Source organism: Ruegeria marisrubri (assembly GCF_001507595.1).
GTDB classification, from domain to species: Bacteria; Pseudomonadota; Alphaproteobacteria; order Rhodobacterales; family Rhodobacteraceae; genus Ruegeria; species Ruegeria marisrubri.
The window spans coordinates 1-54,331 of sequence record NZ_LQBQ01000038.1; the positions used below are offsets into that span (position 1 = coordinate 1).

The 54,331-nt window shown below is 64.5% G+C and carries 57 protein-coding genes and 2 pseudogenes (1 of these 59 cut by a window edge); 29 read left to right on the forward strand and 30 right to left on the reverse strand.

Translation table 11 applies throughout. The features are described 5' to 3' along the window. Positions 1-447: 447 nt before the first annotated feature. A complete protein-coding gene (locus AVO45_RS17555) occupies positions 448-1,374 on the reverse strand; it encodes a LysR family transcriptional regulator (protein WP_240482168.1) in 927 nt (308 codons plus the stop codon). A gap of 93 nt (positions 1,375-1,467) precedes the next feature. Here AVO45_RS17555 and AVO45_RS17560 point away from each other — a divergent pair, with 93 nt between their 5' ends. Then, on the forward strand, positions 1,468-2,592 hold the full coding sequence (locus AVO45_RS17560; protein WP_068349651.1) for an enolase C-terminal domain-like protein: 1,125 nt from the start codon (positions 1,468-1,470) through the stop codon (positions 2,590-2,592). 11 nt (positions 2,593-2,603) lie between these two features. On the opposite strand, the gene AVO45_RS17565 is transcribed toward AVO45_RS17560, so the two are convergent. Continuing rightward, entirely contained in the window at positions 2,604-3,119 is a 516-nt protein-coding gene (locus tag AVO45_RS17565; protein ID WP_068349653.1) for a winged helix DNA-binding protein, read from the reverse strand. 120 nt (positions 3,120-3,239) lie between these two features. On the opposite strand from AVO45_RS17565, the gene AVO45_RS17570 reads away from it, so the two are divergent. From AVO45_RS17570 to AVO45_RS17605, 8 genes are all read left to right on the forward strand, one after another. Continuing rightward, positions 3,240-4,502 (forward strand): NAD(P)/FAD-dependent oxidoreductase, encoded by a 1,263-nt coding sequence (locus AVO45_RS17570; RefSeq protein WP_068349655.1) that lies wholly within the window; start codon positions 3,240-3,242, stop codon positions 4,500-4,502. 39 nt (positions 4,503-4,541) lie between these two features. After that, the gene (locus AVO45_RS17575; protein WP_068349657.1) at positions 4,542-5,516 is read left to right on the forward strand and encodes a TRAP transporter substrate-binding protein; all 975 of its coding nucleotides are present in this window, start codon (positions 4,542-4,544) and stop codon (positions 5,514-5,516) included. 80 nt (positions 5,517-5,596) lie between these two features. Beyond that, on the forward strand, positions 5,597-6,127 hold the full coding sequence (locus AVO45_RS17580; protein ID WP_068349659.1) for a TRAP transporter small permease: 531 nt from the start codon (positions 5,597-5,599) through the stop codon (positions 6,125-6,127). Between the two features lie 6 nt (positions 6,128-6,133). Next, on the forward strand, positions 6,134-7,447 hold the full coding sequence (locus tag AVO45_RS17585; protein WP_068349660.1) for a TRAP transporter large permease: 1,314 nt from the start codon (positions 6,134-6,136) through the stop codon (positions 7,445-7,447). An 81-nt stretch (positions 7,448-7,528) separates the two neighbouring features. Continuing rightward, the gene (locus AVO45_RS17590) at positions 7,529-8,452 is read left to right on the forward strand and encodes a hypothetical protein (protein WP_068349662.1); all 924 of its coding nucleotides are present in this window, start codon (positions 7,529-7,531) and stop codon (positions 8,450-8,452) included. After that, on the forward strand, positions 8,439-9,188 hold the full coding sequence (locus AVO45_RS17595) for a 5-oxoprolinase subunit B family protein (RefSeq protein WP_068349665.1): 750 nt from the start codon (positions 8,439-8,441) through the stop codon (positions 9,186-9,188). The genes AVO45_RS17590 and AVO45_RS17595 overlap by 14 nt, the downstream gene beginning before the upstream one ends. Further along, a complete protein-coding gene (locus AVO45_RS17600; protein ID WP_068349667.1) occupies positions 9,185-10,183 on the forward strand; it encodes a 5-oxoprolinase subunit C family protein in 999 nt (332 codons plus the stop codon). Before AVO45_RS17595 ends, AVO45_RS17600 begins: the two co-directional genes overlap by 4 nt. Positions 10,184-10,195: 12 nt before the next feature. Next, complete coding sequence (locus tag AVO45_RS17605; protein ID WP_068349669.1) at positions 10,196-10,957, forward strand: LamB/YcsF family protein; 762 nt, start codon at positions 10,196-10,198, stop codon at positions 10,955-10,957. A 71-nt stretch (positions 10,958-11,028) separates the two neighbouring features. Here the strand turns inward: AVO45_RS17605 and AVO45_RS17610 are convergent, their stop codons facing one another. Next, the gene (locus AVO45_RS17610; RefSeq protein ID WP_068349671.1) at positions 11,029-12,444 is read right to left on the reverse strand and encodes a D-alanyl-D-alanine carboxypeptidase family protein; all 1,416 of its coding nucleotides are present in this window, start codon (positions 12,442-12,444) and stop codon (positions 11,029-11,031) included. Positions 12,445-12,722: 278 nt separating this feature from the next. Then, positions 12,723-13,430, reverse strand: coding sequence for an HAD family hydrolase (locus AVO45_RS17615; protein WP_068349672.1), 708 nt, complete (start codon positions 13,428-13,430; stop codon positions 12,723-12,725). An 85-nt stretch (positions 13,431-13,515) separates the two neighbouring features. Between AVO45_RS17615 and clpS the strand changes: the two genes are divergently transcribed. The 4 genes from clpS (at position 13,516) to hemF (ending at position 16,677) form a co-directional block, all read left to right on the forward strand. Beyond that, positions 13,516-13,857 (forward strand): ATP-dependent Clp protease adapter ClpS, encoded by a 342-nt coding sequence (clpS, locus tag AVO45_RS17620; protein ID WP_068349674.1) that lies wholly within the window; start codon positions 13,516-13,518, stop codon positions 13,855-13,857. Positions 13,858-13,917: 60 nt separating this feature from the next. Then, the gene (locus tag AVO45_RS17625; RefSeq protein WP_068349675.1) at positions 13,918-14,883 is read left to right on the forward strand and encodes a class I SAM-dependent methyltransferase; all 966 of its coding nucleotides are present in this window, start codon (positions 13,918-13,920) and stop codon (positions 14,881-14,883) included. Positions 14,884-14,920: 37 nt separating this feature from the next. Further along, positions 14,921-15,721 carry an SDR family NAD(P)-dependent oxidoreductase gene (locus AVO45_RS17630; protein WP_068349677.1) on the forward strand — a complete coding sequence of 267 codons (801 nt, stop codon included), beginning with the start codon at positions 14,921-14,923 and terminating at the stop codon, positions 15,719-15,721. A gap of 62 nt (positions 15,722-15,783) precedes the next feature. After that, positions 15,784-16,677 (forward strand): oxygen-dependent coproporphyrinogen oxidase, encoded by an 894-nt coding sequence (hemF, locus tag AVO45_RS17635; protein ID WP_068350002.1) that lies wholly within the window; start codon positions 15,784-15,786, stop codon positions 16,675-16,677. 3 nt (positions 16,678-16,680) lie between these two features. Here the strand turns inward: hemF and AVO45_RS17640 are convergent, their stop codons facing one another. After that, positions 16,681-17,004: a hypothetical protein gene (locus AVO45_RS17640; RefSeq protein WP_240482169.1), complete on the reverse strand. Its 324-nt coding sequence runs from the start codon at positions 17,002-17,004 to the stop codon at positions 16,681-16,683. Positions 17,005-17,394: 390 nt separating this feature from the next. Between AVO45_RS17640 and AVO45_RS17645 the strand changes: the two genes are divergently transcribed. After that, a complete protein-coding gene (locus AVO45_RS17645; RefSeq protein WP_068349681.1) occupies positions 17,395-17,796 on the forward strand; it encodes a hypothetical protein in 402 nt (133 codons plus the stop codon). A 16-nt stretch (positions 17,797-17,812) separates the two neighbouring features. Here the strand turns inward: AVO45_RS17645 and modC are convergent, their stop codons facing one another. The 4 genes from modC to AVO45_RS17665 all read right to left on the reverse strand — a co-directional run bounded on the left by modC (position 17,813) and on the right by AVO45_RS17665 (position 20,827). Next, complete coding sequence (gene modC / locus AVO45_RS17650) at positions 17,813-18,916, reverse strand: molybdenum ABC transporter ATP-binding protein (RefSeq protein ID WP_068349683.1); 1,104 nt, start codon at positions 18,914-18,916, stop codon at positions 17,813-17,815. Next, the gene (modB, locus tag AVO45_RS17655; RefSeq protein WP_068349685.1) at positions 18,913-19,605 is read right to left on the reverse strand and encodes a molybdate ABC transporter permease subunit; all 693 of its coding nucleotides are present in this window, start codon (positions 19,603-19,605) and stop codon (positions 18,913-18,915) included. Before modB ends, modC begins: the two co-directional genes overlap by 4 nt. Before the next feature lie 5 nt (positions 19,606-19,610). Continuing rightward, positions 19,611-20,390, reverse strand: a complete 780-nt coding sequence (modA, locus tag AVO45_RS17660; RefSeq protein ID WP_068349687.1) for a molybdate ABC transporter substrate-binding protein — start codon at positions 20,388-20,390, stop codon at positions 19,611-19,613. Between the two features lie 65 nt (positions 20,391-20,455). Continuing rightward, on the reverse strand, positions 20,456-20,827 hold the full coding sequence (locus AVO45_RS17665; RefSeq protein ID WP_068349689.1) for a winged helix-turn-helix domain-containing protein: 372 nt from the start codon (positions 20,825-20,827) through the stop codon (positions 20,456-20,458). Between the two features lie 404 nt (positions 20,828-21,231). Between AVO45_RS17665 and AVO45_RS17670 the strand changes: the two genes are divergently transcribed. Continuing rightward, on the forward strand, positions 21,232-23,292 hold the full coding sequence (locus AVO45_RS17670; RefSeq protein ID WP_068349691.1) for a recombinase family protein: 2,061 nt from the start codon (positions 21,232-21,234) through the stop codon (positions 23,290-23,292). A gap of 26 nt (positions 23,293-23,318) precedes the next feature. On the opposite strand, the pseudogene AVO45_RS20085 reads toward AVO45_RS17670, so the two are convergent. After that, a pseudogene (locus tag AVO45_RS20085) lies at positions 23,319-23,474 on the reverse strand (IS3 family transposase); the annotation flags it as partial. 352 nt (positions 23,475-23,826) lie between these two features. After that, on the reverse strand, positions 23,827-25,437 hold the full coding sequence (locus tag AVO45_RS17675) for a GMC family oxidoreductase (protein WP_068350004.1): 1,611 nt from the start codon (positions 25,435-25,437) through the stop codon (positions 23,827-23,829). 227 nt (positions 25,438-25,664) lie between these two features. Here AVO45_RS17675 and AVO45_RS17680 point away from each other — a divergent pair, with 227 nt between their 5' ends. Both AVO45_RS17680 and AVO45_RS17685 read left to right on the forward strand, forming a co-directional pair. Next, positions 25,665-26,123, forward strand: a complete 459-nt coding sequence (locus tag AVO45_RS17680; protein WP_068349693.1) for an NUDIX hydrolase — start codon at positions 25,665-25,667, stop codon at positions 26,121-26,123. A 93-nt stretch (positions 26,124-26,216) separates the two neighbouring features. Then, positions 26,217-27,695: an inorganic phosphate transporter gene (locus AVO45_RS17685; protein WP_068349695.1), complete on the forward strand. Its 1,479-nt coding sequence runs from the start codon at positions 26,217-26,219 to the stop codon at positions 27,693-27,695. Positions 27,696-27,713: 18 nt separating this feature from the next. Here AVO45_RS17685 and AVO45_RS17690 read toward each other — a convergent pair whose 3' ends face one another. The 4 genes from AVO45_RS17690 to AVO45_RS17705 form a co-directional block, all read right to left on the reverse strand. Beyond that, complete coding sequence (locus AVO45_RS17690; protein WP_068349697.1) at positions 27,714-28,703, reverse strand: 2-dehydropantoate 2-reductase; 990 nt, start codon at positions 28,701-28,703, stop codon at positions 27,714-27,716. A gap of 89 nt (positions 28,704-28,792) precedes the next feature. After that, positions 28,793-29,719 carry an ornithine carbamoyltransferase gene (argF, locus tag AVO45_RS17695; protein WP_068349699.1) on the reverse strand — a complete coding sequence of 309 codons (927 nt, stop codon included), beginning with the start codon at positions 29,717-29,719 and terminating at the stop codon, positions 28,793-28,795. Positions 29,720-29,795: 76 nt separating this feature from the next. Further along, the gene (locus tag AVO45_RS17700; protein WP_068349701.1) at positions 29,796-30,983 is read right to left on the reverse strand and encodes an aspartate aminotransferase family protein; all 1,188 of its coding nucleotides are present in this window, start codon (positions 30,981-30,983) and stop codon (positions 29,796-29,798) included. Positions 30,984-31,224: 241 nt separating this feature from the next. Then, positions 31,225-32,988: an adenylate/guanylate cyclase domain-containing protein gene (locus tag AVO45_RS17705; RefSeq protein WP_068349703.1), complete on the reverse strand. Its 1,764-nt coding sequence runs from the start codon at positions 32,986-32,988 to the stop codon at positions 31,225-31,227. 255 nt (positions 32,989-33,243) lie between these two features. Here AVO45_RS17705 and AVO45_RS17710 point away from each other — a divergent pair. Beyond that, positions 33,244-34,485 (forward strand): annotated as a pseudogene (locus AVO45_RS17710) (MFS transporter). Here AVO45_RS17710 and AVO45_RS17715 read toward each other — a convergent pair. Then, positions 34,482-35,285 (reverse strand): ABC transporter permease, encoded by an 804-nt coding sequence (locus tag AVO45_RS17715; protein WP_068349705.1) that lies wholly within the window; start codon positions 35,283-35,285, stop codon positions 34,482-34,484. The pseudogene AVO45_RS17710 and the gene AVO45_RS17715 overlap by 4 nt on opposite strands. A gap of 129 nt (positions 35,286-35,414) precedes the next feature. Here AVO45_RS17715 and AVO45_RS17720 point away from each other — a divergent pair, with 129 nt between their 5' ends. Further along, positions 35,415-35,990: a GcrA family cell cycle regulator gene (locus tag AVO45_RS17720; RefSeq protein ID WP_068349707.1), complete on the forward strand. Its 576-nt coding sequence runs from the start codon at positions 35,415-35,417 to the stop codon at positions 35,988-35,990. 289 nt (positions 35,991-36,279) lie between these two features. Next, positions 36,280-36,957 carry a J domain-containing protein gene (locus AVO45_RS17725; RefSeq protein WP_068349709.1) on the forward strand — a complete coding sequence of 226 codons (678 nt, stop codon included), beginning with the start codon at positions 36,280-36,282 and terminating at the stop codon, positions 36,955-36,957. Positions 36,958-37,032: 75 nt separating this feature from the next. Here AVO45_RS17725 and rimO read toward each other — a convergent pair whose 3' ends face one another. Next, positions 37,033-38,433: a 30S ribosomal protein S12 methylthiotransferase RimO gene (gene rimO / locus AVO45_RS17730; protein WP_068350006.1), complete on the reverse strand. Its 1,401-nt coding sequence runs from the start codon at positions 38,431-38,433 to the stop codon at positions 37,033-37,035. A 102-nt stretch (positions 38,434-38,535) separates the two neighbouring features. Between rimO and AVO45_RS17735 the strand changes: the two genes are divergently transcribed. After that, positions 38,536-40,521 (forward strand): AsmA family protein, encoded by a 1,986-nt coding sequence (locus tag AVO45_RS17735; RefSeq protein ID WP_068349711.1) that lies wholly within the window; start codon positions 38,536-38,538, stop codon positions 40,519-40,521. Positions 40,522-40,602: 81 nt separating this feature from the next. On the opposite strand, the gene AVO45_RS17740 is transcribed toward AVO45_RS17735, so the two are convergent. Genes AVO45_RS17740 through AVO45_RS17755 form a run of 4 tightly spaced genes read right to left on the reverse strand, consistent with a single transcriptional unit; the run spans position 40,603 to position 45,173 of the window. After that, on the reverse strand, positions 40,603-42,099 hold the full coding sequence (locus tag AVO45_RS17740; protein WP_068349713.1) for a phosphomannomutase/phosphoglucomutase: 1,497 nt from the start codon (positions 42,097-42,099) through the stop codon (positions 40,603-40,605). Positions 42,100-42,116: 17 nt separating this feature from the next. Next, positions 42,117-42,950, reverse strand: coding sequence for a 3-deoxy-8-phosphooctulonate synthase (gene kdsA, locus AVO45_RS17745; protein ID WP_068349715.1), 834 nt, complete (start codon positions 42,948-42,950; stop codon positions 42,117-42,119). A 5-nt stretch (positions 42,951-42,955) separates the two neighbouring features. Next, positions 42,956-44,536, reverse strand: a complete 1,581-nt coding sequence (locus AVO45_RS17750; protein ID WP_068349717.1) for a KpsE/RkpR family capsule polysaccharide export protein — start codon at positions 44,534-44,536, stop codon at positions 42,956-42,958. Further along, positions 44,514-45,173, reverse strand: a complete 660-nt coding sequence (locus tag AVO45_RS17755) for an ABC transporter ATP-binding protein (protein ID WP_068349719.1) — start codon at positions 45,171-45,173, stop codon at positions 44,514-44,516. The genes AVO45_RS17750 and AVO45_RS17755 overlap by 23 nt, the downstream gene beginning before the upstream one ends. A gap of 288 nt (positions 45,174-45,461) precedes the next feature. Here AVO45_RS17755 and AVO45_RS17760 point away from each other — a divergent pair, with 288 nt between their 5' ends. Together AVO45_RS17760 and AVO45_RS17765 are read left to right on the forward strand one after the other, a co-directional pair. After that, complete coding sequence (locus AVO45_RS17760) at positions 45,462-46,049, forward strand: uracil-DNA glycosylase family protein (RefSeq protein WP_068349721.1); 588 nt, start codon at positions 45,462-45,464, stop codon at positions 46,047-46,049. Further along, complete coding sequence (locus tag AVO45_RS17765) at positions 46,042-46,830, forward strand: SseB family protein (protein WP_068349723.1); 789 nt, start codon at positions 46,042-46,044, stop codon at positions 46,828-46,830. Before AVO45_RS17760 ends, AVO45_RS17765 begins: the two co-directional genes overlap by 8 nt. A gap of 51 nt (positions 46,831-46,881) precedes the next feature. Here AVO45_RS17765 and yghU read toward each other — a convergent pair whose 3' ends face one another. Beyond that, on the reverse strand, positions 46,882-47,760 hold the full coding sequence (gene yghU, locus AVO45_RS17770) for a glutathione-dependent disulfide-bond oxidoreductase (protein WP_068349725.1): 879 nt from the start codon (positions 47,758-47,760) through the stop codon (positions 46,882-46,884). A gap of 260 nt (positions 47,761-48,020) precedes the next feature. On the opposite strand from yghU, the gene AVO45_RS17775 reads away from it, so the two are divergent. Then, on the forward strand, positions 48,021-48,539 hold the full coding sequence (locus AVO45_RS17775; RefSeq protein WP_068349727.1) for a YHS domain-containing (seleno)protein: 519 nt from the start codon (positions 48,021-48,023) through the stop codon (positions 48,537-48,539). Between the two features lie 24 nt (positions 48,540-48,563). Here AVO45_RS17775 and AVO45_RS17780 read toward each other — a convergent pair whose 3' ends face one another. After that, positions 48,564-48,902 carry a diacylglycerol kinase gene (locus AVO45_RS17780; RefSeq protein WP_338055985.1) on the reverse strand — a complete coding sequence of 113 codons (339 nt, stop codon included), beginning with the start codon at positions 48,900-48,902 and terminating at the stop codon, positions 48,564-48,566. A 262-nt stretch (positions 48,903-49,164) separates the two neighbouring features. On the opposite strand from AVO45_RS17780, the gene AVO45_RS17785 reads away from it, so the two are divergent. After that, positions 49,165-49,920 (forward strand): trypsin-like serine peptidase, encoded by a 756-nt coding sequence (locus AVO45_RS17785; protein ID WP_240482170.1) that lies wholly within the window; start codon positions 49,165-49,167, stop codon positions 49,918-49,920. Positions 49,921-49,980: 60 nt separating this feature from the next. On the opposite strand, the gene AVO45_RS17790 is transcribed toward AVO45_RS17785, so the two are convergent. Beyond that, a complete protein-coding gene (locus AVO45_RS17790) occupies positions 49,981-50,166 on the reverse strand; it encodes a hypothetical protein (protein ID WP_068349731.1) in 186 nt (61 codons plus the stop codon). Between the two features lie 228 nt (positions 50,167-50,394). On the opposite strand from AVO45_RS17790, the gene AVO45_RS17795 reads away from it, so the two are divergent. Next, positions 50,395-50,637: a CDGSH iron-sulfur domain-containing protein gene (locus AVO45_RS17795; RefSeq protein ID WP_068349733.1), complete on the forward strand. Its 243-nt coding sequence runs from the start codon at positions 50,395-50,397 to the stop codon at positions 50,635-50,637. Position 50,638: 1 nt separating this feature from the next. Here the strand turns inward: AVO45_RS17795 and AVO45_RS17800 are convergent, their stop codons facing one another. The 5 genes from AVO45_RS17800 to AVO45_RS17820 all read right to left on the reverse strand — a co-directional run bounded on the left by AVO45_RS17800 (position 50,639) and on the right by AVO45_RS17820 (position 52,577). Next, complete coding sequence (locus AVO45_RS17800) at positions 50,639-50,899, reverse strand: DUF6455 family protein (RefSeq protein ID WP_240482171.1); 261 nt, start codon at positions 50,897-50,899, stop codon at positions 50,639-50,641. Further along, on the reverse strand, positions 50,896-51,183 hold the full coding sequence (locus tag AVO45_RS17805; RefSeq protein ID WP_099045750.1) for a DUF6455 family protein: 288 nt from the start codon (positions 51,181-51,183) through the stop codon (positions 50,896-50,898). The genes AVO45_RS17800 and AVO45_RS17805 overlap by 4 nt, the downstream gene beginning before the upstream one ends. Continuing rightward, the gene (locus tag AVO45_RS17810) at positions 51,180-51,431 is read right to left on the reverse strand and encodes a DUF6455 family protein (RefSeq protein ID WP_068349737.1); all 252 of its coding nucleotides are present in this window, start codon (positions 51,429-51,431) and stop codon (positions 51,180-51,182) included. The genes AVO45_RS17805 and AVO45_RS17810 overlap by 4 nt, the downstream gene beginning before the upstream one ends. A 70-nt stretch (positions 51,432-51,501) precedes the next feature. Then, positions 51,502-51,870, reverse strand: coding sequence for a YigZ family protein (locus AVO45_RS17815; RefSeq protein WP_068349739.1), 369 nt, complete (start codon positions 51,868-51,870; stop codon positions 51,502-51,504). Further along, positions 51,867-52,577, reverse strand: coding sequence for a M48 family metalloprotease (locus tag AVO45_RS17820; protein WP_068349741.1), 711 nt, complete (start codon positions 52,575-52,577; stop codon positions 51,867-51,869). Before AVO45_RS17820 ends, AVO45_RS17815 begins: the two co-directional genes overlap by 4 nt. A 122-nt stretch (positions 52,578-52,699) precedes the next feature. On the opposite strand from AVO45_RS17820, the gene AVO45_RS17825 reads away from it, so the two are divergent. Then, entirely contained in the window at positions 52,700-52,948 is a 249-nt protein-coding gene (locus AVO45_RS17825) for a phosphomannomutase (RefSeq protein ID WP_068349744.1), read from the forward strand. Here the strand turns inward: AVO45_RS17825 and AVO45_RS17830 are convergent. Continuing rightward, positions 52,936-53,211: a DUF167 domain-containing protein gene (locus AVO45_RS17830; protein WP_068349747.1), complete on the reverse strand. Its 276-nt coding sequence runs from the start codon at positions 53,209-53,211 to the stop codon at positions 52,936-52,938. The two genes, AVO45_RS17825 and AVO45_RS17830, sit on opposite strands and share 13 nt — an antisense overlap. Before the next feature lie 199 nt (positions 53,212-53,410). Here AVO45_RS17830 and AVO45_RS17835 point away from each other — a divergent pair, with 199 nt between their 5' ends. Together AVO45_RS17835 and AVO45_RS17840 are read left to right on the forward strand one after the other, a co-directional pair. After that, positions 53,411-53,989, forward strand: a complete 579-nt coding sequence (locus AVO45_RS17835; RefSeq protein ID WP_068349749.1) for a nitroreductase family protein — start codon at positions 53,411-53,413, stop codon at positions 53,987-53,989. Further along, positions 53,974-54,331, forward strand: the 5' end (the start) of a protein-coding gene (locus tag AVO45_RS17840; RefSeq protein WP_240482172.1) for an EI24 domain-containing protein. It continues 368 nt past the right edge of the window; 358 of the gene's 726 nt are visible here — the first part of the coding sequence; the start codon lies at positions 53,974-53,976; its stop codon lies beyond the right edge, outside the window. The genes AVO45_RS17835 and AVO45_RS17840 overlap by 16 nt, the downstream gene beginning before the upstream one ends.

Consider the following 54,331-nt stretch of genomic DNA (forward strand, 5'->3'; position numbering starts at 1 on the left):
CCCAAAACCAGACCGATACGCCAACCAAGCAGCGCAACAGCCTCGCCAAATCCCAAGATGCCAACCGTCTCTCCGGTCCGTCCCGCCGTCTCTCCGACGTGTCCGCAGCGCCTCAGCGCCGCCGGTGAGGGGCGTTCTATGCCTAACCACTGACGGCCGCAAGAGGAAATTTCAAAACTTGCCATTTTTTTTGCTCTCCTCAAAATTTGAATTCCAAAACAACCACTTACCACACCTCCAAGGGACGGCGCCGCCCTGCTCCGCAAGACTTGCAGCACGTCGCCCCGCCCCACCCTTCGGTCGCCGCCGAGTCGGGACACCATATATTGTTGATTGCGAAATTCGCCGCACAAGAGCGGCCCGGCGAGTCGGTGAAATGCGACTCGTTCATACCTCCGGACCAGACCGACATGCCCCGACAACAATCACAGCCCCCAGGGCCCGGAATCACCCGATGTGCAACTGAGCGGCCGGCAGCGCCAAGCGTGACATGCTGGTGGAAACCTGATCCAGAAACTGTCGACCAATGGTCGAGATCGGACGCCCCCGCACGGTTATGATGACGATGTCCATGAGAATCCGCGGCTCGAACCGGCGAAGGACGCAGCCCCGCCTGTCATCACTGGAGAGAGTGAACGGATCGACCAAGGCGACACCCAGCCCCTGCTTGACCATGTTCAGGGCATTTCGGAACAGGTCGGTGTGGCAGCGTATGCGCATATTCGCCCTCTCCTGGTGGAATGCCTCGCGGACCCGTCGGTTCACCATGTGGTCCGCCCCCATGACGATGAAAGGAACCTCGTCGAGCAATCTCGGCGTCAGCACTTGGTATCTGGTCAAGGGGCTGTCCTCGGGAACGGCGCAGTGGATCTCGAACGCAAACGGGATCTGATCGAACCCGTCATGGCGCACGGGAGGCTCGCAGATCCCGATCTCGAACAAGCCCGCGATGACCCACTCCTGGATCTTCGATGAATACTGGGATTGAAAGGCAATGCTCAGATTGGGCTTGTCGGTAACGAAACGGGCAATCTCTTCGGGCATGAACCCAAAGGCCATCGCGTGACTGGTGGCGACCTGCAATTGCCCGGCCTTCTGGTTCTGCAGATCCACCACCGCCTGGTTCACATGGTCCAGACCTCGAACGACCGTGTCGATTTCCTCGAACAGAACCTTGGCCTCGGGGGTCGCAAGCAACCGACCCCGGCTGCGCTCGAACAGCTTCAGCTTGGTGTGGCGCTCCAGCTGACCCAGAAGGTTGGAAATGGCGGGCTGCGACACGCCCAGTCGCTCGGCCGCGCGCGTGACCGTTCCGGTTTCAATGATTGCGTGGAATGCCTGATAGTGGCGGAAAAAGGAGTTCATTTCGCCCATATATCACTTTCCCTGATACATCGGGAAAGTTTTTGTATTGGAAATGATGCAAAAGCCCGCGCACACTCGACTGCAAGTTCGTGGGAGGACGGCATGGACTTGCAACAAACCATTACCGGATTTGATGTGTGGCACCTGGCCCTGCCGGTCGTGTCAGCCCGCGACCACGGGATCGGCCGGGTTGAAGGGGTGTGCGAGATCCTGGTCCTGCGGCTTGCGGCCGAGGGCGGGGCGCAGGGCTTTGGCGAGGCCTCTCCGTGGTCGGTATTCACCGGCACGCCCGAGGCCAGCCATGCCGCGCTCGACCGTTATCTGCGCCCTATCGTGCTGGGCCGCCGCGTGGGCGACCGCGCCGCGATCATGACCGAGGCGACGCGCGCGCTGGCGCATTGCACCGAGGCCAAGGCGGCTCTGGAAAGCGCCCTGCTGGATCTTGCCGGGCACATCACCGGTCAGCCGGTCTGGTCCCTGCTGGGTGGAAAGTGCCGCGACAGCATTCCGCTGAGTTGCTCGATCGCCAACCCCGACTTCAACGCCGATATCGAGCTGATGCATCGGCTGCGCGAGGACAAGGTGGGGCTGATCAAGCTCAAGACCGGTTTCAAGGACCATGCTTTCGACATCATGCGGCTGGAGCGTATTGCGCAGGACTTCCCCGAGTTCCGGGTTCGGGTCGACTACAATCAGGGACTCGAGATCGAACAGGCGGTTCAGCAGGTGCTGGATGTGGCCCGGTTCAGACCGGACTTCATCGAACAACCGGTCCGGGCGCATCACTTCGACATGATGGCAAGGCTGCGCGATCTGACCGATGTTCCGCTGCTGGCAGACGAAAGCGTGTTTGGCCCCGAGGACATGGTACGGGCGGCCCGCGAAGGGATTTGCGACGGCGTCTCTGTCAAGATCATGAAGTCGGGCGGCCTGACCCGCGGCCAGACCGTCGCCCGGATCGCCGCGGCCAATGGGCTGACGGCCTATGGCGGCGACATGTTCGAAGCGGGGCTCGCCCATCTCGCAGGCACCCACATGATCGCCGCGACGCCCGAGATCACCTTGGGCTGCGAGTTCTATCAGGCGTCCTATTTCCTGAAGGAAGACATATTGGAAACTCCCTTCCCCGTCCGGGACGGGCAGGTGGTGGTGCCCGACGGGCCCGGCCTCGGCGCACGCCCCGATGTCGACAAGCTGAACCACTATGCGGTCAGGAGGTCCCCTTGAGGCGCTTCGGCTCAATAGGCAGTAGCAGCGCGGGCGGCCTGGTCGTACTGGCCGGACATCAGGCGCAGCAAGCTGGAGACGCGGCCGAGCTGCTCGGGCTCGATGCCGATATCCTGCATCGCCTCCAGCAGCAGCGCCTCGCGGATCTCGCGATACCGGCTGCAGGCCGCGATGCCTTCCTCGGTGGCCTCGACAGTCTTTTCCTTGCCCTGTCGCCCTTCCCTCACAAGCCCCGCCTTGCTCAGCTTCTTGATCGCATAGTTGACCGTGTGCGTGTCCTCGACGTTCAGGACAAGACAGATATCGGCCAGCTTCTTGGGTTTGCCGCGGTGCCGAACCGTGTGCAGCACCAGCACGTCGAGCGAAGACAGCCCGGAATACCCCGCCGCCGCCATCGCGCGCACCGTCCAGCGGGCAAAGGCATGGCCCGCGATGATCAGGCCGAATTCGAATTCCGAGACCTCCGGGAACGTCCCCTCGGCAAGATGCGCCGAGGATACGACCGGGCCAAATGTTGAGTTGGACATGACACCACCCTATACCTCACCGTCAACTTGTCAACATTTTGTTGACGTTTTGTCACTTTGTGGCATTCTTTCCTGCATCGAATCGCTGGAGGGGCCAGAATCCTGCGCCCGGGGGATGCAATGACCGAAACACCCAGGACGATAGCCGTCATCGGCGCCGGGATTGTCGGTGTGTCCACCGCCATCTGGCTGCAGCGCGACGGGCATCGGGTCATCCTGATCGACCGGAAGGGACCGGCGCAGGAGACATCCTTCGGCAACGGAGGCATCCTGGCCTCGTGCTCCATCGTGCCGGTGACGGTTCCCGGGTTGTTTCTCAAGGCCCCCCGGATGCTGTTCGATCCCAACCAGCCACTGTTTCTGAAATGGGGCTACCTGCCGAAACTTGCGCCATGGCTGGCAAAATACCTCAGCAACGCCTCGGCAGAGGGCGCCAGCCGCGCGGCGGCGGCACTGGCCCCGATCGTGGGCGACAGCCTGCAGGATCATCTGGCCCTGGCCCAAGGCACCGGGGCCGAGAAATGGATCGCGCCCTCCGACTACCTGTTCGTCTACAACGACCGCGCGCATTTCCAGGACGACGCCTTTGGCTGGGAGTTACGGCGCAAGCACGGCTTTGCATGGGACGAGCTGGAGGGGCAGGCGTTCCGCGACTATGACCCGATCTTTGCGCCCGACCTGCAATTCGCCGCGCGACTGAAGGACCACGGGCGCATTCTGGACCCGGGCCAGTATGTAAAGGATCTGGTCGGTCATTTTCAGGCCGGGGGCGGACAGCTTGTCCGGGCCGAGGCCGAGGACATCGTGCGGGACAACGGCAGGGCCATCGCCGTGCGCGCTGCCGGGCAGAACATCGCCTGCGATGCAGTGGTGGTGGCAGCTGGTGTATGGTCGGGTCCGTTGATGAAGAAACTGGGCCTGAACGTGCAGCTGGAATCCGAGCGTGGCTACCATATCGAATTCTGGGATGCCTCGGTCATGCCGAAATCGCCCGTGATGGTGGCCGCCCGCAAGATCGTCGCCACGCCGATGGACGGCCGCCTGCGCCTGGCCGGCGTGGTCGAGTTCGGCGGCACCGACGCCGGTGCCTCGGACGCGCCGCTCGATCTCATGCGCAAGAGCGCCGAGGCGGTGTTCCCCGGACTGAAGGCATCGAAGGTCACCCATTGGATGGGGCATCGCCCGGCCCCGGCCGATTCCATTCCGGTGATCGGCGAACTGCCGCATATCAAGGGCGTCTATACCGGCTTCGGCCACCATCACATCGGCCTGACCGGCGGCCCCAAAACCGGCCGCCTTCTGGCCCAGCTCATCTCGGGGAAACAGCCAAATGTTGACCTGAGCGCATATTCACCGGCACGCTACACGAAGGCCGGGCATTGAAGATCAGGCAGACACAAACAACCAACTAGGGAGAAAAACATGAAAAAGCTGACACAACTTCTATCCGCGACCGCGCTGACCGCTGCAGTGGCGGCGCCGGCCATGGCCGAGAAATGGGATATGCCGATGGCCTATGCGGCGACCAACTTCCACTCCGAGGTGGGCGCCAACTTTGCCAAATGCGTGACCGAGGGCACCGGCGGCAATCTCGAGATCGTGACGCACCCCTCGGGCTCGCTGTTCGCCGGCAACGAAATCAAGCGCGCAGTCATGACCGGCCAGGCCAATATCGGCGAACGCCTGCTGTCGGCGCACCAGAACGAGAACCCGATCTACGGCGTGGATTCGATCCCGTTCCTGGTCTCGTCCTTCGACGAACACGAAAAGCTCTGGGACATCGCCCAGCCAGCCGTGAAAAAGGCGCTTGAGGCCGACAATCTGCACTATCTCTACTCGGTGCCGTGGCCGCCGCAGGGCCTCTACTTCAAGAAAGAGGTGAACTCGGTCGAGGACATGAAGGGCATCAAGTTCCGCTCGTATTCGACCGCGACCGCACGGATGGCGGAACTGACAGGCATGCTGCCGGTTCAGGTCGAGGCGGCGGAACTGTCGCAGGCGCTGGCGACCGGGGTGGCCGAAAGCTTCATCTCGTCCGGTGCCACCGGCTATGACCGCAAGGTGTGGGAACACCTGACCCATTTCTACGAGGTCGATGCCTGGCTGCCGCGCAACGCCGTGTTCGTGAACATGGATGCCTGGAACGGCCTAGATGACGCCACCAAGGGCGTGATGACCGATTGCGCCGCCAAGGCGGCCGAAGAGGGTCTGTCTCGTTCCAAGGAATACACGCAGTTCACCCTGAACGGCCTCAAGGAAGGCGGCATGACCGTCACCCGCGCCGGCGACAAGCTGGTCGAGGAACTGAAGGTCATCGGCGAGACCATGACGCAGGAATGGCTTGAAAAGGCCGGCGACGAAGGCCGCGCCATCGTTGAAGCCTACAAGAACCAGTAAACCGGGCGCGGGCCGGGGCAGACTCCCCGGCCCGCCTCTCTGGCAACCCGGCTCTTCCCGAACAAGAACGGAGTCATGACATGGCGGCAGCCCGCGCGCTCCGGCGCCTTCTCGACTTTCTTTACCTGGCCGGAGGCGTGATCGCCTCGGTCTTTCTGATCGCGATCCTGGTCCTGATCGTGCTGCAGATGCTGGCGCGCTGGACCGGCGCGGTTTTCCCCGGGGCCACCGACTATGCCGGATACTGCATGGCGGGAGCGTCGTTCTTCGCCTTCGCTTACGCGCTCAACCACGGGGCGCACATCCGGGTGTCGCTGGTGCTGTCCGCGCTTGGCAGCAAACGCTGGTGGGGCGAGCTGTGGTGCTTTGTCGTCGGCAGCGTCATCACGACCTGGTTCGCCTGGTACGCGGTCAAGGGCACCTATGTCTCGTGGCGCTGGAACGAGTTGAGCCAGGGGCTTGACGCCACCCCGATCTGGATCCCGCAACTGTCCATGTCGGCCGGGGCGATCCTGCTGGCCGTCGCCTTCTGGGATCACCTAGTTCAACTCATCTTTCTCGGCGACCACGGCATCCGCGCCGACCTCGTCGATCAGAGCCACGCGGAGTAAGAAGCCATGGAACAACTCATACCGATCGGCATCTTTCTCTTCGTCCTGTTCCTGCTGCTCGGCTCGGGCGTCTGGGTCGGCCTGGCGCTGATGGGCGTGGCCTATGTGGGGATGGACCTTTTCACGTCGCGCCCGGCCGGTGACGCGATGATCACCAAGGTGTGGACCTCGTCCTCGTCCTGGACGCTGACGGCGCTGCCGCTGTTCATCTGGATGGGCGAAATCCTGTATCGAACGCGATTGTCCGAGGACATGTTCCGTGGGCTGTCACCCTGGATGGCACGGCTGCCGGGCGGATTGGTGCATACCAACATCGTCGGCTGCACGGTCTTTGCGGCGGTTTCGGGTTCGTCGGCGGCCACGCTGACCACGGTGGGCAAGATGTCCATCCCGGAACTGCGCAAGCGGAACTACCCCGAAACCATGGTCATCGGCACGCTGGCCGGGGCGGCGACCCTTGGCCTGATGATCCCGCCCTCGCTGACCCTGATCGTCTATGGCGTGACGATCAATGAATCGATCACCAAGCTGTTCATGGCGGGCGTGTTCCCCGGCCTTGTGCTGGCCTTGATGTTCATGACCTACGTGGCCATCGTCTCGAAGGTGTCCAAGTCGTTCAACCCGACGCCGGAACCCAAGTTGACTCTGGGAGAAAAGCTTAAGAACTCGCGCTTCCTGATCCCGGTGATCTGCCTGATCCTCGTGGTGATCGGCTCGATGTACATGGGTATCGCCACGGCGACCGAAGCAGCAGCCTTTGGCGTGATCGGCGGGCTGGTGCTGGCGGCGTCGCAGGGCTCTTTGTCCTGGGCGACCTTCACCGACAGCCTGATGGGGGCGGTGCGCACCTCGGCGATGATCGCGCTGATCCTTGCCGGCGCCGCGTTCCTGTCGCTGTCGATGGGCTTTACCGGCCTGCCCCGCGGGCTGGCCGACCTGATCGCCAGCCTGGAACTGTCGCGGCTGGAACTGCTGATGGCGCTGCTGGTCTTCTACATCGTGCTGGGCTGCTTTCTCGACGGCATCTCGTCGGTGGTGCTGACCATGGCGGTGGTCGAGCCGATGATCCGGCAGGCCGGCATCGACATCATCTGGTTCGGCATCTTCATCGTGGTGGTGGTCGAGATGGCACAGATCACGCCGCCGATCGGGTTCAACCTGTTCGTGCTGCAGGGCATGACCCATCACGAGATGACCTTCATCGCCCGCGCCGCGATCCCGATGTTCCTGATCATGGTGCTGATGGTCTTCGTGCTGATCGCCTTCCCCGAACTGGCGACATGGCTGCCCGAGAACATCCGGCAAAGGCCCGGCGGGTAAGACCCGCTCCTTGCCCCCGTGCTGGCCCCCGCCGGGCCAGCACATTTTCTCAGCGATCGACGTTTTGGCTGAAACAGGCCCATGATCCTCTCTGTCCTCACATTCATCGCCCGTCACGGCAAGTTCGGACTGATTGCCGGCCTGATCGCCGGGATCGCCCTGCCCGGCCTCGCCGGTGCGCTGAGGCACTGGATCCCCGAGATGGTCGCGCTGCTGCTGTTCCTGACCGCTTTCCGCATCGGCCCGCGCGATACGATGGAAAGCCTCGGCGCCCTGACCCGCACCGCGGGTACCGCGCTGGTCCTGCAGCTTGCCCTGCCCCTGGCCTTTCTCGGTGGGCTTGCGTTGCTTGGATTGCCTCTCTCGCCTCTGGCGCTGGCGGTGACCCTTGTGCTCGCGGCCCCATCGGTCACCGGCGCGGCCAATTTCGCCATACTGCTGGGGCATGATCCGGCCCCGGCCCTGCGGCTGTTGATCATCGGAACGGCCGCCTTGCCGCTGACCGCGATCCCGGTATTCGCCATGCTGCCGCAATTCGGCGAACTGGCCTCGGTCCTGCATGCAGCCCTGCGCCTGCTGGTCGTCATCCTTGCAGCCGCCGGTTTCGGCTTTGCCCTGCGCCACTGGGGATTCCCGCGTCTCACCGACCGGGGCCGCCGCGCCACCGACGGGATGACGGTGATTGCGCTGGCTGTCATCGTCGTCGGGCTGATGTCAGCCATCCGCCCGGCTTTCGAGCGCGACCCGGCCGAGCTTGGCTTCTGGCTTGCCGCGGCATTCATCGTGAATTTCGGGATGCAGCTTCTGGCCTTTGCCGTTCTGCGCGCACGGGCAAGGCCCGACGCCGTGCCCACGGCCATCATAGCCGGCAACCGCAACTTCGCCCTGTTTTTCGTGGCCCTGCCGCCCGAGGCCACCGACCCCCTGTTGATCTTCCTTGGATGCTACCAGTTCCCGATGTATCTGACCCCGACCCTGCTGCGGAGGCTCTATGACCCACGCTGACTCCTTTCCGATGGTGCGCAATGTCGGCCTGGATGGAATGCTCGTCACCTTTGCCGACAAGATGACCGAAGCCTCCAACCGCGCGGCGCTGGCCTTTCGCGGCGCGCTGGAAAACGCCGGGTGGGAGGGTGTTCTGGAAACCTCTACCTCGCTGGCGTCTGCCTATGTGCGCTTTGACTTTGCCCAATTGCCTCATGCCGAGATCGAGGCGCGCTTGCGTGACCTTCTCTCATCGCGCGACTGGTATGCCGCGCCCCTGCCCGCGGGCCGCAAGCTCTGGCGGGTGCCAACCGTCTATGGCACTGACCTGGCCCCGCAACTGGACGAGGCCGCGGCGGCCGCTGGGCTTTCCACCGAAGAAGCCGTCCGCCGTCTCAGCCAGAGCCGCGTGCGGGTGCTGACCATCGGTTTCGCGCCGGGCCAGCCCTATCTCGGCCCGCTGGGGCCCGAGTTCAACATTCCCCGGCTGCAGCAACTCAACCCGATGGTGCCAGAAGGCGCGCTGGTTCTGGCGATATCCCAGTTCGTCCTGTTCTCGGGGCCGACACAGACCGGCTGGCGCCACATCGGCCAGACCGCCTTTCGCTGCTTCCGCCCGGAAATGGCGCAGAGCTTTGCGCTCAACCCCGGCGACGAGATGTTGTTCGAGCCCGTTTCGCGGGACGCGTTCGAGCAGATCCGCGCGGACAACGCCGATGGCACCGGCGGCGCGACATGCGAGGAGATCGCGGCATGAGCCTGATCGTAAATCGCATCGGACCGGCCTGCACGATCCAGGATCTGGGGCGCGGGGCATATCTGGATCAGGGCCTGTCGCGCTCTGGCGCCGCCGATCTTCTGGCGCTGCACGAGGGCGCCGCGCTGCTGCGGCAAAGCCCGATGTTGGCCGCGCTGGAAATGGCAGGCATGGGTGGTGAGTTCGAAGCCACCGAGGACACAAGAATTGCGCTGACCGGCGCGCCGATGCAGGCCAGCATCGACGGCAGCCCGGTTGTCTGGAATGCGTCGCACCTGCTGGCGAAGGGGCAACGCCTGACCATCGGTGCCGTTCTGAAGGGGGCTTATGGTTATCTCCATCTGGGCGGCGGAATCGCGACCGAGCCGTTTCTCGGCTCGCGCTCCGCGCATCTTACTGCAAAGGTGGGACGGGCTGTCGCGGCAGGCGACGTCCTGCCAAGCGGACCGGACAAAGGCGACGCGGGCCGCAAACTCACCCCGGCCGAGCGGTTCTCGGGCGGCCTGTTGAGGGTCGTTTCCAGTTTTCAGACCGCACTTTTCGATCCGGAAACGTTGAAGAGGTTCACCCAGACCGAGTTCCGGCGTGGCCCGCGCGCCAACCGGATGGGCGTGCAACTGGAAAGCCCCGGCGAGGGGTTCGCGGCCCAAGGGCAGCTCGATATCCTGTCCGAGATCATCACGCCCGGTGATATCCAGATGACCGGCACCGGAAATCCTTTCATCCTTCTGCCCGAATGCCAGACCACCGGCGGCTATCCCCGCATTGCGACGGTCCTGCCCTGCGACCTGCCGCGCGCAGCCCAGGCCCCGGCCGGCGGAACGATCCGGTTCCAGTTCGTCACACTGGACGAGGCGGTCGCCCTGCACGAGGCGTTCGTCAAAGACCTGGCCCGCCTACCCCGGCGGGTCGAGCCTTTGGTGCGCGATCCGCATGACATTCCCGACCTGCTGTCCTACCAATTGATCAGCGGAGTGATTTCCGCCCGAGACTGAGGAGTTGCACCGATGAACCGCGTCGATCTGAACGCCGACATGGGCGAAAGCCATGGCCCCTGGAAGATGGGTGACGACGAAGCCCTGCTGAACATCATCACCTCGGCCAACATCGCCTGCGGCTTTCACGCGGGCGACCCGGACGTGATGGCCAAGACGATGGCGCTGGCCGCCGAAAACGGCGTTGGCATCGGGGCACACCCGGGCTTTCCCGATCTGCAGGGGTTCGGCCGACGCAACATGAAGGTGCCGCATGACTCGCTGCGCAACCTGGTGCGTTATCAGCTGGGTGCGGCGCGCGGAATGGCGGCGGCCGTGGGCGCGCAGGTGCGGCATCTCAAGCTGCACGGGGCGCTGGCCAACATGTGCTCGGCCGATATCGACATGGCCCGCGCCTGCTATCAGGGCGCGCTGGACGTCGACCCCGACATCATCATCATGGTGCTGGCCGTGACCAAGCAGGAAGAGGCGGTGCGAGAACTGGGTTGCAAATGGGTGGGCGAGATCTTCGCCGACCGCGCCTACAACGATGACGGCACGCTGGTCGATCGCGCCCTGCCCGGCGCCGTGATCCACGATCCGGATATTGCCGGCCCACGCATCCTGAACATGGTGCGCGAAGGCGCGATCATCACCGAAAGCGGCAAGCGACTGGAGACCTCCATTGACACGATCTGCTTGCACGGCGACGGCCCGACCGCGGTTCAGATCGCGAAATCCGTGCGCTCATGCCTGATCGAAGGCGGTATCGAAGTCAAAAAGTTCCAACGCTGAACCACGCCCATCAACAAGAAAAACCGCGCCGAGATGGCGCGGTGAGTTTTCCGTGAGTGAATGCCGGGCCTTCAGGAGGGTCCGATCGTGATACAGGACATGTTGCGCGCCGCCAGGCGGCGGCAGGCCAGATCGGCCTGTTCGCGGGTCATGCCCTGAAAGGTGGCGTCGAAGCCACGTGAACTCTGATTGACCTTGCGCAGGGTGCCGTCCAGCGTGGTCATTTCCGCAAGCGCCGTTCTCAGCAAGACCTTCTCGGCCTCGTAGCGAGTCGTGTACCGCCCGACATTGATGCCCCACAGATGCCCGCCTGACGTGGACAGCCGGGTCACGACTTCCTGCTCGGGTTCGGGCGCAGGCTCTGGCTGGGCGGACGCATCGACCGACGCCAGCACCAGATTTTCCGGCCGCAAGGCGGGGCGGATATCGGGGGTCGTGACGCTGGGCGCGGACGACGTCACCGCGGCCACGACGATGGCCTCTTCGATAGCCGCCTGGATGCCGGAGCTGTCTGCTTCGGCGGCTTCGGCCGCGGCGCTTGCCACCTGCACCGTTGCCGCAGCACCCGGCCGCAGCACGGGGCGCAGGCTTTGTCTTGGCGCGCCCGCCACCCGAACGGTCGTGCCGACCGGGGCATCGATGCCGGTATTGCCCGCATAGACGGGCCGGCTGGGTTTCCGGATCGGTGCGCGGGACGGAGCCCTGCGGAATCCCATATCCAAAAGTTCCGCGACCCTGGCATTGCGCGAGGCGCTGGACTTGCCGCCGAACACGGTTGCGATGATCCGCTTGTCGCCGCGCTTGGCCGAGGCGACAAGATTGAACCCCGCAGCGCGTGTGTATCCGGTCTTGATGCCATCGGCCCCCCTGTAGGCCGCCAGCAAACGACGGTTCGTGTTGGGTACCGTCTTGATCCCAGCATAGGTCGATTTGCGCGAGAACAGGTTGTAATATTGCGGATAGTCGTAAAGCAGGTGCCGACCCAGGGTCGTCATGTCCCGGGCGGTCGAAAGGTGGCCTTCCTCGGTCAGCCCGTGGGCATTCTTGAAAGTGGTGCGGGTCATTCCCATGGCGCGCGCCGTGCGCGTCATGCGCCGGGCGAATGCGGCTTCGGACCCACTGATCGCGATGCCGATGGCGGTGGCGGCATCATTGGCTGACTTCACCGCCGCCGCGCGGATCAGGTAACGGAAGGCGATGGTCTGCCCGGCCCTGAGTCCCAGCTTCGAGGGGGGCTCGGACGCTGCCTTTTTCGTGATGCGCACCGGCGTATCCAGCGTGATCTCACCGTTCCGAACAGCCTCGAACGCGATGTAGAGCGTCATCATCTTGGTCAGCGATGCCGGGTGCAGCCGGGTGTCGGCGTTCCTGGAATGCAGAACTTCGCCCGTGCGTGCGTCGATCACCATCGCCGCATAGGGCGCGGCTGCCGCGCTCAACGGCATTACGACGAAAAGCCACAACAATGAGATAACGATCAGGCCCATACGGGCCGGAACTGTCTGCCGAACCTGCACGATCTTTGCCTCTGTCTGCCTCGTGCCGCCGGGTTTTCCCGGTCGGCAATTCAAATTATTTCAGTCGAGGCTAGCACAGGATGGCCGCAAAAGAAACCGGAAGCTGCCCTGTACGGCGGTCAATCCTGCAATCAACCTGCACAATATCTGGCTTCCGGTAACAGATGGCCTACCAGTCCCGGTGTGACGAACGACAATCCCTGCCGCGCCGGGTCGCTTTTTCCCGAGGTGACGCGCATCTGCAACATTCAGGTTTCGGAAATGCGCCGTACCAGTCCCTCAAGGCCACCCAGATCCGGCAGTTCATGATAGCGCCGCCTGTCCTTTGGCGGCTCGGCATGCTCGACCTCCCAGACCAGGCCATGCGGGACATACACCCCCCAGCATCCGGCCCGGATGGGAGCCACGACATCGGACCGCATCGAGTTGCCCACCATCATCGCCCGCTCGGGGCCGTCGCCATGGCGTCCGAAAATGGTGGCGTAGACCTCTGGCGTCTTTTCGGAAACGATCTCGACGGCATCGAACAATTCCCCCAACCCCGACTGCGCCAACTTGCGCTCCTGGTCGATCAGATCTCCCTTTGTGATGAGAACGATTCTGTGCGTTTCGGCCATCGCCTCCACTGCCTCGCGGGCATGGGGCAGCAGTTCGATCGGATGCGCCAGCATTTCCTGCCCCGCCTCGATCAGTTGACGGATCACCGAGGCCGGAACCCGATCCTGCGTCACTTCGATCGCGGTTTCGATCATGGACAGGGTAAACCCCTTGATCCCGTACCCATAGTGCCGGATGTTGCGTTTTTCGGCCTCCAGCAGGCGCTCCATCAGATGGTCCCTGTCCGCGTGGTCCACCAGCAACTCGGCAAAATACGCCTGGGTCATCTGGAAGAAACGCTCGTTGTGCCACAGCGTGTCATCGGCATCGAACCCAATGGTCGTGAGCTTTTGTCCCATCTCGATTGCTTACTCTTTTCTCCGGGTGCGCTAAGGTTATATAAGCCACCTAAGAAACCGAACCCTGAAACGGACTTCGCGAAAAATGCTGTCAGAACCCCTGATGATGTCGGACAAGTCGGACGAGGATGGCAACACCTCGGTCCTTGTGCAGACACGTCCAAAGACGAAGCGCCCGCCGCTTTACAAGGTTCTGCTGCTGAACGACGACTACACCCCGATGGAATTCGTGGTGCATGTTCTGGAACGGTTTTTCGCCATGAGCCATGCACAGGCCTTCGAAATCATGCTGACCGTTCACAAGAAGGGCGTGGCCGTCGTAGGCGTGTTCAGCCACGAGATCGCCGAGACCAAGGTGGGACAGGTGATGGACTTCGCCCGCCGCCACCAGCACCCCCTGCAATGCACCATGGAACGGGAAGACTGAGGTGCTCTTTGCCGGCTTGGCAGCCGGGCATCTTCCCACGCAGCCTGACAGGAACATCCGATGTCCCCTCGCCTGAGTCTCGCACTTGAAAGCGGTCTCGATCCATCCGAGCCTCTGTCCGTCCTGCTGCCTACCCCCGAACACGCCCTGTCGGCATTGCCGCGCACGGCCGAAGTGGTGCAGCCCTTCAAACCTTTTCACGACCACTTCGCGGCGCAGGGGTTCATCGTGACCCCGGAATCGGACAAGCCATGTCAGGACGTGATACTGTTCATGCCGCGTGCCAAGGCGCTTGCCCGCGCGCTGGTGCATCAGGCCTGCAGCCGGGCCAGCGGCACCATCGTCGTGGATGGAGCCAAGTCCGACGGGGTGGACAGTCTGCTGAAGGACATCCGCAAGCGCGTCAACGTCGAAGGCCCTTTTGCCAAGGCGCACGGCAAGATCTTCTGGTTCAAGGCCGATCCGACAGCCTTCGAAGACTGGGACGCGCCGGAGGTGCAGCAGGTCGACGGGTTCCGGACCGCGCCCGGCGTGTTTTCCGCCGATGAAATCGATCCGGCATCCCGGCTTTTGCTGTCCTCCCTGCCCGCCAAACTGGGCCGCAGGGTCGCGGATCTCGGCGCGGGATGGGGCTTTCTGTCCGCCCGGTTGCTGGAGAACGAACGGATCGAAACCCTGCATCTGGTCGAGGCCGACCATGTTGCCCTGACCTGCGCCCGCGAGAATGTGCAGGATCCCCGGGCACAGTTCCACTGGACCGACGCCGTAACGTGGACGGCGCCGGAACCGGTGGACGCCGTGGTGATGAACCCGCCGTTCCATACATCGCGCAAGGCCGATCCCGGTCTGGGGCGCGGATTCATCGCGGCCGCTGCCCGCAACCTGACAAAGTCGGGCCATCTCTGGATGGTTGCCAATCGGCACCTGCCTTACGAGACCGCGCTCAGCGAGGCTTTCGCCCAGGTCGAAGAGATTGCGGGAGACAACCGGTTCAAGGTGCTACACGCCTCTCGCCCCCGGCGGTGATCCCGGGTAACCTGCGCCGCAAATCAGGAGGAAACACATGTCCTTTTCCATCGCAGGCAAAACCGCGATCGTAACCGGAGGCGCCAACGGCATCGGGCTGGCCATCGGCCGCCACTTTGCCGATGCCGGGGCGAATGTCGTGTTCGCGGACATGGACGAAAAGCGTCTGGTCGAAGAACTGGGAGAGCAGGCAGAAGAAGGAAACATTCGCTATTTTGCGGGCGATCTGCGCGAGAAACTGACCATCGCCAATCTGCTGTCCGCCACTCTCGACGCGTTCGATCAGGTGGACATCCTGGTGAATGGCGCAAGGCAGGTGATCCGCTCCGACCCGTTGGATCTGGAGGACGACTCGGTGCGCACCTTGCTCAACCAGAACCTGATGCCGGCCCTGAGGCTGAGCCAGCTGATCGCAAAACGCATGATCAAGCAAGCCGGAGACAACGACGAAGCGCCAGCCGGGTCGATCATCAACCTCTCGTCTATCGCGGCGCGCAGAACCCATCCCGAATTGATGGCCTATTCCGTGTCCACCGCCGCTCTTGACCAGTTGACACGATCGCTTGCCGTCTCGCTTGCACCAAAACGCATTCGCGTCAACGCGATCGCCCTTGGATCGGTGATGAGCGCTTCGCTTCAGTCAGCTCTCAGGGACAACCGTAAATTCAGGGAAGACATCGAGAACCACACGCCCCTGTCGCGCATCGCGGCCCCGACGGAACTTGCCGAAACAGCGCAGTTTCTCGCGTCTGAAGCCTCCGGTTTCATGACCGGGCAGATTCTGACCATCGACGGCGGCCGCACCCTGCTCGACCCCGTGGCCGCCCCCGCACATTGATCGCCAGCCGGCACAGCAGCGAACGCCGGTCGCAAAACCCGACGCCCCATAGGACCTGAATGATGACCGACCCTCTCAGCACCGAAAAATCCACCGCCGCCGCATGGTTCCGCCAGCTTCGCGACGAGATCGTGGCGGCTTTCGAGGCGCTGGAGGACAGCCACGACAGCGGCCCGTTTTCCGACGGCGAACCGGGGCGCTTCGAAGTGACCCCGACCAAGCGCCGGGCCGAAGATGGCTCGGACGCCGGCGGCGGCCTCATGTCGGTGATGCGCGGCGGCCGGGTGTTTGAAAAGGTCGGCGTCAATGTCTCGACCGTCTATGGCACGCTGGGCGAGCGCGCGCAGAACGCCATGGCTGCGCGCAAGGGCATCCCGGGCATGAAGGACGACCCGCGTTTCTGGGCCTCGGGCATCAGCCTTGTCGCTCACATGCGAAACCCGCACGTGCCCGCGGTGCACATGAACACCCGGATGTTCTGGACGCCTCACGCCTGGTGGTTCGGTGGCGGATCGGACCTGAACCCCTGCATCGAATATGACGAGGACACGGCCCATTTCCACGCAACTCAAAAGGCGTATCTCGACCCACACGGGCCGGGGCATTACCCGCGTCTCAAGGAATGGGCCGACGAGTATTTCTACATCCCCCACCGCAAGCGTGCGCGCGGCGTGGGCGGCATCTTCATGGATGACTACTTCACCGATGACTGGCAGGCCGATTTCGCCCTGACGCAGGACATAGGCCGCGCCTTCCTGCCCGCATTCCTGCCGTTGGTGGAAAAGCGCCGGGTGCAGCCCTTTACCGATCAGGACAAGGACACGCAGCTGATCCACCGGGGGCTGTATGCGGAATACAACCTGGTCTATGACCGGGGCACCAAGTTCGGCCTGGAAACCGGCCACGATCCCGATGCGGTGCTGATGAGCCTGCCGCCGCTGGCCAAATGGGTGTGACCGCTATTTCAGCCAGATCTCGTCGGCGGTGTTGTCATAGCAATAGTTCTGCGCCATCGAAGCGGGCATGTTGTCACCCACGCGCTTGACTGAAACGGAATAGCCCGGAGACGTGTCGGCACCTGCCGGTGGTTGCAGCGAGAACTGGACCCCTTTCTTGCCCGGCTCGGCAACGGACGGCCCGACCGCCTGCCAGAGATAGACTCTCTGCGTGGCCGGTGTTCTGAGCACGCGGATCGCGTAGTCGCCCGCGCCGCACCAGTAATCCTTGGGGGCCGAACCGAAATGGTTCACCACTTCGAATACTCCGTTTTGAAGGGCATACACGTTGGCCCGGTTCCACGCCCTGAAAGCGGTCGCTACCCCTGGAACAAGAACAAGTGCTGACAAAATAGCCGCTTTCGCGAGGCGGTTCATATCAATCTCCTGCAACAACTGATCCGACTTTGAACAAAGAATAGCCCTGTTGCAAACGCAGACCACAAGAGTTCACTTTCATTTTCATGTGACCATTTCATGCCACACCCGGCTGAAAACAAAAAAACTTTCCTATTGAGCCTTCATTCCCGTTATTATGGTGATGTGTTGGTCGAATGAGCAGGTTCCATTATTGCAAACATTTCCCAAAGGTTGGTTTGATCTCTCGCCTGAGAAATACACGGATTTCGGGGCCTTGTTCTATCTTGCGGCCCTGACACCGATGCACCGGGCGCGAAATTGGGCTCGAACATTGACCCCGCCGACCAGATCATCGTCACCATCTCGGGCGATACCACCAGGTTCGTGACCGGCAACCCGCCCAATGACGCCACCGGGGATCTCGATGCAACGGTCGGTCTGCCCGGCTTCAACTGGACTCCGGGGCTTCAGTTGTGGGAGATCTCGACTGGCCCGACCCTGGGCACCGCTTCGATCAATCTTCTGACTGGAACCTGGACCTACACGGTCGATCCCGCCGAGAGCCTGTTTCTGGGCGAAGAGGCGCTGCACATCATGTCCTCGGAGGGCCTTCGGGAACTTGCCGAGATATTTTCCGTGCGCAACGACCTCGATGGCGAGGGATTTGGCACGGCGGCGCGAACGATTTTGAAAGCCTACGAGGCGACCATTCTGGCCTGACGGTGAGGCAGCACGCCTATTTCGATCCCTCGATCACATGGCCGCCGATATCTTCCGGCGCGATGGCCACCGTCTTGACGACCGCATAGCACTCCATGCCCTCCCGCAGGCCCAGCGCCTCGGCCGAACGTCGGGTGATGCGGGCCAGAACCATCCCCGCTCGGGTCTGCACCGAAACGATCGCACCCGGCCCCTCGCCTGACCGGATCGCCAGCACCGTTCCCTTCAGGACGTTCAGCGCGGACAGCCCTTGGGGCTCACGGTCGGCCAGCATGACCTCCTGGGCCGCGATACGGACGCGGACGCTTTCCCCCTCGCGGTGAGGTATGCGCGGCAGGAACAGGCGGTCGCCACCGGCCTCAAGCTCGGTCAGGCCGTCCGGATGGTGGGTATGCACCCGCGCCTGCAACACCGCGCCCACGGCCCGCACACCGGCCGGAGCGACCGAGGGGTCCGACAGCACCTCGGCCGCAGGGCCGTGCCTTTCGACCTGGCCGCTCTGCAAGGCCACGACCGAGGTCGCCAGACGCGCCACTTCGGCCGCGGAATGGGTGACATAGAGGATCGGTACCGACACCTCGTCGCGCAGGCGTTCGAAATAGGGCAGGATTTCCGCCTTGCGCGCATCGTCCAGCGCCGCCAGCGGCTCGTCCGCCAGGATCAGACGCGGGCTGGCCAGAAGGGCGCGCCCGATGGCGACGCGTTGTTTCTCGCCGCCGGACAACAAAGCCGGCCGGCGGTCGAGCAGATGCCCGATGCCCAGCATCTCGATCACCTTGCCCCGGTTCTCTCTCCGGGCGCCCCTCGGCGCGAACCAACTGCCGTAAGAGAGGTTCTGGCTCACCGTCAGATGCGGGAACAGACGCCCTTCCTGAAAGATATAGCCCAGCCTCCGGCGGTATGGCGGCAGCCAGTGGCCTTTTTCTGTGTCGAACAGGACCCAATCATCGACGGCCACGCGCCCGGCATCGGGCTTCAACAACCCGGCCACGGCGTTGACGATCGTCGTCTTGCCCGACCCTGACCGCCCGAACAGCACCGTAACCCCCGGCGGGGCGTCAAAGGCCACCTTGATGTCCATTCCCGGCAGCCGGTGAGAGACGCGTACCGACAGGGTCATGTGCCCGCCACCCGCGCCGCCGCACGGCGCCCGACGAATTCCGACAGCAACAGGGCACCCATCGCCACCCCGATGGATACGATCACGAGGCGCATTGCGGCAGGTTCTCCTCCGGGCACCTGCAGGAACGAGTGCACCGCCAGCGGCAGCGTCTGCGTCTGCCCCGGTATGTTGGAGACGAAGGTGATGGTCGCGCCGAACTCTCCCATCGCCTTGGCGAAGGCGAGGACGGCCCCCGCAACAAGACCGGGCAGGATCATCGGCAGCGTCACGGTCAGAAACACCATCACCCGGGGCGCCCCCAGCGACGCGCCCGCCTGTTCCAGCCTGGGGTCCACGGCCTCGATCGACAGGCGGATGGCGCGGACCATCAGAGGAAAGGCCATGACCCCGGCAGCCAGCGCGGCGCCGGTCCAGCGGAAGGCAACCACGATGCCCGCCTTGGCCAACAGCCCGCCCAGCGGCCCCTGTGTGCCGAACCCCAGCAGCAGCAGGTAGCCCGTCACGACGGGTGGAAGGATCAGGGGCAGGTGCACCAGCCCGTTCACGACAGACCGCCCCGGGAATTGCCAACGTGCCAGCGCATAGGCGACGAAGACGGCAAAAGGCATGGACACCAGCGTCGCCCAGAATGCCACCCGCAACGACAGCATGAGCGCGCTCCATTCCTCGGGTCCCAGCCAACCCATCACGCTCATTCTCCGGGCAGGGTGAACCCCTGCTCGACAAAGATCCGTCGGGCGGCGTCACCTTGCAGGAAGGACAGGAAATCCAGAGCCGCGTCGTCAGCGGTCACGGTTGCGGCGGCCGGATAGACGATGGGGGCATGCGAGTCGCCAGGAAAGCGCGCGATGACCTGCACCCGGTCGTCGGCCATCGCGTCCGATGCATAGACGATGCCCAAAGGCGCCGCGCCACTTGAGACCAACGCCAGAGCCGCGCGCACATTGACAGCCTGCGCAACGCTGCCAGCAACCTGTTCCCAAAGCCCAAATTTCCGCAATGCCGCCTTCCCGTAGATGCCAGCGGGAACGGCATCCACAAGCGCCATCGCCAGAGCCCCCCCCTCCAGTCGTTCTGCCAGATCGAAGCCCGGCGAGATGACAACGGGCGCACCGCCTCCTGAGCGACCGATCAGAACAAGGGAGTTTCCCAGCAAATCAACGCGGGTCTCGGCAGCGACGAGGCCCGCCGCTTCCAGAACGTCCATCCATTCCTGGTTGGCCGACAAAAACAGATCAGCCGGCGCCCCGGCCTGTATCTGCCGGGCCAAAACCGACGAACCCGCGTAAGACGCCGTGACTTCATGCCCGGTATCCGCCTCGAATTCCTCGGCGGCCAGCTCCAGAGCCGTTTCCAGGCTGGCGGCCGCGAAAACAAGCACCTCCTCGGCCACCGCGCGCGCCGGAGCAGTCAGAGCAGCAAGGGCAACAAGCGCGGCAACAATTGAGCGGCAGGCGCGGCACGGCGACATGGCACATCCACAATGGTCGTTATGTTTCCTCGGGAATATCGGACCCTTGCGCGGGCTGGCAAGGGCTATTTTGCATTTCCCCGCCTGCGCAGCATTCCCTGCAGCCGTGCAATCTGGCCGCCTGCGGCCGAACGCGCCTCGGTTTCGAAGCTGCGATACGCTGCCAGCACCTGCTGGCCCGTTTCGGTCAACGTCGCCCCGCCCCCGCTGGCTCCGCCACGGGTGCTCAGCACTACCGGTTCTCTGAACATGTCATTCATCGTCTCGACGAGTTGCCACGCACGCTTGTAGCTCATGCCCATTTCACGGCCAGCCGCTGCGATGGAGCCGGTGCGCGAGATATTCTCCAGCAACTCGGCCTTGCCCGGTCCTATCATTTCGCCGGGGCCAAACACGACACGCAGCCGGAATTTCGGGGTGGAGTATCTTTCGCTCATGGTACGATACTGCGCAGCCCGCAAGCGGGGTTCAACAGCCTTCGCAGCAAAAATGGAGCGTCTTTTGCACAGTGGCGCTTGAAGCACCGCGCCTAAACCAAAGCAGGCCAAAACAGTTGCTATCAAAAGGGCGGAGTGGGGGCGTTTGCGGTTGTACAACTGAACGCCAGAACACCCACGTTACCGACCGGCGCGAGGTTCTTTATCCATGGCATCCCTGGTTCGGCAAATCGGTCTATATCCATTCTGTGGTCGACAGCTCCTGCGATGCAGTGTTTCGGTGCAATCTCACCGGCCGCCGGTCGGATCGGCTTCCCGACGACACGCAGCAAACATTGACACGGTTGATGGCACGCCTGATCGCAGAACACGCCGGTGCGGCGGACGGGGGGGGGTGAGCGATCATGAAGCATGAGAAGATTGGTCCGCAGCATTTGGAACGCAAGGCGATCCGTTATGTCCGCCAGTCATCGGCCCACCAGGTCCTGCACCACCGGGAAAGCAGCGCCCTGCAAGATGCCATGCGGGAGTGGCTTTCGGATTTGGGCTGGAGCCGGGTTGAGATCGTGGATGACGACCTCGGCCGTTCTGCCGCCGGGGGTGTCGCGCGGGAAGGCTTTGACCGGATGATCGCCGATGTTTGTCTCGGCAAGGTCGGCGCCGTCGCGACGCGTGAAGTATCCCGCTTTGCGCGCAACAGCCGGGACTGGCAGCATCTCATCGAGATGTGCCGTGTCGTCGACACTCTGCTGATCGATCAGGAAACGGTTTATGCGCCGCGCGATGGCAATGACCGGCTGCTTTTGGGCCTGAAGGGCAGCCTGAACGAATACGAGCTCGACCTGCTCAGGCAACGCTCCCTTGCCGCCCGCCAGGAGAAGGCGCGGCGCGGCGAACTTGTCGTCGCCGCCCCTGTCGGCTTCGTAAAGGCCGGGGATCGGCTTGAGAAAGACCCGGACCGCCGCGTGCAGGAAGCCATATCCCTGGTTTTCGACAAGGTTGCCGAGTTAGGGAGCGCACGGCAGGCCCTCCTGTGGTTCCTCGAACATGGCCTTGAACTGCCCAGCCTGCGCAAACAGGGTGAGGTGGTCTGGCGCCGCCCGACCTATGCCACCATCCACCGCATGATCGTCAATCCGGCCTATGGCGGGGCTTATGCCTACGGCAAAACCCAGGCATCGCCAGGGTTCGGGACATCGGCCGTTCGCAGGAAAGACCGCGAGGAGTGGCTTGCATTGAAGCCGGGCGCGCATGAAGGCTATGTGAGTTGGGAACGGGCAGAGGCGATCCGTAAAATGGTCAGCAACAACGTCCCTCAGAGCCGGCATAATAGTGCAGCCAAACACGGCTCTGCTCTTCTTGCCGGGCTGCTGCGCTGCCGGCGCTGCGGCCGCAAGCTGACGGTTCGCTACACTGGCAAGAAGCACGACGTCCCGCGCTACTCGTGCTGGCGCGGCCTCCTGGACAACGGCGAAGCGCGCTGCATCTCCTTCGGCGGCTTGCGGGTCGATGATGCCATTGAACACGCGCTCCTGCAGGTGGTCAGCCCCGGTGCCATCGCTGCTGCAGAGGCGGCCGCCAAGCAAGCAGTGAGCCAGCGAGACCAGGTCCGCGGCGCGCTTTGCCGTGACTTGGAAGCGGCTCAATACACAACTGACCGGGCCTTCCGGCAATATGATGCGTCCGACCCGGAGAACCGCCTGGTGACCTCGGAGCTGGAAACCCGGTGGAACCGGGCGCTTCAGCGGGTTCAGGAGATCGAGCACAAGCTCGCGCACCACGATACGGCCAGCCCGGACGGAATGGCATTGCCGGCCGAAGACCTGGCCGTCTTGGGGGCCGATCTTGAACGCGTCTGGTTCGCGCCGGTCACCGATGCCAGGCTTAAGAAGCGCATCGTCCGCATGGTGATCCAGGAAGTGGTGGCAGATCTTGATGATGATGCCTCTGAGATCGTTTTGCTGGTTCATTGGGCCGGCGGCGCGCATACGGAAATCCGCCTGAAAAAGCGCCGCCGCGGACAGCGCAACGCAACACCGCCGAATGTTGCCGAGACTGTCCGCCAGCTTGCACGGATCGCCAGCGACGATGTCATCGCAGGCGTCCTGAACCGGACCGGCCTTGCCACCGGAAACGGCAACCGCTGGACCAGAGAGCGGATCACAGCGCTCCGGTCCTACCGCAAAATTCCGGTATTCAAGCCCGATCCCGGCGGCCTCGATCCCTGGCTCAATCTATCCAGCGCGGCCAAGCTGCTCGGGGTGGCCCCAAAAACGTTGCGGTTGGCAGCGGAAACAGGTGAAACCGAGGCGGACCATCCGCTTGCCGACGGGCCGTGGGTATTCGAGCGCGCGGAACTGTCAAAAACGAAGGCACAACAACTCAGGAAACGGGCCCGACAAAACCCCAAACACCCCGCGGCATCGCACCCGGATCAGCAAAACCTTTTTTCTTCAACAACATAGAAAGATGGGCGCAATGAAACAGAGTTGTAATCGATCCATTTTCTGACCCCCGCCTTTGCCTCCGATCCGGTTTCCCATGCATGCAGGTAGACGCATTCGAATTTCAGGCTTAGCCACAACCGTTCGGCGAAGATATTTTCGGGGAACCGACCCTTTCCATTCATCGAGACGCGCACGCCGGATCGGCGGGAAGGTGATATCGACGGCCCGGATCTGATTGGGCCCGGTCACCTGCAAGCCGCGCAGCAGGTGGGGATACGTCTTGTGCCCCTTTGCCTTGCTGGTGTCGGGCCTCTGGTGGATCGGCATGGTGCGACACCTTTCAACGGTGATACGCTACAGCCAATTTGCAATTGGTACACGCCGCGCCAAGCCCTTCAATACAGAGACAGTTTCGGGAGCCATTGGGCGCCGCATCCGCGACAGCACAATCGATTGTTTTGACTGTTCCAACTCTTGCCGGAAGATTTGCACGTGGCGGTCAGGCGGGGGCGCTGCCCCCGTCGCGCTGCGCGCGACTCCCCCGGGATGTTTTCAGCCAGATGAAGAGCGGATCATGTCGGCGGCTTTCTCGGCGATCATGATGACCGGCGAGGCGGTGTTGCCCGAGACGATCCGGGGCATGATCGAGGCGTCGATGACGCGGAGGCCGTCGAGACCGTGGACCTTGAGCTCGGGCGAAACCACCGCCATCGGGTCGTTGCCCATCTTGCAGGTGCCGACCGGGTGGAAGATCGTGGTGGCGATGTTGCCGGCCTCTTGCAGCAGGTCCGCATCGGAGCGGATCGACGGCCCCGGCAGGAATTCCCGCGGGTCGTAGGGTTTCAGCGCATCGGCGGTCATGATCTGCCGCGCCTGCTTGATGGCGGCGACGGCAACCAGCTTGTCGCGGTCTGCGCTGAGGTAGTTCAGGCGGATATCTGGCTGCGGGTCGGGCGAGTTTTGCGTGATGTGGCAGTCTCCCACGCTGTCGGGGCGCAGGTTGCAGACCGACACGGTGATGGCCGGGAAGGGATGCAGGGGATCCCCCAGCCGGTCGGTCGAGAGGGGCTGGACGTGGTATTCGAGATCCGGCGTGGCGAGCGCGGGGTCGGATTTGGTGAAGAGGCCGAACTGGCTGGGCGCCATGGAGAGCGGGCCGGAGCGGCTGAGCGCGTACTCAAGGCCGATGCCGAGGCGCCCCAGCAGCGAGTTGGCCTTTTCGTTGAGTGTCTCGGTGCCCGAGACCTTGAAGACGGTGCGGATCTGCAGGTGGTCCTGGAGGTTCTCTCCGACACCGGGCAGGTCGTGGACCGGGGTGATGCCCAGTGCGGACAGGCGGTCGGGCTGTCCGATGCCGGACAGTTCGAGCAGCTTGGGCGAGTTGATCGCGCCGGCGGCCAGCAGCACTTCGCGCCGGGCGGTGACGGTCACGGGGCGGCCCTTGTGGCGGAACGCGACGCCGGTGACACGCTTGCCGTCGAGGATCAGCCGGTCGGTCATGGCGTGGGTGAGAACGCGCAGGTTCGGCCGTTTCATTGCCGGGCGCAGGAAGGCCTTGGTGGTGTTCCAGCGCACGCCGTTGTTCTGGTTCACCTCGAAAAAGCCCGAGCCCTCGTTGCTGCCGGAGTTGAAATCCTCGGTGGGCAGGTAGCCGAATTCCTTGGCGGCGTCCTGGAAGGCGTGCAGGATGTCCCAGCTGAGGCGCTGGGTGGTGACCTTCCACTCGCCCCCTGCCCCGTGCAGCTCGGATTCGCCCTTGTGGTGATCCTCGGACTTGCGGAAATAGGGCAGCACGTCGTCCCAGCCCCAGCCCGTGTTGCCCATCTGCCGCCAGCCGTCGTAATCGGCCGCCTGCCCGCGCATGTAGATCATGCCGTTGATCGAGGTGCAGCCGCCCAGAACCTTGCCGCGCGGATAGACCAGCGAGCGGCCGTTCAGGCCCGGTTCGGCCGCCGTTTTCATCATCCAGTCCACGCGCGGGTTGCCGATGCAGTAGAGATAGCCCACCGGGATATGCACCCAGTGGTAGCGGTCGTTGCCGCCGGCCTCGAGCAGCAGGACCCGGTTGCCGGGGTCCTCGCTGAGCCGGTTGGCCAGCACGCAGCCGGCGGTGCCGCCTCCGACGATGACGTAGTCGTAGTCGCCTGATAGCTGTTCGGTCATGACGCCCTCCCCTGCCGACAGCTTGCCGATTGGCGCGGGCAGCGCAATGGTCTCATTGCGGTTTCCGCCCCGGGGCAACGTATTCGATCGGGCGTGTCCGGGCGGCGGGTTGACCTTGCGGCGACAGCACACATATGCGATGTGATACCGCGTTACGTTGCATCCGGCGGAAATCCTAGTAAGATGCTGGAAAAATAAACCAAATTACAGGCACTTTCCAAACTCCGATGAAGGAACCGATCCTGAAAGCCTGGGAAACGGTCGTGAAACCGCTGATCCTGCGCCCCAGAGCGGAGCAGGTGGCCGCGCTGTGCGTGCGGCAGAAGGAGGCGGAAAAGGAAGTGCTGCTGGTGACCAGCCGCGGCACGGGGCGGTGGATCGTGCCCAAGGGCTGGCCGATCGACGGGCTTAACGATGCGGACTCGGCGCTGCGCGAAGCGTGGGAAGAGGCCGGCGTCAAGGATGGCAAGGTCAGCGGGGAGCCGGTTGGCCGCTATACCTATGACAAGTTCGTCGGCGGCGGGTTGGCGCAGTCCATCTTGACGAACGTCTATCGCGTCAATGTCGGCAAGCTGGCCAAGAAATATCCCGAGTCGAAGCAGCGCAAGCGCAGGTGGGTCAGCCCGAAAGAGGCGGCCAACATGGTCACGGAACCGGAACTGAAGGCCATTCTGCGCGATCTGTAGCCGTTTGAAGGGCTGAGTCAGGACAAAATGCTTGTTTCGTGCGCCGCAAGGCTATAGGCGCGGGCGCGGAACAGTAAGATGGCCCGAAGAACGATGTCCGATACACAAACCCCGAAACAATGGAAAACCCTCGACAAGGATCTCAAACGCATCTCGCGCGTTGAGCAGGCGACGGCCTATGTCGCGCGCCCGCTGATCACGCCGGGAATCGCGCTGGCCTTCATGGTGCTGGCCGGCATTGCGGCGTCGGTTCTGTTCGGCGGCGTGAACGGCAACCTGATCGTCGTGGCCGCCGCGGTCTTTGGCGCCTACATGGCGATCAACATCGGCGCCAATGACGTCGCCAACAACATGGGCCCCGCGGTGGGCGCCAACGCGCTGACCATGGGCGGCGCCATCGCCATCGCCGCCGTTGCCGAAAGCGCCGGGGCGCTGCTGGCGGGCGGCGACGTGGTTTCGACCATCTCCAAGGGCATCATCGACCCGACATCGGTCGCGAATGCCGAGGTCTTCATCTGGGCGATGATGGCCGCGTTGATCTCGTCGGCGCTGTGGGTGAACCTGGCGACCTGGGTCGGCGCGCCGGTTTCCACCACTCATTCGGTCGTCGGCGGAGTCATGGGGGCGGGCATCGCCGCAGCCGGTCTGAGCGCGGTGGACTGGGGCACGATGGGCAAGATCGCGGCAAGCTGGGTGATCTCTCCGGTCCTCGGCGGGGTGATCGCGGCAGGTTTTCTGGCGCTGATCAAAGCCAAAATCATTTACGTCGAGGACAAGATCGCCGCCTCGCGCCGCTGGGTGCCGATCCTTGTCGCCATCATGGCCGGAGCCTTTGCCACCTATCTGGCGATCAAGGGGTTCAAGCGGATCATCAAGATCGACCTGCAGGTTGCGCTGGCAATCGGGCTGGCTGCGGGCGTTGCCGTCTGGGCCGTCACCGTTCCGCTGATCCGCAAGCAGTCCGAGGGGCTGGAGAACCGGACCAAGTCGATCAAGACGCTGTTCGGCCTGCCACTGGTGATCTCGGCGGGGCTGCTCAGCTTTGCGCACGGAGCCAATGACGTGGCCAACGCGGTGGGGCCGCTGGCGGCCATCGTGCATGCGACCGAGTTCGGTGACTTTGCGGCCAAGGTCTCGATCCCCTCGTGGGTCATGATCATCGGCGCCTTCGGCATCTCGTTCGGGCTGTTCCTGTTCGGCCCCAAGCTGATACGCATGGTAGGCAGCCAGATCACCAAGCTGAACCCGATGCGGGCCTATTGCGTCGCCCTGTCGGCGGCGATCACGGTTATCGTGGCAAGCTGGCTGGGCCTGCCGGTCAGCTCGACCCATATCGCCGTGGGCGGCGTGTTCGGCGTGGGTTTCTTCCGCGAGTGGCACTCGGATCGCCGCCGGAGGAACTCGAACAAGCACCGTCCGCCCGAAAAGCGTCTTGCCCCCGAAGAACGGCAGCGCCGGAAGCTGGTGCGCCGGTCGCATTTCATGACGGTCATCGCCGCATGGGTGATCACCGTTCCGGCGGCGGCGATTATGTCGGGGCTGATCTTCCTGTTGCTGAACGCGATCGTCTGAGGGAACTGGCCGAACGCTTCAGGGACGAATCTCGGCCGGCCTCAGGCCGCTGGAGCGACCCGGATCGGCGTTGGCCTCGGAAACAAGTGCGGCGACCCGCGCGCAGATGGGCGCGGGTCGCCTTTGTTGTTCTGCCAGACGGATGATCTCGCCCTGCAGGCTGTCGATCTCGGTCGGGCGGCCTGCCATGAGGTCATAGGCCATCGAGGTCCGGGCGGTCGGGTCGATGGTCAGCATCCGCGCGGCGATGCGCGAGAAAAGCGGCGTCGGCAGGCGCAGGACATGCGGCACCAGCCACGCGGGCAGCGGCGTGGTAGAAGCGACCTCGATGCCCGCCGATTTCAGGATGCCCAGCGCCTCGGACATCTGGTCGGCCATCAGGCGGCGCCAGTCGCGGTCGAGCAGCTGCTCGCGCAGGGTCAGGCCCGACAGGGCGTTGAGCGCGTTGTTGAGATTGAGGAGCAGCTTGCCCCATCGCACGGCCTCGATGCGGTCGCTCTCGGCCACCGCGAGTTGCGGCACCGACAGGGCGCGGGCGAGATCGCCTGCCCCCGTTTCGATGATGATGTCGCCCGAGGTCGCCCGGTGCCATGTGGCCGGGCCGGTGGGGACCACGTTGAAGGGAACCATGCCTGCGCGCAGGTCGCGTCCGGGCAGATGGGCGCGCAGGGTCCGGGCATTGTCCATGCCGTTCTGCCAAGACAGGACCGGCGCGCTTGGCGGCGCGTGGCGCGCGATGAGGTCGGCCATCGCGGCGGTTGCGCCCGATTTGACCGTGACGATCACGAGATCGGCCGCCCCGAGGGCCGCGGGGTCGTCCGTCAGGGTGAAGCGGTCGGCGGCAAGGGTCTGTCGCAGGCCGGAATAGTCCGAGACCGTCAGGCCGTTCGACCGGATTTCATCCAGGATGCGGGGGCGGCCCAGCAGGGTGACGTCATGGCCGCCCGCGGCCAGAAGCCCCCCGCAGAAGCAGCCGATGCTGCCGGCGCCTGCTATCGCGATCCTCATGGCCCCTCCCCCGGTCGGTCCCCGTCAAGGATGCGGCGGGAGGGGCGGCCGGGCAAGCCCGGCGCGGCATGACGTGGCGGCGGGCGCCGTCAGACGCCGAGGCACCAGCGCATGATGGCCTTTTGCGCGTGCAGGCGGTTTTCGGCCTCGTCGAAGATCACCGAGTGCGGCCCGTCCATCACCTCGGAGGTCGCTTCCTCCTCGCGGTGGGCGGGCAGGCAGTGCATGAACAGCGCGTCGGGCTTGGCATGCGACATGAGTTCGGCGTTGACCTGGTAGGGTCTCAGCAGGTTGTGGCGGCGTTCCTTGGCCGACTGGGAATCGTGCATCGAGACCCAGGTGTCGGCCACCACCAGATCGGCGCCTTCGACCGCCTTGAACGGGTCGCGCTCGACCACCACCTTCGAGCCTTTCTGGCGGGCAAAGCCCATGAACTCTTCCTCGGGGTCGAACTGGGCCGGTCCGGTGAAGGTCAGGTCGAAGCCGAACTGGCCCGCCGCGTGCAGGAAGGAGGCGCAGACATTGTTGCCATCGCCTGCCCAGACGACCTTCTTGCCCTTGATCGGGCCGCGGTGTTCCTCGTAGGTCAGAACGTCAGCCATGATCTGGCAGGGATGCGTGCGGTCGGTCAGGCCATTGATGACGGGGACGTCGGCGTATTCGGCCATCTCGGTCAGGATGGTTTCGTCGAAGGTGCGGATCATGATCATGTCCACGTAGCGCGACAGGACACGGGCGGTGTCGGCGATGGTTTCGCCGTGGCCCAGCTGCATGTCCTTGCCCGACAGCACCATGGTCTCGCCGCCCATCTGGCGCACGCCCACGTCGAAGGAGACACGGGTGCGGGTCGAGGGTTTTTCGAAGATCAGCGCGACCATGCGGCCCGCCAGCGGCTGTTCGTCATCGGGCGCGGCCTTGGGGCGGCCGAGGCGGGCCTTTTTCATGGCGCCGGCCTGGTCGATCATGGACCGCAGCGCGGCTTCGTCGGTTTTGTGGATGTCGAGAAAATGGTTCATGTCGGTTCGTTTCCTGGCTGTCGGTTGCCGGGGGCGCTGCCCCCGGACCCCCGGAGTATTTGGGAAAAGATGAAGATCAGGCGGAGGCGAGCTGTGTCTCGATCTGTTGGGCGGCCTTGTCGAGGCGGATCAAGGCCTGGGCGATGTCGTCCTCGGTCAGCGTCAGGGGCGGCAGCAGGCGGATCACGTTGTCGGCGGCTGGGACGGTGATGACGAGGTTGTCATAACCCGCCTGCACAACGTCGGCGTTGGGCGCCTTGCATTTCAGGCCCAGCATCAGGCCCGTGCCGCGGACCTCTTCGAACACGTCGGGGTGATCGGCAATCAGCCCTTCGAGTTTCTGGCGCAGCAGGCCCGCCTTGCGGTTGACGCCTTCGAGGAAGGCGGGCGTCGCGACGTGATCCAGCACCACGCGGCCCACCGCGCAGCCCAGCGGGTTGCCACCATAGGTCGAGCCGTGGGTGCCGGCGGTCATGCCGCTGGCGGCCTCTTCGGTCGCCAGCACCGCGCCCAGCGGGAAGCCGCCGCCGATGCCCTTGGCCACCATCATGATGTCGGGGGTGATGCCGGCCCATTCATGGGCAAAGAGCTTGCCGGTGCGGCCGACGCCGCATTGTACCTCGTCGAGGATCAGCAGCAGGCCGTTGTCGTCGCAGATCTGGCGCAGGGCCCTGAGTTCGGCGTCGGGGACCGGTCGGATGCCGCCCTCGCCCTGGATGGGCTCGATCAGGATGGCGGCGGTCTTGTCGCTGATGGCGTCGGTCACAGCGTCCAGATCGCCGAAGGCCACATGCACGAAACCGGGCAGCAGCGGGCCGAAGCCCTGGGTCATCTTTTCCGATCCGGCGGCGGCGATGCCCGCCGAGGAGCGGCCGTGGAAGGCGCCTTCGAAGGTGATGATCTCGACCCGCTCGGGCTGGCCCTTGTCGTAGAAATGCTTGCGGGCCATTTTCACAGCCAGTTCGCAGGATTCCGTGCCGGAATTGGTGAAGAACACCGTGTCGGCAAAGGTATGTTCGACCAGCTTGTCGGCCAGCGCCTGCTGCTGCGGGATCTGATAGAGGTTCGAGACATGCCAGACCGCATGGGCCTGCTGCGTCAGCGCCTCGACCAGGGCCGGGTGGGCATGGCCCAGCGCGTTCACGGCGATGCCGGCGCCCAGGTCCAGGAAACGTCGTCCGTCGGCCTCGGTCAGCCAGGCGCCTTCGCCCTTGACGAAGGTCAGGGGCGCACGGTTGTAGGTCGGCAGAACGGACGGGATCATGGGATCATCCTTTTCATCTGGTTTGAGCCCAAGTGAGTGATACACGGGGGCCGGGTTCGTCAACTGGTTTGATGGAGGGTGCGCGGATATGATCACCGCGCGCGATCAGGCGGGCCGGTTACGCAAAATGGCGTCGGCGTCGGAGAGGCGTGTTATGCGCGTGCTTGATCATGCGGGCCTTGTAGAGGCATATCGCCCGGCTGAAAAGCCGGTAAATCTCGGCTGTTGAAAAAACCGCCGGTCAGACCGGCAGGCCCGCGGAAAGCAGGCTCTGCCGGATGCGTTCGGGCGTTCGCGGACTGAGATAGGGCTGGCGGTCGGTATAGGCCGTGGCGGAGAAATCCGGGTCCAGCGAGAGGATGCGGCGGCTTGCCTCGCCAGCGGCCTCAAGGTCTCCGGCCAAGGCGTGGCTGCTGCACAGGGTGACCAGCGGTTCGAGCTGCTTGTGGTCGATGTCGCGCGCGGCTTGGGCCACGCGGATCGCCTGTTGCAGCTGACCCTTGTCGCGGTGGCCGACCGCCAGCATGTTCACCATGGAGGGCGGGTGCGCCATGCGGATGCGCAGGGCCTCACGCGCGTGCTTGATGCCCGCGTCGCAGTCGCCGGAAAATGTCTCGGTGCGGCCCAGCTGCGAGATCGCGAAGGGACAGTTCGAGCGATAGGCCACGCCCTGCCGCGACAGGATCAGGCTTTGCTCGTGCCGGCGTTCATTCAGGCTGATCGCCGCCAGGACCGCGTGGCCGAGGCCGTTGTTGCCCTCGGGCAGGGACACGGCCTGTTCCGACCAGCATTTGGCCTGTTCCATCTCTGCGGCGGGGTCCTGCCCCCAGCCCTCGACTGCCAAGGCGTAGTGCAGCAGCGACAGGTAACATGCGCCCAAGGCGCTTTCGGGATGCACCTGTGCGAGCGTCCGGAAATGCGGAATGGCGGCGCGGCAGGCGCCCTGGTTCCATTCATAGAGGTCGTTGATGCCGCGCAGGAAATGTTCCCAGGCGTCGGGCGTGTCGAGGCCGACGGTGAAATCGCTGGCCACGTGCCCGCCGACCAGCCGGACGCTGAGGGCGCTGGCGACCTCGCGCGCGATGTCGTCCTGCAACGCGAAGACGTCCGAGAGGTCGCGGTCGTACCGGTCGGCCCAGATCGCGTTCCCCGTGGCCAGTTCGGTGACCTGCACGCTGGCCCGGACCCGTGCGCCGGCGGTCTGGACCGCCCCTTCCAGAGCGAAACTGACCGGGACGCTGGCCAAAGCCTCGGCGGCCGAGGCCTCGCCGTTGCGATAGCCGGGATGGCGGCAGGCATTCACGAGGAAGATGTTGGAGAGCTGCACGAGCAGGGTCTGGATGCCCAGCGCGATGCCGTCGGCCACGAAGGCGGCCTCGTTCCCCGGGGTGAGATTGCGGAAGGGCAGGATCGCGATCGAGGGGCGCCGGGGCGCGATGGGCAGCGGGCTGCCTGCGGCGATCCGCACGCCCCCGCCGAAACCGCGCAGGCGAAAGACCCGCACGGGCCTCTCGATATTCTTGAGGGCGCGTTCGCCCATGTCCTCGACATCCAGTTCCATCTGGCCGCGCACATGCTGGACGACGGGTTCGGAGAGGCAGATCCCGCCGGGGTCGGATTCGGTCTGAAGCCGCGCGGCGAGGTTCACGCCGCTGCCGAAGATGTCATCCTCTTCGTGGATGACATCGCCGACATTGATGCCGATGCGAAACTCGATGCGCTTGTCGTCGGGGATGGGCGCGTTGCGGGCGGCCATCTGTTTCTGGAACTCCACGCTGCACCGGACCGCCTCGATCGCGCTGGGAAACTCGATCAGGAAACCGTCACCCATCGTCTTGACGATGCGCCCGCCGTGGCGGGTTATCAGATCGTCGATCAACTCGCGCCTGTGGCTTCGCAGGGCCTCGAGCGTGCCTTCCTCGTCCCGGCCCATCAGGCGCGCGTAGCCCGCGACATCGGCCGAGACGACTGCCGCGAGACGGCGTTCGGATGATGGTTCGGTCATCTCGGCCTCCTGCCCTGTGGGTGTCCAGTATAGCGCGTTCGGGGCCGGATCAGAAATGCGAGTGGCAGCGGGGCCGAATCGGCAATGGGCCTGCACGCCGAAAATCCCCTGGCGCATGGCGGGCCGAACGTTCCGCCGGGGCCTGCGGGCAAAAAAGCGTGACCGAGGTCTGCGCGCGACGCGGGTGTCGCATTCCTTCAAGAAGCCGCCCGTCCGGCACGCAATCTGGGCCAAGTTGGTTAGAGAGATTGTGTCATGCACGAGCGCCGAATTCCCGAATGGGTCCGTCACGCCCCCGCCCCATCGGTGCGGGATTTCGGCATACTTGCCGGTCTCGAGGCCGTGGTGCGGGGGATCCTGATCTCGGTCTTTCCGCTGATCATGTACCGGGCACTGCAGGACGCGGCCACGGTATCGTTCCTGTATTTCCTCGTCGGGGTCATCTCGCTGGTGGCCGGGATGCTGGTACCCTTCGCCATTCGTTACGTGCCGCGGCGCTGGGCCTATACGGCGGGCGGGCTGATGTTCATGGTCAGCGCCGGTCTGGCGGTGCAGGGCAGCGCCGAGGCGGTGGTGGCGGCGCTGGCGCTGAACACGGTGGCCGCCGTCGTCACCTTCATCTGTTTCAACGCCTATGTGCTGGACTATATCGAGCGCATCGAGCTTGGCCGCTGCGAGACCAGCCGGATGTTCTACAGCGCCCTGGGCTGGACCGGCGGCCCGATGGCGGGCGTTCTGCTGATGGAGGTGTGGGCCCCTGCCCCCTTTGTCGTCAGCGCCTGCGCCGCCGCGGTCATGCTGGTGGTGTTCTGGGCGATGCGGCTGGGGAATGGCAAGCTGATCACCAAGGCGAGGGGACAGGCGCGCAACCCGTTTGCCTTTCTGCCACGGTTCTTTGCGCAGCCGCGGCTGGTCGCGGGCTAGATGTTCGCGATGATCCGGTCCTGCGGGTGGTGGATCTATATCGTTTACCTGCCGATCTTCGCCATTCAGAACGGGCTGGGCGAGCAGCTGGGCGGCATCCTGCTGTCGGTGACCAACGGAATGCTGTTTGCCGCGCCGCTGATCCTGCGCTGGGTGCAGGGCCGGTCGCTGCGCTCGGCGGTGCGGATCGGCTTTGCCGCCGCGGGGCTGTGTTTCGGGCTTGCCGGGGCGCTGGCGAATTGGCCCGTGGTCACGGTCGCGGCGCTGGTGCTGGGCTCGATCTGGCTGATCGTGCTGGATATCTGCGCGGGCCTGCCCTTCCTGATGGCGGTCAAGCCCTCGGAACGCACCGAGATGTCGGCGATCTATTCCAGCTATCGCGACGTGTCGGGGATACTGACGCCCGGCGTGGCCTCGGTGGTGCTGCTGTTTGCGCCGGTGGCCGGGGTCTTCGCGGCGGGCGGACTGGCGATGTTCGCCGCCTGGTCCATCGCGGCCCGGCTGCACCCACGGCTGGGGCGCCCGCGCAAGGCGTTCCAGCCGGGCGCCCTGGCCGAACCCGAAGCCGCCTAGGCCTTGAGGCGGTAGCCGGTTCTGAGCATCTGCCAGACGACGAGGCAGACCGCGGCGGTCGCCCCGGTACAGATGGCAAGCCCCAGCAGCGGAGAACTGTCCGAGACGCCGATCATGCCAAAGCGCAGCCCGTCGATCAGGTAGAACACCGGGTTGGCGTGGGTCACGCGGTAGAGGACCGGCGGCAGCGCCTCGACCGAGTAGAATGTGCCCGACAGGAAGGCCAGCGGCGTGACGATGAAATTGGTGATCGCGGCCATCTGGTCGAACTTGTTGGCGAACACGCCGGCAAAGAGGCCCAACGCCCCCATGAAGGCACCGCCCAGCAGCACGAAAACCGCCGCCACCAGCGGATGTTCGGGGGTGATACCGAGAACCAGCGCCAGCGCCAGCCCGACGCAGAGCGCGATCAGTGCGCCGCGCGCCACCGCCCCGGCCAGATAGCCCAGCAGGATCTCGAGCGGCGACAGCGGCGGCATCAGCGTATCGACGATATTGCCCTGCACCTTGGAGATCACCATCGAGGACGAGGTATTGGCAAAGGCGTTCTGGATCACCGTCATCATCATGATCCCCGGCGCAAGGAAGGTCAGGAAGGGCACGCCCATCACGTCCGGGCGGCCCGGGCCGACGGCAATGTTGAAGATCACCAGGAACAGGCCGGCGGTGACCAGCGGCGCCAGCAGCGTCTGCGTCCACACCGCGAGGAAGCGCAGCACTTCGCGCTTGCCCAGCGTGTAGAGGCCCATCCAGTTGAACCGGCCGAACCGATGCACATCCTGATCGACGAAATTCTCCATGTCCAAGCCCTCGCGTGATTCGAAGATGCCTTGTAACTCGACGAACAGTGACTAGAATAGAGAGACAAGACGAATTCCCGAAGGCGGCCGCGAAATCCGGGCCGCTTTCCCGCTTTTGAGAGGCTACCCATGTCCTGGACTGACGAGCGCGTTGAACTGCTCAAGAAAATGTGGGGCGAAGGCCAGTCGGCCAGCCAGATCGCCAAGGAACTGGGCGGGGTGACCCGCAATGCCGTGATCGGCAAGGTGCATCGCCTCGGCCTGTCGAACCGTGCAACCGGCAGCGCGCCGGCCAAGGCAGAGGCCAAGGAAAAACCGGCCCCCGCGCCCAAGGCCGAGACCAAGCCCAAGCCCGCGCCCAAGACCGAACCGGCGCGCCCGGCTCCGGCGCCCGCGGCCGAGGCCAAGCCGGCCGCGCCGGTCCGCCGCCAGATCATCCCGGCCGGCCAGCCGCTGCCGCCGCAGCCCTCGGCCAACGAGATCAGCCCCGAGGCGCTGGCCAAAGTGAACGAGGTCGAGAAAAAGGCCAAGAAACTGTCGCTGATGGAACTAACCGAGCGCACCTGCAAATGGCCGGTCGGCGACCCGGCGACCGAGGATTTCTGGTTCTGCGGCCTGCCCGTCGAACAAGGCAAGCCCTATTGCGAGGCGCATGTGGGTGTCGCCTTCCAGCCGATGAGCGCGCGTCGCGACCGCCGTCGCTGAGAGCCAGAGAAACACGGATCGAAAACCGCGCCTTTCGGCGCGGTTTTTTCGTTGACGCCTCAGACCGCCGCCCGAAGCCTTGTCGTTTTCCCGGTTTGAACCGACTGCCCTTTCCCCTCGCCAAACCGGACAGCCGAAAAATTGCCAGAATACCCCTACCGCGAGCGATCAATGGCCACACCGGCGGCGTATTGTTTTCGATCAACCACCCAAAACCCCGTATAATTTGACAAAAATGGGGCACGGCAGCGAAGGTATTCTCGATCGAAAGTTCATGAGTGTGTTTGGTATGAGTCCGATCGAGAGAGTACGGGCGCGCGCAGCGGCCCTGGAGGAACTGGGTGTTGCGTCTGGCGCCGGCCCCGAAGAAATCCGCGAAGCCTGGAGGCGTGCCGCCTTCGACGCGCATCCCGATCGCGCCGGAGGCGACGGCGACGATTTCGCGCGCGTCAAGGCGGCCTATGACGTGCTGCGCAAAGCAGGCCTGACCGGGCCGGATCGGTCCGAGTCCGCAAACCGGGCCCCCCGCCCACGGCGCCCACGGGTCGCCCCCCGCGACATCTCTTTCAGCGATCAGGAAAAGGCCGCCTGTCAGGCCCTTCTGGACGCCAATCTCGTGAACGCGGAAAACATCGTTTCCGTCACTCCTGCTGATGCCGGAAACGGGGGAATCGCCACTGCGACCCCCTGGAGCGGGCCGAAGGATCATGTCCCTGTAGCGGTCCGCTGCGAGGGGCGCCGCCTGACTTATTTCGTCAACGCAGCCGCAAGCACGGGCATCAATCGCGTCGCCCTGCCTGCCTCGGCGCTGGCAACCTCGCGGAACGCCAGGCCGACGCTGGTGGAGTTCCGCTGCGCCAAGGCCGGGCCGGGCGAAGTCACCGTTCCCGAAGGGCTCCGCTCGCAGCGGTTCCCCGGTGCCAGAAAGGTGTCGATCCGGTTTCTGGGCGACACCGCCGGGGCCTGATCGCCTCGGCCGGTGGCCCTGTTCCCTTTCCCGAAAAAGCGGTTCTGCCGTTGCAGCGAAAAGGTCGCGCCAGGGTCACTGCCTGTCCGCTGACAGACGGCCCCACAGATCGTATTCCCCGGCCTCGTCCACCTCGACCGCCACGATATCGCCCGGCTTCAAACCCTTGAACCCTTCGTCGATGAAGAGGTTCCCGTCGATCTCCGGCGCGTCGGCCTTGGTGCGGCAGATGGCGGCCTCGTCGTCCACCTCGTCCACGATCACCTCGATGGTCTGACCCACCTTGGCCGCCAGCTTCGCCTCGGAGATCGCCTGCGCCTTTTCCATGAAGCGTTCCCAGCGCTCCTGCTTGACCGCTTCGGGGACGTGATCGGGCAGATCGTTCGAGCGGGCACCATCCACGTTTTCGTATTTGAAGCAGCCCACGCGATCCAGCCGCGCCTCGTCCATCCAGTCCAGCAGGGTCTGGAACTCGGCCTCGGTCTCGCCCGGATAGCCCACGATGAAGGTCGAACGCAGGGTGATGTCAGGGCAGATCTCGCGCCAGGCGGCGATCTCGTCCAGCGTCTTCGCCGCAGCCGCGGGTCGCGCCATGCGTTTCAGAACGTCGGGGTGGGCGTGCTGGAACGGGATGTCGAGATAGGGCAGCAGGTTGCAACCCGCATCCGCCATCAGCGGGATCAGCTCGCGCACATGCGGATAGGGATAGACGTAATGCAGCCGCACCCAGGCATCCATCTGTCCCAGCTCGCGCGCCAGATCGGTGATGTGGCTGCGCACCTCGCGGTCTTTCCACGGGTTCACGTCATATTTGCGGTCCAGCCCGTAGGCCGAGGTGTCCTGGCTGATGACCAGCAATTCACGAACGCCACTGTCCACCAGCTTTTCCGCCTCGCGCAGCACCGCATGGGCGGGGCGGCTGGCCAGCTTGCCGCGCATGTCGGGGATGATGCAGAACTTGCACTTGTGGTTGCAGCCCTCGGAAATCTTCAGATAGCTGTAATGGCGCGGGGTCAGCTTGACCCCCGAGGCCGGCAGCAGATCGACGAAGGGGTTCGGATCGGGCGGCACGGCGCTGTGCACCGCGTCCAGCACCTGTTCGTATTGATGCGGGCCGGTCACGGCCAGGATGCGCGGATGGTGTTCGCGGATGTAGTCGGGCTCGGCGCCCAGACAGCCGGTCACGATCACCTTGCCATTCTCCACCAGCGCCTCGCCGATCGCCTCGAGGCTTTCGGCCTTGGCGCTGTCGAGAAACCCGCAGGTATTCACGATCACCGCGTCGGCACCCGCGTAGTCGGGCGAGATGCCATAGCCCTCGGCCCGCAGCCGGGTCAGAATACGCTCGCTGTCCACCAGCGCCTTGGGGCAGCCGAGCGAGACCATGCCGATGGTCGGCTGGCCGGCGCGCGGCGCGTCTGAGATGCGGGCGGCTGGCGCCAGGTCGGGGCGGAGGTTGGGTGGGTTCGTGCTCATGGCGCGCATATAGTGGGGAACTTCTGCGCTTGCAAATGTTGCCCGAACGGGGCTGGCTTGCCATATGACTGTCAAAACCAGAACAGAAGAGGGAGCAGGGCCATGCGCTGGCTGTTTCGGATCGCCTTCATCCTGATCGCCGTGGTGATGCTGGTCGTCGGCGCATTGTTGCTGATGCCGGGCGACAAGCTGGGTGAAATCCTGTCGGATCAGGCGCGGGCGCAGACCGGTCGTGACCTGACACTGTCGGGCGACGTGCGCCTGTCCTTCTGGCCGGTTCTGGGGGTCGAGACGGGGCCAGTCACCTTCGGCAATGCCGACTGGGCCGGACCCGAGCCCATGTTGACCGCAAGCGGGCTGTCGGTTGGGGTGGATGCCGCGGCGCTGTTGTCGGGCAACGTGAAGATCAAACAGATCATCGCCCGCGACCCTGTTCTGCGGCTTGAAAAAACCGGCGACAAGGCGAATTGGGAGATCGGCCCGGCCCCTGCCGCGGCCACGTCCGCTCCGGCCGCAACGGATGGCGAAAGCCCGTCCACGGGCGCGCCCGCCGCAGCGCGCGAGGTGACGCTGGACACGCTGGAAATGACCAACGCGCGGGTGATCTATGCCGAGGACGGGCGTACGACGTTCGATTTTGGCAATCTGGACATCGCTGCCAGTTGGCCCGCTGTGGACGCGCCCCTGAGTGTTCAGGCGCGGCTGAAGATCGGGGAAGGCCCGGTTGACGTGGACATGGAAATCCAGGACCTGCCGGGCTTTGCCGAAGGCGACGTGACCACGATGGATCTGGAACTGACCGCGCCGGGCGGAAGCATCACCTATTCCGGCAAGGTGAACGTCGCGGGCGAGATGTCGGGGCTTTCGCGGATCAAGGCCACGGACAGCGCCCGGATGTTCGCAGCCCTCGGGCAACCGGGGGTGAGCGTGCCCAAGGGGCTGGGGCAAGTGGCCGACATCTCGACGCAGATGACCTATACGCAGGACGGGCGGCTGGCGCTGCGCGACCTCGTGGCGGTTCTGGACAGCAACCGGTTCGAAGGAGAGGCGGATATCGTCGTGGCCGACCCGCCGCAGGTGACGGCGCGGCTTGTTACGGGCGATCTGGACCTGTCGCAGGCGGGAGCGGCGAGCCAGCCGAAAGCGGGCGGGTCCGGCGCGGGGTCAGGCGGGGCAACGCCGGTGCCGCAGGGCTGGTCCAGGGCGCCCATCGACGCCTCGGTCCTGTCGGTGGCAAATGGCACGATCCGGCTGGACGCCAACTCGATCGCCGTGCCCGATCTGAAACTGGGCCAAAGCAGCGTCACCCTGACCCTCGACCGGTCGCGCGCGGTTCTTGAGATGCACCCGGTCCGCCTGTTTTCGGGCGCGCTGACCGGACAAGTGGTGGCCAACAACCGCAACGGGTTGTCGGTGGGCGGAGACCTCAAGGCCGACGGCATCGAACTGCAACAGGCGCTTTCGACGTTTGGCGGCATCGAGCGGCTGTCCGGCAGGGCGTCGGGCCAGGTCAAGTTCCTGGGCGTCGGTCAGAGCGAGGATCAGATCATGCGCTCGCTCAAGGGCGAGGGACGCGTGGACATGGGGCGCGGCGTGATCTCGGGGTTCGACCTGGATCGGCTGATGGGCACCGGCGAGGGCACGGGCGGGACCACCGTGTTCAACAGCCTGACGGCCAGCTTCACCATGTCGAATGGCGATCTGTTCAACCGCGACCTGCTGATGCAGCTGGACAATTTCCGCGCCGACGGCGACGGGCGCATCGGGTTGGGCAAGCGCGACATCGACTATCTGTTCACGCCCGTCGCGCTGCGGGCCAATGCCGGCGAAGGGCTGGCGGTGCCAGTGCGCATCGTCGGCCCCTGGGACGATCCCAGGATCAAACCCGATCTGAGCCAGGTGATCGAAGCGGCCAGAGAGAAAAAGCTCAACGAGGTCGAAGCCAGGGCCAAGGAGAAGCTGCGCCAGAAGGTGGAAGAGGAACTCGACACCACGATCACCGAGGATCAGAACATCGAGGACGTCATCAAGGACAAGCTGGAGGAAGAGGCCACCAAGGGCCTGCTCAAGCTGCTGGGTGTGGATTGATGCCACCCAACCGTTGCCGCCGGTGGCTCGGTCAGGAGCCTCCGGCGGGAGTATTTGGAAAAAGATGAAGCCCTGCGCGGATCAGATCGTCTGGTCGTAGTCGCCGACCCCCGGTTCGGTGCGGATCACGGCGTCGATATCGGCAAAGATCGCGCGCATTTCCTGCTCGCTCTCACTGCTTTCGCAGACCACCACCAGGTTGGGCGTGTTCGACGAGGCGCGCACCAGACCCCAGCTGCCGTTGTCGAGGATGACGCGGGCGCCGTTGACAGTAACGACTTCTTTGATCTTGCGACCGGCGAGGGTTTCGCCCGCCTCGTGCTTGGCGACCAGCTTGTCCACCAGCCGCGCGAGGATGTCGTATTTCTCGGTATCGGCGGCATGGGGCGACATGGTCGGCGTCGACCACGTCTTGGGCAGCGCCTTGCGCAGGTCCGACATGCGCTTGTCGGGGTTGCGGTCCATCAGCTTGCAGATCTCGACCGCCACGCGCATGCCGCAGTCGTAGCCGCGCCCGATCGGCTCGGCCAGGAAGTAGTGGCCGGACTTTTCGAACCCGGCCAGCGCGCCGATTTCCTTGACGCGCCGCTTCATGTAGCTGTGGCCGGTTTTCCAGTAATCCGCCTTGACGCCATTGGCCTTCAACTCGGGATCGCTGGCGAACAGGCCGGTCGATTTCACATCGGCCACGAAGGTCGCGTTCGGGTGCAGTTTCGACAGGTCGCGGGCCATGATGACGCCCACCTTGTCGGCAAAGATCTCTTCGCCCTCGTCATCGACCACCCCGCAGCGGTCGCCGTCGCCGTCAAAGCCCAGCGCCAGGTCGGCACCGGTGGCCTTTACCGTGGCGGCCATGTCGTGCAGCATCTCCATGGCCTCGGGGTTGGGGTTGTAGTTGGGGAAGGTGTAATCCAGCCGGTTGTGGCTGGGCACGACCTCGACCCCCATCCGTTCGAATATCTCGGGCGCAAAGGCCGAGGCGGTGCCGTTGCCGGTGGCGCAGACGACCTTGAGCGGACGGGACATGCGGAAGTCGCCGACCAGATCGTCGATATAGGCCTCTTTCACCCCATCGACGAATTCATAGGCCCCACCCGGGCGCGTTTCGAATTCGCCGTTCAGCACGATGTCGCGCAGCTCGGCCATCTCGTCGGGGCCATGGGTCAGGGGGCGGTCGAAGCCCATCTTGACCCCGGTCCAGCCGTTCGGGTTGTGCGAGGCCGTCACCATCGCCACGGCCGGCACGTCCAGGTGGAACTGGGCGAAATAGGCCATGGGCGACAGGGCCGGGCCGATATCCTTGACCCGGATACCAGCCTGCATCAGGCCGAGGATCAGCGCGTTCTTGATCGCCAGCGAGTAGTCGCGATAGTCGTTGCCGACCGCGATCACCGGCTCGATCCCGCGCCGCTGCATCTGGGTGCCCAGACCGAGGCCCAGCGCGGTCATGCCCGGCAGGTTGATCTCGTCGGGATATTTCCAGCGCGCGTCATATTCACGAAAGCCGGTGGGCTTGATCATCGGGTCGCGCAGAAAGCTCCAGGTGTTGGGGGTCACCTCGGCGAGGGGTTTGGTCATCGAAAAATACTCTTGGTTCAGATCACAATTGGATAGGCTTTAGCCAGCTCGTCGAAGCGCATCAAGGTGGCAACAAGCGCGGGCATCTGGTCGAGCGGGACCATGTTCGGCCCGTCGGACGGCGCGTTGTCCGGGTCCTGGTGCGTCTCGATGAACACCGCCGCGACGCCCAGCGACACCGCCGCACGGGCCATCACCGGCGCGAACTCACGCTGGCCGCCCGAGGACCCGCCGCGCCCGCCCGGCTGCTGCACCGAGTGGGTGGCGTCCATCACCACCGGGTATCCGGTCTGCGCCATCTGAGGCAAAGAGCGCATGTCGGCGACCAGGGTGTTGTAGCCGAAAGACGTGCCGCGCTCGGTCAGCAGGATGTTCTCGTTGCCGGTGCTTTCGATCTTTTCGACGATGTTGGGCATTTCCCACGGGGCGAGGAACTGGCCCTTCTTGACGTTGACCGCCTTGCCCGTGCGTCCCGCCGCCAGCAGCATGTCGGTCTGACGGCACAGAAAGGCCGGGATCTGAAGGATGTCCACCGCCTGCGCCGCGATGGCGCACTGGTCCTCGGTATGCACGTCGGTCAGCACCGGAATGCCCATCGAGCGGCGGATATTGTCCAGCACCTTGAGCCCGGCCTCGATGCCCATGCCGCGCTTGCCGCTCAGCGAGGTGCGGTTGGCCTTGTCGTAGGAGGCCTTGAACACATATTGCGCGCCGGCGGCGTCGCAGGCCTCTTTCATGGTGCCGGCGATCATCTGGGCGTGATCGGCGCTCTCAAGCTGGCAAGGGCCGGCGATGACGGTAAGAGGAAGGTCGTTGCCGACCGTAAGATCGGCGATTTTCACATGTTTCATGAGTCTTAAGAGGATACCTGTTCACGAAGGACCGACGCGGTAAGCGAGATCATGAGGTAGATACCAGCAAACAGGAGGAATGCCAAAATCGTATTTTCGAACTTGCGCGGATAGCTCGGCTCCTGACTGGGAACCGGGTTCACCGAAACGGTCAGATAGCGCACCTGCCGGTTCGCCTCCATCCGGGTGTTTTCCATTTGCTGCAGGGCCGATTGCAGCATCATGTCCCGGCTGGCCAGGTCGGCCTGAGCCATCTGGATACTGACGGTCAGACGCGCCAGCGAGTTTTCGCCGTTCGAGGCATCGACCATCTCGGCGTTCAAATCCGCCAAAACGGCCTCGAGCCGTTCGATGTCGCCCTGCACCCCTTCGACCTTGGCCCTGTTCGGACGGGGATTGTCCAGCAGGGCGGCCAGTTGCAGTTCCTTTTCCTGCAACTGCACTTCGACCTGGTCGATGCGGCCGCGCAGGCTGGCGATGACGCCCTCGGGGTCCAGAACCGCGCCTTTCAGTTGCAGCTCGACCAGGTTTTCCTGTGCCTTGCGCCGTTCCGCCTGCGCCAGTTCGAAGCTCTTGCGGGCATCGCGCATCTGGTCCTCGCGCTTTTTCTCGGACAGGTCGTTCACCCGCTCTTCGGCATAGGAGATCAGTTTTCGCGAAAACTCGCTCGCCGCTTTCGGATCGGCGGCGGCGACCTCCATCCGGATGACGCCCTCGGTGGGATCGTATCCCAGCGTGACCATGCGCTGATAGACCTTGTAGACCTCTTCGTTGCTGGCGTCCGGGGCAAGCCGCTGGATCGGATCGATATGCGGTTGCTGGAAATGCGCCGCAAAACCCGCGTCACGGTCCAGCAGCAGCATTGCCTCTTTCGATTCGAGGAAAGACTGGACCGCAATCGAATCCTGCGAGGTCGCGAACTGCGTGCCAGCCAGCAACCCGCCGACCGCTCCCATCTGGCCGTCGGCCTGCAGAATCACGAATTCCGACTTGCTGGCATACATCGGCGTCGCGACACGGTAGAAGTAGTACCCCACGATCAGCGTCGGCAGCAGCACGAAAGCCGCCAGGCGCGCAAACAGCGCCATCAGTTTGCGGCGGCGGCGGCGGGCGATGTCCCGCTGGATCTGCCCGATCTCGAACTCGCGGCGCTTTGCCGGGCTCATCTGGGTCGAGGGCAGTGTTTCGTCCGGGCCTTTCACGGTTTGCGGCAGCTTGACCTCTGGAGTCGTCCGGGCCTCGTCCTCGCCGGTTTCGTTCTTCCCCGACGCCACCAGATCCAGCAGGTTGGAGCGCTGCAGCGGGTCGATGCCGTGGCGGCGCAGCAGGCGCACCGCGTCATAGTCGGACGTCGCGGGCAGGTCGTGCTTGCGCGCCAGACGTCGGGCCATGCGCAGCTGCCGCCCGGTCAGTCCCTCCTGCTTGATCGCCTCCAGCTCCTCGGCCGCCGACGCACCCTCCTGACCGCCGAGAGCGTGACTGATGCGTTCGGCCGGAGAGCGCTCGCGGTCTTTGCGGCCGCCGTTCGCCTGTTCCTCGGCGGCCTCGGGGACGCGGTATCTTCTAGCCTTGGGTTTGGTAGTCATAGAGCTGCTTCGCCTCTTCCAAGGTGTCAAACATGTGTAGTTGGCCATCCATCAGAACCGCCGCCTGCCGGGCAAATTTCTCGAGCGTCCCGGGATTGTGCGAAACGATCACGATGGTGGTCGTGCGCAACCTTTCCTGCAGGATCGAGCCGGCCTTCTTGTTGAACTCGACATCGGTCGTTGCCGGCATCCCCTCGTCGATCAGATACATGTCGAAATCCAGCGCCAGCATCAGCGCAAAGGTGAACCGCGCCCGCATCCCCGACGAATAGGTGCCCAAGGGCTGGTCGAAGTATTCCCCCAGGTTGCACAGCCATCGGCAATAGGCTTCGACATAGTCGGGATCCATCCCGTAGATCCTGGCGATGTAGCGCGCATTCTCCAGCGCCGAGAGTTTGCCCGACACGCCGCCGACGAAGCCCATCGGGAACGACACCCGGCAGTCGCGCCGGATCACGCCTTCGTCCGGCTTTTCCAGCCCCGCCATCATGTTGATCAGCGTCGTCTTGCCCGTGCCGTTCGGCGCAAGGACTCCCAGTGACTTGCCCAGCTCTACCCGAAACGAAACCCGGTCCAGGATCACCTTGCGGCGGGTCCCGGTCCAGAAGGATTTGCTGACGTTTTCGAACTCGAGCATCTCGCCGCCTTGCGGTTCTTGTTGTCGGGGCCGGTCGGGGTTGCGTCCCTTACGATCGGATGGTGGCCACATTATGTCGAAAGATGAAACAAATGTTCAATGCGCGCCAGCCCCGGCAGGGAACTGCCGTGCGGACCTGTGACAAACGGGTCTCGTCGGTCGCCGCACGCCCCCGAAATGCCCCTGGCCCCCGCGTTGTTGCCACCGGACAGGCCTGTTCCTCTGGACCGCTGCCGCCGGATGCCTATCTTTCCGCCATGACCAGTGCAATCCAGTTTCCCACCGGACATGTCACCGCTTGCTGAAGAGATCAGGGAGTGCCGGCTGTGTGCCGAACGGTTCGCCGCAACGGCGACGGCGCACGCGCCGCGGCCGGTGGTCTGGTTCCGCCCCGGTGCCCGCATCCTGATCGCCGGGCAGGCGCCGGGGGCGCGGGTGCATGCCTCGGGGCGGCCCTTCACGGACCCCTCCGGCGACCGCCTGCGCGATTGGCTGGGGATCGGCGAGGACGTGTTCTATGACCTGTCGCGCGTCGCCGTGGTGCCGATGGCCTTTTGCTTTCCGGGCTATGACGCGCGCAACGCCGACCTGCCGCCGCCGCCGGTCTGCCGGCGCACCTGGCATGACCGGGTGATGGCCGAATTGGGAGAGATTCCCCTGACCGTCCTTGTCGGGGGCCATGCGCACAAATACCACCTGTCGGCCAGAACACCCGTGACCCAGACCGTGCGCGCCTGGCGGGACCATGCGCCGCGGATCTTCGCCTTGCCTCATCCGTCCTGGCGCAATACGGCATGGCTGAAGAAAAACCCGTGGTTCGAGGCGGAACTGCTGCCGGTTCTGCGTGCGCGGGTGCAGGAGGTTCTGAATGACTGAGCAGACCGCTCTGGATGCCGCCCACGCCGCGATGGAGGCCGCGCCGCAGGACGATGCCGCGCGGCTGCGTTTCTACGAACGGCTGGCCGACAGCGAACTGTTCCTGATGCTGACCGAAGAGGCCAGGGACGAGAACCTCTCGCCCGAGATCTTCGACGTGGCCGACGGGCGGTTCGTGCTGGCCTTCGACCGCGAAGATCGTCTGGCCCGCTTTGCCGGCCGCCCCGCGCCCTATGCCGCGCTGTCGGGCCGGGTGCTGTCGGCGATGCTGGCCGGTCAGGGGATCGGGCTGGGGCTGAACCTCGAGGTGGCCCCGTCGGCGATCCTGATACCGGCCGAGGCGATGGGTTGGCTCAGCGAGACCCTCAGCCACGCGCCGGACGAGGTGCAGGCGCAGATCGCCGAGTTCACCGCGCCCAAGGGGCTGCCGGAAAGCCTGATTGCCGCGCTCGACACCAAGCTGGCCACGGCGGTCGGGCTGGCGCAGGCGGCCTTCCTGGTGGGCACGCTCGACCGGAACGGCGCGCGCGGCCACATGCTGGGGTTCGTCGGGGCGGTCGAGGGGGCGCAGGGCGCGCTGGCCAAGGCGGCCTCGGAGGCGCTGACCTTTTCGGGTATCGAGGCGGGAGCGATGGATGTGGGCTTCTTCGCCGCCGATGACCCGGTGACGGCGCATCTTGCAAGGGCCGGTCTGAAATTCGACCTGCCGCAGCCCGCCGAGGCGCGCCCGGCGCGGGCCGCGCCGGGTTCGGACCCGGAAAAACCGCCGATCCTGAAATGACACGGGCCGGGGCGCCGCGACGCTCCGGCCGGGTAGCGGATAGCCGCCCGGCTACTCTGCGGCGTCTTCCAGCTTGTCCTGCGTGCGGGTTTCGAAATCGCGGGCGTCGTGGCGCTCGCGCAGCTGGTATTTCGGATCGCCCGAGGTCCGGTTGACCATGCGGCCCCGGCTGACCGCCGGGCGCGCGTCGATGGCCTTGGCCCAGCGCAGCACGTTTTCATAGCTGGTCACGTCGAGGAATTCGGCGGCGTCATACAGCCGGCCCAGCACAAGCTGGCCATACCACGGCCAGATCGCGATATCGGCGATCGTGTAGTCCTCGCCCGCGATATAGGTCTTGTTGGCCAGTTCCCGGTCCAGCACGTCAAGCTGGCGTTTGGCTTCCATCGTGAAACGGTTGATCGGGTATTCCCATTTCTCGGGCGCATAGGCGTAGAAATGCCCGAAACCGCCGCCCAGATAAGGCGCGCTGCCCATCTGCCAGAACACCCAGTTCATCACCTCGGTCCGCGCCGCGCCTTCCTTGGGCAGGAATTCCCCGAACTTCTCGGCAAGGTGGAACAGGATCGAGGCGCTTTCGAACACCCGCACCGGCTCGTCGCCCGAACGGTCGACCATCGCCGGGATCTTCGAGTTCGGGTTGATCTCGACAAAGCCCGAGCTGAACTGATCGCCCTCCATGATGTTGATCAGCCACGCATCGTATTCGGCGCCCGTGTGGCCCAATTCGAGAAGCTCTTCGAACATCACCGTCGCCTTCACGCCGTTGGGCGTGGCCAGCGAATATAGCTGGAAAGGATGCTTGCCGACCGGCAGTTCCTTGTCATGCGTGGGCCCGGCGACCGGCCGGTTGATGTTGGCAAACCGCCCGCCGCTGGAACCATCCCAGGTCCAGACCTTCGGCGGGGTGTAGGTGGAGTTCTCGCTCATTGCGCGCCTTTCTCATGCCTGCGGGGCCCGAGTGCCCACTTCCGTTCCCAGCTAATACCGCCGGGGCCAAAGTCCAACCCCCGACGTTGCGAAGCGACGGTGAAACATTTCCACACGGGGTTTCACGAATTCCGCCGCCGCACTCACATCGGCGCGAGGCCCCCTGCCGGGGATGGCGCGGATCCCTATTGTCATCCCCAGCCGGTCAACACCGGCGCAATTTCCGCCCCTGATCCAGCCCGAACGGAAGGACATCTGAAATGAAACGCTTTGCCCTTGCAGTCGCCGCAACCGCGGCCTTTGCCTTTCCCGCACTCGCCGGCCCGCAATATGTTGACGGAACCGGATTCGCCGTCTCGGGCTATGACGTGGTGGCCTACCGCGATCTGCAACAGGCCGCCGTGGGCCAGATGCAGCCCCAGGGCGCGAAGGGCCGCGCCGACATCACCGCCGAATACAACGGCGCCACCTGGGCGTTCTCCTCGGAGGAAAACCGCGACAAGTTCCTGGAAAACCCCGCCTATTACGCGCCGCAATATGACGGGCACTGCGCCTATGGCGTCTCGAAGGGCGGCAAGGTTCCGGGCAATCCGAACCTGTGGCGCATCGTCGAGGACAAGCTTTACCTCAACATCACCAGGAACGTGGTGGGGTTCTGGGAAGAGGACATTCCCGGAAACATCAACCGCGCCGAGGGCAACTGGCCCGGGATCGAGCCGGACGCCGCCTCGACCAACGTGATCCCCAACTTCACCTCTGACGCGCCGGTCACCAACTAGGGCCGGATTTCGGCAGCACCCGGCCTACAGAGCCAACCCCGCCAGCACCACCACCCAGGCGACACCCGCGGCGATCGCTGTCAGCGCCACGGCGGCGCTGGCGGCATCCTTGGCCTGACCGGCCAGTTCGTGATGGTCTGTCGAGGTGTGGTCCACCGCGCGCTCGATCGCGGTGTTGAAAAGCTCTGCCGCCAGCACAAGGATTCCGAGCGCCAGGATCAGCGCCCGCTCGCCTGTCGTGATTGGCAGCCAAAACGCCAGCGCGACCGAGACCAGATTGGCCCAGACCCAGGAGCGGAACGAATATTCGCCGCGCCAGGTGGCGATCAGGCCCGACCAGCTCCACACTGTCCTGTTCTTCAAATGTGACAGGAAAAACCGCATCATCCCTCCGTGCAGACACTCTGGCGCGGGTCTTGGCCGGATGCAACCGCCACGATGAGCCCGGCCCGGACGGGATATTCGGGCCACCGGCGCTGGTCGCGGCAACACGGTTGCAATCGGTGCGCGGCGTGTCGAAGCTGTTGCCATGGTGAACCAACGACTATTTGGGCTTTGCGTGGCGGCGCTCATGCTCGCCGGATCGCCGGGTGCCGGGCAATCGCCGCCGCGCCCGGACACAGGCATGCTGCGCAACGACCTGTACGCGCCCGAGCTTGACGCGATCTGCCGCGCCGGCAATCGACTGTCACGGGGCTGTCAGGCCATCCGTGACCGGGAAATCGTGGACGCCTCGGCGGCGCCGTGGCGGGCCATCGGGCGGGTGAACTTTGCCAGCACGCAACTGCGAAGCCATTGCACCGGCACGCTGGTCTCGGCCCGGATCGTGCTCACGGCGGCGCACTGTCTTTACAACTTTCCGCGCAAGGCATGGCTGCCGCCGGAAAGCCTGCGCTTCGTCGCCGGGTACCAGCGTGGCGCGGGCGTGGCGGTGTCAGGGGTGGAACGGTTCGTTCTAGATCCGGTACAGGACACGGCTTCGCGCGACTTTTCCGGAGGCCCGGCGCAGGATTGGGCACTGTTGATTCTGAAAGACCCCATCGGGCGAAACACGGGATACCTGACGGTCGACAGCCCGGAGACGCACGGTGGTGGTGACGGATCCTACCTGCTGGCCGGTTATGCGGGGCTGAGACCGCATGTCCTGTCGACCAACAGAGATTGCGGCCCGCCGCAGGAACACGCCGGTCAGAAGGTGCATCTGCAGAAATGCCCGGCGATGGCCGGAGATTCCGGTGCCCCCATTCTGACGGAGGAGAACGGGAGGATGCGGGTCGTCGGAGTGTTGTCCAGTGTTGCGGCGACCGAAACAGGCGTCGTCAGCATCGCCATACCGGTCGCTGGTTTCGCTGACGCCTTGAGCGCTGCGATGAACGAGTAGACTTGAGACGTTCTCAAAATGGGAACAGGCGGCCATGTCAGGCCGCCCGTCGAGGAGTCGTCAGCTGAGCGGCGAGCAGACGGTCTGGCCTGCTTCGGTGGTCGCAACCTGATAACCGTCCGGGCAGCTCGCGGCACCGTACTTGTCATAGCTGGGCTGCATGTAGACCGGCTCGGGTTCTTCCTGCTGCGCACAGGCGGTCAGAACCAAGGCAAATGCACCAAGGGCGGCAAATTTCAGTTTCATGTCCTTCAATCCTTTATTTCTCAACCTATTTTCCCCAATCGACCGGGGCGCTTGTACGTTACGCGCTTGATTGCGGTGTGGCAACCGAAACGGCCCCGGCCCCGACTCTGCACAGCGGATATCCGCGGCGCGCCGCGTTTGCACTGCTCCGGCTTCGCAACCCGGCCTACCAATCCGGCCCGGCTTCGCTATTCTCTGTCAAAAGGATCAGCCAACGAGGAGAGCCCCATGTCCGACGCCCCCCATATCGCCCAGAAAGGGCCGTTCCCGGTCGAGGTGAAAGCGGGAAAAACCTATTTCTGGTGCGCCTGCGGCAAATCCAAGAGACAGCCGTTCTGCGACGGGTCGCACAAGGGGAGCGGCTTTGAGCCGGTCAAATACACGGCGGAAGCAGACAAGAAGGTGTTCTTCTGCGGCTGCAAGCATTCGGCCAAGAAGCCGCTTTGCGACGGGACGCATTCCAAGTTGTGACCTAGCGCAGGCGGTTCAGCGTGTCGGCATTGGCGCAGAATTCCGGCGCCCGTTCCGCTTCTGCCTGTTGCGTGGCAAGCCACAACTCGCACTGACCGTGGCAGTCCGCCGCCCGGCAGCGGGTGACCAGCTCGGCATAGCCCTGCTCGGTCAGGCGCCCTTCGGCCATGGCCTCGCTCAGGGACACGCCCATGCAGCGGGCAACCGAGCGCGTGAGCCAGAAATGTTTCTCGATGTCGCCCAGCGATATCTGCAACATCATTCGTCCCTCTCTTTTCGCGCCGCCAACTCTGCCAGACGGGCGCGGTTGGGGCAGGTTTCAGGCGCGTCGCAGACGCGTTCGTGTTCGTCCAGCCATTCGGGGCATGTCCCGGCCCAGTCGCAGGCCCGGCAGGATTGCACCATTTCGGCCCAATCCTCGTGGCTCAGCCGCCCTTCGCGATGCGCCGCCACAACATCCACCCCGGTCGCGCGACCCATCCTCAGAACGAGGCGCAGATGGGTCATTAGTTTTCCAAGACGGGGCATGGTCTGGTTCGCTGTCATGGCACGAGACGGCCGAACAGCTCCTGGTTGCGGCAATATTCAGGTGTGCATTTCGACTGTGCGTTGCGGGCCAGAAAGCCCGCACAATCGTCGGGGTTCGGACAGTCGGCGCAGCGCAGGACGATATCCGAGATGTCATCCGGCGTGATAGCGCCCTTGATGGCGACCTCCTGCAGGTCGATCCCCAAGGTCGATGCCATGCGATCTGCCAGATCGGCGTGGCGTCGGAGCCTGTCGCGGTCGGTCATCGGCTGGTCCTTTCTGTCGCTCTGACGAAACGAAGGTACCCGCCGTGGCCCGTCCTGCCATTGACTCAGGTCAAGACGAGACTCCGATGTGGTCCAGATAGGCGCGCGTGGCGTCCTGCACCCGGCGAAACCGGTCGCCGCCCAGTTTCTTGCCGCCATACCAGCGGGTGACGATGATGACGTGGTTTTGCAGCCCCGCCCGCTCCATCATGCGCAGGATCACCATGCCGGCCCCGCTTTCGCCGTCATCGGCCTTGAGCGCGCCGGTGGGCAGGATCGCGGCCCATGTGTTGTGGGTGGCCCTGGCGTAAGAGCGCTCGGTCTTGAGTTCGGCAAGCACCGCGTCCACCTCTTCGCGGCTGGTGGCGGGGGCGCCGGTGACGGCGTATTTCGAGCCGCGATCCGTCAGGATCACGCCGAGGCGGGTCAGGGCGGTCACTGGACCAGACCCAACTGGCGGGCGGTCTGGTTCACCACCTGGACCCGCTGCGCGTTGGGCGGGTGCGAGCCGAGGAAACGGTCTCCGGGATCCGGGACGCGGTCAAAGAACCTCACCCCGATCAGCGGATTGTAGCCTGCCTTGTAGGTGATGATGGTGCCGAGCTGGTCGGCCTCGAGCTCGAATTCCTTGGAATAGCTCCGCGCGCCCACGACCGCGCCCAGCTGCTGCGCCGCGTCGATGGCCGCCGCGTTGCCGCCGGTCAGCCCGGCGAGCTGGCCAAAGATGATCGCGCCGGCGGCGGCGTTCTGCGACTGGCGGGCGATATGGCCGCGGATGTGGTGCGCCGCCTCGTGCCCCATGACAAAGGCCAGTTCGTCGCCGTTGCGGGTCGAAGCGATCATCGACTGGGTGAAGACGATGACCGGTCGGCCCTGCTTGTCCAGCGTCTGGTAGGCATTGGCGGGCGCCCGCTTGTCCGGATCGATCACGATGCGGAAATCACAGTTGCCTCCGCTTGTCCGGCGGCGGCATTCGGACCGCGCCTGCGCCCCGACCGCGCGGCTCACCGTGCCGAAGTTTTTCGGTGCCGGGCGCGCGTTCACCGCCACCGGGGTCACCGTCTGCGCGGGCGCGACGACGGGCGCCGGCGGCGCCACGTCACAGGCGGAGAGAACCAGAACCACAAGCAGAGCGATCAGGCGCATCGGCGGGCCTTTCGTTTTCGAACATCGGACCAGAAGGTTAGCCCGTGCCGTCATGGTCTTCCACCGTGAAGATGCGCCGTCAATGGCTTGCAATACCCGACCGGCCCCGTCAGTCTGGTGGCATGTTTTCTATTGAGCACGAATTCGACTCGACCGTCATTACGCTGGTGGACGAAGGCGAGGCCCCCCTGCAGGAGGACGTCGTCATCAACAGCTTTGCCGAATGCGTGACGATCGAACAGTTTGATCCGCGAACCGAGCAGATCATGAAGATCACCCTGTCGCCCGAGCAGCTGCGCGATCTGGCCGCCGCGCTGGACCTGCCCGAAGGCGTCTACCAGATTCGCGAAACGCCCGCTCAGGGGTCATAGACAAAGGTCTTGTCCCGCGCGGTCTGACCGCGTTTCAGGGTCAGGCAGGACGGGGCGACCTTCATGGCGGTGGCAAGCAGGGCGCGTATCGCCGCATTCGCCTTGCCGTCTTCGGGCGGGGCGGTCACGGTCACGCGCAGGGTGTCATCGTCCCAATAGACCCGGTCCCGGGCCGCTTTCGGCGTCGCGCGGACATGGATTTCGCGCCCCGGTTCCGCGAACGCGGTGAGATCGGGAAGATCCTTGATCCTTTTCTTTGACACCGTCTTGCCCCTGCTGACGATTTGCGCGGACAGGATTCAATATCGGACGGATCGTGACAACAGGTGTTGACCCCGGTGCGACCTTGGGGCTTTTGTGCCGGCGCAACTGGCAAGGTCTGCCGGATTTCCCTGCCGTTGCCCTTGAAACGCCTGCCCTTCTGTCCGAGATACAGGGGGCTTATGTAAAAAGGTTTCACATATGTCACTGGAAAACTCCGCCGCCCTGGAATTTCTCTTGTCGCGCCGCTCGCGCCCGGCAAAGACGCTGGTCGCCCCTGCGCCCACGCGCGAGCAGCTGATGCCCCTGCTGACCGCCGCCGCGCGCAGCCCGGATCACGGCAAGCTGGAGCCGTGGCGTTTCGTGGTGCTGGAAAAGGGCGCGATGCCGCGCCTGGCCGAACTGACCGAAGCGCAGGGCAAGGCGCTTGGCAAATCTCCGGAGGAGATCGCCAAGGCGCGCAGCCAGTTCGACCAGAGCCATCTGGCGGTCGCGGTGATCGAGGTGCAGAAGCCCTCGGACAAGGTTCCGGCCATTGAGCAGACCTATTCCGCGGGCGCGGTTTGTCTGGGGTTGCTGAACGCGGCGCTCGCGGCGGGCTGGGGGGCCAACTGGCTGACCGGCTGGCAGGCGCATGATCGCGGGTTCTGCGAAGAAGGTCTGGGGCTGGCGGAAAACGAACGCATCGCCGGCCTGATCCACATCGCCACCGAAGGTGTCGCGCCGCCCGAACGCCCCCGCCCAGATCTGGATGCGATCACCACATGGGTGACGGAATGATCATCCTGAACTCATTCTTTCTGGCCCTTGGCCAACTCGGCGACCCGCGGTTTCGCAAGGTGCTGTTTTTGGGCGTCGGCCTGACCCTTGCGCTGCTGTTCGGCTTCACCGTCGCGGTGGTCTGGGGCGCGGGTTTCTTCATCGGAGACTCGGTGACCCTGCCCTGGCTCGGGACGATCACCTGGATCAATGACGTGGCCAGCTGGGCGATGGTGCCGCTGATGCTGGTGCTGTCGGTGGTGTTGATGGTGCCCGTCGCCTCGGCCATCACCTCGATTTTCCTGGACGAGGTGGCCCAGGCGGTCGAGGACAGGCACTTTCCCGATCTGCCCTTGGCCCGCA

What these genes read in the sequence shown, in the direction of transcription:
- AVO45_RS17585 (WP_068349660.1), top strand. Translation starts at nt 6,134, where the DNA reads ATGGAACAACTCATACCGATCGGCATCTTTCTCTTCGTCCTGTTCCTG.
- AVO45_RS17690 (WP_068349697.1), bottom strand. Translation starts at nt 28,703, where the DNA reads ATGAGGATCGCGATAGCAGGCGCCGGCAGCATCGGCTGCTTCTGCGGG.
- AVO45_RS17785 (WP_240482170.1), top strand. Translation starts at nt 49,165, where the DNA reads ATGCTGCGCAACGACCTGTACGCGCCCGAGCTTGACGCGATCTGCCGC.
- AVO45_RS17810 (WP_068349737.1), bottom strand. Translation starts at nt 51,431, where the DNA reads ATGACCGACCGCGACAGGCTCCGACGCCACGCCGATCTGGCAGATCGC.
- AVO45_RS17610 (WP_068349671.1), bottom strand. Translation starts at nt 12,444, where the DNA reads ATGGGCCTGATCGTTATCTCATTGTTGTGGCTTTTCGTCGTAATGCCG.
- AVO45_RS17740 (WP_068349713.1), bottom strand. Translation starts at nt 42,099, where the DNA reads ATGACCAAACCCCTCGCCGAGGTGACCCCCAACACCTGGAGCTTTCTG.
- modC (WP_068349683.1), bottom strand. Translation starts at nt 18,916, where the DNA reads ATGACCCTGTCGGTACGCGTCTCTCACCGGCTGCCGGGAATGGACATC.
- AVO45_RS17555 (WP_240482168.1), bottom strand. Translation starts at nt 1,374, where the DNA reads ATGGGCGAAATGAACTCCTTTTTCCGCCACTATCAGGCATTCCACGCA.
- rimO (WP_068350006.1), bottom strand. Translation starts at nt 38,433, where the DNA reads ATGAGCACGAACCCACCCAACCTCCGCCCCGACCTGGCGCCAGCCGCC.
- AVO45_RS17760 (WP_068349721.1), top strand. Translation starts at nt 45,462, where the DNA reads ATGTCACCGCTTGCTGAAGAGATCAGGGAGTGCCGGCTGTGTGCCGAA.
- AVO45_RS17605 (WP_068349669.1), top strand. Translation starts at nt 10,196, where the DNA reads ATGAACCGCGTCGATCTGAACGCCGACATGGGCGAAAGCCATGGCCCC.
- AVO45_RS17570 (WP_068349655.1), top strand. Translation starts at nt 3,240, where the DNA reads ATGACCGAAACACCCAGGACGATAGCCGTCATCGGCGCCGGGATTGTC.
- AVO45_RS17670 (WP_068349691.1), top strand. Translation starts at nt 21,232, where the DNA reads ATGAAGCATGAGAAGATTGGTCCGCAGCATTTGGAACGCAAGGCGATC.
- AVO45_RS17665 (WP_068349689.1), bottom strand. Translation starts at nt 20,827, where the DNA reads ATGAGCGAAAGATACTCCACCCCGAAATTCCGGCTGCGTGTCGTGTTT.
- AVO45_RS17575 (WP_068349657.1), top strand. Translation starts at nt 4,542, where the DNA reads ATGAAAAAGCTGACACAACTTCTATCCGCGACCGCGCTGACCGCTGCA.
- AVO45_RS17580 (WP_068349659.1), top strand. Translation starts at nt 5,597, where the DNA reads ATGGCGGCAGCCCGCGCGCTCCGGCGCCTTCTCGACTTTCTTTACCTG.
- AVO45_RS17755 (WP_068349719.1), bottom strand. Translation starts at nt 45,173, where the DNA reads ATGCTCGAGTTCGAAAACGTCAGCAAATCCTTCTGGACCGGGACCCGC.
- modA (WP_068349687.1), bottom strand. Translation starts at nt 20,390, where the DNA reads ATGTCGCCGTGCCGCGCCTGCCGCTCAATTGTTGCCGCGCTTGTTGCC.
- hemF (WP_068350002.1), top strand. Translation starts at nt 15,784, where the DNA reads ATGACCGACCCTCTCAGCACCGAAAAATCCACCGCCGCCGCATGGTTC.
- AVO45_RS17560 (WP_068349651.1), top strand. Translation starts at nt 1,468, where the DNA reads ATGGACTTGCAACAAACCATTACCGGATTTGATGTGTGGCACCTGGCC.
- AVO45_RS17720 (WP_068349707.1), top strand. Translation starts at nt 35,415, where the DNA reads ATGTCCTGGACTGACGAGCGCGTTGAACTGCTCAAGAAAATGTGGGGC.
- AVO45_RS17700 (WP_068349701.1), bottom strand. Translation starts at nt 30,983, where the DNA reads ATGATCCCGTCCGTTCTGCCGACCTACAACCGTGCGCCCCTGACCTTC.
- AVO45_RS17795 (WP_068349733.1), top strand. Translation starts at nt 50,395, where the DNA reads ATGTCCGACGCCCCCCATATCGCCCAGAAAGGGCCGTTCCCGGTCGAG.
- yghU (WP_068349725.1), bottom strand. Translation starts at nt 47,760, where the DNA reads ATGAGCGAGAACTCCACCTACACCCCGCCGAAGGTCTGGACCTGGGAT.
- AVO45_RS17735 (WP_068349711.1), top strand. Translation starts at nt 38,536, where the DNA reads ATGCGCTGGCTGTTTCGGATCGCCTTCATCCTGATCGCCGTGGTGATG.
- AVO45_RS17595 (WP_068349665.1), top strand. Translation starts at nt 8,439, where the DNA reads ATGACCCACGCTGACTCCTTTCCGATGGTGCGCAATGTCGGCCTGGAT.
- AVO45_RS17685 (WP_068349695.1), top strand. Translation starts at nt 26,217, where the DNA reads ATGTCCGATACACAAACCCCGAAACAATGGAAAACCCTCGACAAGGAT.
- AVO45_RS17615 (WP_068349672.1), bottom strand. Translation starts at nt 13,430, where the DNA reads ATGGGACAAAAGCTCACGACCATTGGGTTCGATGCCGATGACACGCTG.
- modB (WP_068349685.1), bottom strand. Translation starts at nt 19,605, where the DNA reads ATGGGTTGGCTGGGACCCGAGGAATGGAGCGCGCTCATGCTGTCGTTG.
- AVO45_RS17680 (WP_068349693.1), top strand. Translation starts at nt 25,665, where the DNA reads ATGAAGGAACCGATCCTGAAAGCCTGGGAAACGGTCGTGAAACCGCTG.
- AVO45_RS17750 (WP_068349717.1), bottom strand. Translation starts at nt 44,536, where the DNA reads ATGACTACCAAACCCAAGGCTAGAAGATACCGCGTCCCCGAGGCCGCC.
- AVO45_RS17820 (WP_068349741.1), bottom strand. Translation starts at nt 52,577, where the DNA reads ATGCGCCTGATCGCTCTGCTTGTGGTTCTGGTTCTCTCCGCCTGTGAC.
- AVO45_RS17715 (WP_068349705.1), bottom strand. Translation starts at nt 35,285, where the DNA reads ATGGAGAATTTCGTCGATCAGGATGTGCATCGGTTCGGCCGGTTCAAC.
- AVO45_RS17800 (WP_240482171.1), bottom strand. Translation starts at nt 50,899, where the DNA reads ATGATGTTGCAGATATCGCTGGGCGACATCGAGAAACATTTCTGGCTC.
- AVO45_RS17565 (WP_068349653.1), bottom strand. Translation starts at nt 3,119, where the DNA reads ATGTCCAACTCAACATTTGGCCCGGTCGTATCCTCGGCGCATCTTGCC.
- AVO45_RS17725 (WP_068349709.1), top strand. Translation starts at nt 36,280, where the DNA reads ATGAGTCCGATCGAGAGAGTACGGGCGCGCGCAGCGGCCCTGGAGGAA.
- AVO45_RS17705 (WP_068349703.1), bottom strand. Translation starts at nt 32,988, where the DNA reads ATGACCGAACCATCATCCGAACGCCGTCTCGCGGCAGTCGTCTCGGCC.
- AVO45_RS17805 (WP_099045750.1), bottom strand. Translation starts at nt 51,183, where the DNA reads ATGACAGCGAACCAGACCATGCCCCGTCTTGGAAAACTAATGACCCAT.
- AVO45_RS17675 (WP_068350004.1), bottom strand. Translation starts at nt 25,437, where the DNA reads ATGACCGAACAGCTATCAGGCGACTACGACTACGTCATCGTCGGAGGC.
- AVO45_RS17835 (WP_068349749.1), top strand. Translation starts at nt 53,411, where the DNA reads ATGTCACTGGAAAACTCCGCCGCCCTGGAATTTCTCTTGTCGCGCCGC.
- AVO45_RS17600 (WP_068349667.1), top strand. Translation starts at nt 9,185, where the DNA reads ATGAGCCTGATCGTAAATCGCATCGGACCGGCCTGCACGATCCAGGAT.
- argF (WP_068349699.1), bottom strand. Translation starts at nt 29,719, where the DNA reads ATGAACCATTTTCTCGACATCCACAAAACCGACGAAGCCGCGCTGCGG.
- AVO45_RS17790 (WP_068349731.1), bottom strand. Translation starts at nt 50,166, where the DNA reads ATGAAACTGAAATTTGCCGCCCTTGGTGCATTTGCCTTGGTTCTGACC.
- kdsA (WP_068349715.1), bottom strand. Translation starts at nt 42,950, where the DNA reads ATGAAACATGTGAAAATCGCCGATCTTACGGTCGGCAACGACCTTCCT.
- AVO45_RS17625 (WP_068349675.1), top strand. Translation starts at nt 13,918, where the DNA reads ATGTCCCCTCGCCTGAGTCTCGCACTTGAAAGCGGTCTCGATCCATCC.
- AVO45_RS17775 (WP_068349727.1), top strand. Translation starts at nt 48,021, where the DNA reads ATGAAACGCTTTGCCCTTGCAGTCGCCGCAACCGCGGCCTTTGCCTTT.
- AVO45_RS17765 (WP_068349723.1), top strand. Translation starts at nt 46,042, where the DNA reads ATGACTGAGCAGACCGCTCTGGATGCCGCCCACGCCGCGATGGAGGCC.
- clpS (WP_068349674.1), top strand. Translation starts at nt 13,516, where the DNA reads ATGCTGTCAGAACCCCTGATGATGTCGGACAAGTCGGACGAGGATGGC.
- AVO45_RS17590 (WP_068349662.1), top strand. Translation starts at nt 7,529, where the DNA reads ATGATCCTCTCTGTCCTCACATTCATCGCCCGTCACGGCAAGTTCGGA.
- AVO45_RS17630 (WP_068349677.1), top strand. Translation starts at nt 14,921, where the DNA reads ATGTCCTTTTCCATCGCAGGCAAAACCGCGATCGTAACCGGAGGCGCC.
- AVO45_RS17825 (WP_068349744.1), top strand. Translation starts at nt 52,700, where the DNA reads ATGTTTTCTATTGAGCACGAATTCGACTCGACCGTCATTACGCTGGTG.